General features: G+C 60.5%; 59 protein-coding genes and 1 tRNA gene (2 of these 60 running past the window's edge). 34 read left to right on the forward strand and 26 right to left on the reverse strand.

Annotation, left to right across the window (positions count from 1 at the left end):
* Positions 1-287, forward strand: the final stretch of a protein-coding gene (locus MCRY_RS08490; RefSeq protein ID WP_244897895.1) for a PAS domain-containing protein. Its footprint begins 784 nt before the window's first position; only the last 287 of its 1,071 coding nucleotides appear in the window; its start codon lies beyond the left edge, outside the window; its stop codon occupies positions 285-287.
* A gap of 43 nt (positions 288-330) precedes the next feature.
* Entirely contained in the window at positions 331-957 is a 627-nt protein-coding gene (locus MCRY_RS08495; protein WP_085629069.1) for a CoA transferase subunit B, read from the forward strand.
* Between the two features lie 151 nt (positions 958-1,108).
* Here the strand turns inward: MCRY_RS08495 and MCRY_RS08500 are convergent, their stop codons facing one another.
* The 6 genes from MCRY_RS08500 to MCRY_RS08525 form a co-directional block, all read right to left on the reverse strand.
* Positions 1,109-1,651 carry an adenine phosphoribosyltransferase gene (locus tag MCRY_RS08500; protein WP_085629070.1) on the reverse strand — a complete coding sequence of 181 codons (543 nt, stop codon included), beginning with the start codon at positions 1,649-1,651 and terminating at the stop codon, positions 1,109-1,111.
* 7 nt (positions 1,652-1,658) lie between these two features.
* The gene (locus MCRY_RS08505; RefSeq protein ID WP_085629071.1) at positions 1,659-2,282 is read right to left on the reverse strand and encodes a LysE family translocator; all 624 of its coding nucleotides are present in this window, start codon (positions 2,280-2,282) and stop codon (positions 1,659-1,661) included.
* Positions 2,283-2,299: 17 nt separating this feature from the next.
* On the reverse strand, positions 2,300-3,184 hold the full coding sequence (locus MCRY_RS08510; RefSeq protein ID WP_085629072.1) for an S-methyl-5'-thioadenosine phosphorylase: 885 nt from the start codon (positions 3,182-3,184) through the stop codon (positions 2,300-2,302).
* 62 nt (positions 3,185-3,246) lie between these two features.
* Positions 3,247-3,591 (reverse strand): Lin0512 family protein, encoded by a 345-nt coding sequence (locus MCRY_RS08515; protein ID WP_085629073.1) that lies wholly within the window; start codon positions 3,589-3,591, stop codon positions 3,247-3,249.
* A complete protein-coding gene (locus tag MCRY_RS08520) occupies positions 3,588-3,938 on the reverse strand; it encodes a Lin0512 family protein (RefSeq protein ID WP_085629074.1) in 351 nt (116 codons plus the stop codon). The genes MCRY_RS08515 and MCRY_RS08520 overlap by 4 nt, the downstream gene beginning before the upstream one ends.
* Before the next feature lie 148 nt (positions 3,939-4,086).
* Positions 4,087-4,692, reverse strand: coding sequence for a flavin reductase family protein (locus MCRY_RS08525; RefSeq protein ID WP_085629075.1), 606 nt, complete (start codon positions 4,690-4,692; stop codon positions 4,087-4,089).
* Positions 4,693-4,790: 98 nt separating this feature from the next.
* On the opposite strand from MCRY_RS08525, the gene MCRY_RS08530 reads away from it, so the two are divergent.
* The 3 genes from MCRY_RS08530 (at position 4,791) to MCRY_RS08540 (ending at position 6,722) form a co-directional block, all read left to right on the forward strand.
* A complete protein-coding gene (locus MCRY_RS08530) occupies positions 4,791-5,276 on the forward strand; it encodes a GNAT family N-acetyltransferase (protein ID WP_085629076.1) in 486 nt (161 codons plus the stop codon).
* Between the two features lie 31 nt (positions 5,277-5,307).
* On the forward strand, positions 5,308-6,057 hold the full coding sequence (locus MCRY_RS08535) for an EcsC family protein (RefSeq protein WP_085629077.1): 750 nt from the start codon (positions 5,308-5,310) through the stop codon (positions 6,055-6,057).
* A gap of 371 nt (positions 6,058-6,428) precedes the next feature.
* The gene (locus MCRY_RS08540) at positions 6,429-6,722 is read left to right on the forward strand and encodes a DUF1330 domain-containing protein (protein WP_085629078.1); all 294 of its coding nucleotides are present in this window, start codon (positions 6,429-6,431) and stop codon (positions 6,720-6,722) included.
* A 53-nt stretch (positions 6,723-6,775) separates the two neighbouring features.
* On the opposite strand, the gene ptsP is transcribed toward MCRY_RS08540, so the two are convergent.
* Positions 6,776-9,016 carry a phosphoenolpyruvate--protein phosphotransferase gene (gene ptsP / locus MCRY_RS08545; protein WP_085629079.1) on the reverse strand — a complete coding sequence of 747 codons (2,241 nt, stop codon included), beginning with the start codon at positions 9,014-9,016 and terminating at the stop codon, positions 6,776-6,778.
* Positions 9,017-9,280: 264 nt separating this feature from the next.
* Here ptsP and MCRY_RS08550 point away from each other — a divergent pair, with 264 nt between their 5' ends.
* The gene (locus tag MCRY_RS08550) at positions 9,281-10,669 is read left to right on the forward strand and encodes a DUF3179 domain-containing (seleno)protein (RefSeq protein ID WP_085629080.1); all 1,389 of its coding nucleotides are present in this window, start codon (positions 9,281-9,283) and stop codon (positions 10,667-10,669) included.
* Positions 10,670-10,703: 34 nt separating this feature from the next.
* On the opposite strand, the gene MCRY_RS08555 is transcribed toward MCRY_RS08550, so the two are convergent.
* The 8 genes from MCRY_RS08555 to MCRY_RS08590 form a co-directional block, all read right to left on the reverse strand.
* Positions 10,704-11,942 carry an aspartate kinase gene (locus tag MCRY_RS08555; protein WP_085629081.1) on the reverse strand — a complete coding sequence of 413 codons (1,239 nt, stop codon included), beginning with the start codon at positions 11,940-11,942 and terminating at the stop codon, positions 10,704-10,706.
* 81 nt (positions 11,943-12,023) lie between these two features.
* Complete coding sequence (locus MCRY_RS08560) at positions 12,024-12,497, reverse strand: SgcJ/EcaC family oxidoreductase (protein ID WP_244897896.1); 474 nt, start codon at positions 12,495-12,497, stop codon at positions 12,024-12,026.
* On the reverse strand, positions 12,470-13,120 hold the full coding sequence (locus MCRY_RS08565; RefSeq protein WP_085629082.1) for an SDR family NAD(P)-dependent oxidoreductase: 651 nt from the start codon (positions 13,118-13,120) through the stop codon (positions 12,470-12,472). The genes MCRY_RS08560 and MCRY_RS08565 overlap by 28 nt, the downstream gene beginning before the upstream one ends.
* Complete coding sequence (locus MCRY_RS08570; protein ID WP_085629083.1) at positions 13,120-13,554, reverse strand: DUF1178 family protein; 435 nt, start codon at positions 13,552-13,554, stop codon at positions 13,120-13,122. The genes MCRY_RS08565 and MCRY_RS08570 overlap by 1 nt, the downstream gene beginning before the upstream one ends.
* Positions 13,555-13,627: 73 nt before the next feature.
* Positions 13,628-14,842, reverse strand: coding sequence for a 3-deoxy-D-manno-octulosonic acid transferase (locus MCRY_RS08575; protein ID WP_085629084.1), 1,215 nt, complete (start codon positions 14,840-14,842; stop codon positions 13,628-13,630).
* A gap of 30 nt (positions 14,843-14,872) precedes the next feature.
* Entirely contained in the window at positions 14,873-16,051 is a 1,179-nt protein-coding gene (locus MCRY_RS08580; RefSeq protein WP_085629085.1) for a glycosyltransferase, read from the reverse strand.
* Between the two features lie 82 nt (positions 16,052-16,133).
* The gene (locus MCRY_RS08585; protein ID WP_085629086.1) at positions 16,134-17,450 is read right to left on the reverse strand and encodes a methyltransferase domain-containing protein; all 1,317 of its coding nucleotides are present in this window, start codon (positions 17,448-17,450) and stop codon (positions 16,134-16,136) included.
* A 206-nt stretch (positions 17,451-17,656) separates the two neighbouring features.
* Positions 17,657-17,731, reverse strand: a tRNA-Thr gene (locus MCRY_RS08590).
* Positions 17,732-17,831: 100 nt separating this feature from the next.
* Between MCRY_RS08590 and MCRY_RS22845 the strand changes: the two genes are divergently transcribed.
* The 6 genes from MCRY_RS22845 to murD are packed head-to-tail and all read left to right on the forward strand — an operon-like array spanning position 17,832 to position 23,083.
* A complete protein-coding gene (locus tag MCRY_RS22845; RefSeq protein ID WP_171046187.1) occupies positions 17,832-17,999 on the forward strand; it encodes a hypothetical protein in 168 nt (55 codons plus the stop codon).
* Positions 18,000-18,004: 5 nt separating this feature from the next.
* A complete protein-coding gene (gene murA, locus MCRY_RS08595; protein ID WP_085629087.1) occupies positions 18,005-19,276 on the forward strand; it encodes a UDP-N-acetylglucosamine 1-carboxyvinyltransferase in 1,272 nt (423 codons plus the stop codon).
* Positions 19,273-19,752 (forward strand): DUF2948 family protein, encoded by a 480-nt coding sequence (locus tag MCRY_RS08600; RefSeq protein ID WP_244897897.1) that lies wholly within the window; start codon positions 19,273-19,275, stop codon positions 19,750-19,752. The genes murA and MCRY_RS08600 overlap by 4 nt, the downstream gene beginning before the upstream one ends.
* The gene (locus MCRY_RS08605) at positions 19,749-20,267 is read left to right on the forward strand and encodes a GNAT family N-acetyltransferase (RefSeq protein ID WP_085629088.1); all 519 of its coding nucleotides are present in this window, start codon (positions 19,749-19,751) and stop codon (positions 20,265-20,267) included. The genes MCRY_RS08600 and MCRY_RS08605 overlap by 4 nt, the downstream gene beginning before the upstream one ends.
* A 53-nt stretch (positions 20,268-20,320) precedes the next feature.
* Positions 20,321-21,622 carry a histidinol dehydrogenase gene (gene hisD / locus MCRY_RS08610; RefSeq protein ID WP_085629089.1) on the forward strand — a complete coding sequence of 434 codons (1,302 nt, stop codon included), beginning with the start codon at positions 20,321-20,323 and terminating at the stop codon, positions 21,620-21,622.
* A 60-nt stretch (positions 21,623-21,682) separates the two neighbouring features.
* Positions 21,683-23,083: a UDP-N-acetylmuramoyl-L-alanine--D-glutamate ligase gene (gene murD, locus MCRY_RS08615; RefSeq protein WP_085629090.1), complete on the forward strand. Its 1,401-nt coding sequence runs from the start codon at positions 21,683-21,685 to the stop codon at positions 23,081-23,083.
* Here the strand turns inward: murD and MCRY_RS08620 are convergent.
* The 3 genes from MCRY_RS08620 to MCRY_RS08630 are packed head-to-tail and all read right to left on the reverse strand — an operon-like array spanning position 23,080 to position 25,622.
* Complete coding sequence (locus tag MCRY_RS08620) at positions 23,080-23,754, reverse strand: hypothetical protein (RefSeq protein WP_085629091.1); 675 nt, start codon at positions 23,752-23,754, stop codon at positions 23,080-23,082. The genes murD and MCRY_RS08620 overlap by 4 nt on opposite strands.
* On the reverse strand, positions 23,751-24,410 hold the full coding sequence (locus tag MCRY_RS08625) for a hypothetical protein (protein ID WP_085629092.1): 660 nt from the start codon (positions 24,408-24,410) through the stop codon (positions 23,751-23,753). The genes MCRY_RS08620 and MCRY_RS08625 overlap by 4 nt, the downstream gene beginning before the upstream one ends.
* Before the next feature lie 30 nt (positions 24,411-24,440).
* Positions 24,441-25,622: a BaiN/RdsA family NAD(P)/FAD-dependent oxidoreductase gene (locus MCRY_RS08630; protein WP_085629093.1), complete on the reverse strand. Its 1,182-nt coding sequence runs from the start codon at positions 25,620-25,622 to the stop codon at positions 24,441-24,443.
* 142 nt (positions 25,623-25,764) lie between these two features.
* On the opposite strand from MCRY_RS08630, the gene ftsW reads away from it, so the two are divergent.
* From ftsW to recN, 15 genes are all read left to right on the forward strand, one after another.
* A complete protein-coding gene (gene ftsW / locus MCRY_RS08635; protein ID WP_085629094.1) occupies positions 25,765-26,931 on the forward strand; it encodes a putative lipid II flippase FtsW in 1,167 nt (388 codons plus the stop codon).
* A gap of 89 nt (positions 26,932-27,020) precedes the next feature.
* The gene (locus MCRY_RS08640; protein WP_085629095.1) at positions 27,021-28,139 is read left to right on the forward strand and encodes a UDP-N-acetylglucosamine--N-acetylmuramyl-(pentapeptide) pyrophosphoryl-undecaprenol N-acetylglucosamine transferase; all 1,119 of its coding nucleotides are present in this window, start codon (positions 27,021-27,023) and stop codon (positions 28,137-28,139) included.
* The gene (gene murC, locus MCRY_RS08645; protein WP_085629096.1) at positions 28,136-29,533 is read left to right on the forward strand and encodes a UDP-N-acetylmuramate--L-alanine ligase; all 1,398 of its coding nucleotides are present in this window, start codon (positions 28,136-28,138) and stop codon (positions 29,531-29,533) included. The genes MCRY_RS08640 and murC overlap by 4 nt, the downstream gene beginning before the upstream one ends.
* Before the next feature lie 191 nt (positions 29,534-29,724).
* Positions 29,725-30,393: a cupin domain-containing protein gene (locus tag MCRY_RS08650; RefSeq protein ID WP_085629097.1), complete on the forward strand. Its 669-nt coding sequence runs from the start codon at positions 29,725-29,727 to the stop codon at positions 30,391-30,393.
* Entirely contained in the window at positions 30,345-31,448 is a 1,104-nt protein-coding gene (locus tag MCRY_RS08655) for a flavin monoamine oxidase family protein (protein WP_238939525.1), read from the forward strand. Before MCRY_RS08650 ends, MCRY_RS08655 begins: the two co-directional genes overlap by 49 nt.
* Positions 31,449-31,606: 158 nt before the next feature.
* Positions 31,607-31,855, forward strand: a complete 249-nt coding sequence (locus MCRY_RS08660; RefSeq protein ID WP_085629098.1) for a DUF2484 family protein — start codon at positions 31,607-31,609, stop codon at positions 31,853-31,855.
* A complete protein-coding gene (locus MCRY_RS08665; protein ID WP_238939843.1) occupies positions 31,852-32,112 on the forward strand; it encodes a DUF2484 family protein in 261 nt (86 codons plus the stop codon). The genes MCRY_RS08660 and MCRY_RS08665 overlap by 4 nt, the downstream gene beginning before the upstream one ends.
* 39 nt (positions 32,113-32,151) lie before the next feature.
* Positions 32,152-33,084 carry a UDP-N-acetylmuramate dehydrogenase gene (murB, locus tag MCRY_RS08670; RefSeq protein ID WP_085629099.1) on the forward strand — a complete coding sequence of 311 codons (933 nt, stop codon included), beginning with the start codon at positions 32,152-32,154 and terminating at the stop codon, positions 33,082-33,084.
* Between the two features lie 123 nt (positions 33,085-33,207).
* A complete protein-coding gene (locus MCRY_RS08675) occupies positions 33,208-34,122 on the forward strand; it encodes a D-alanine--D-alanine ligase (RefSeq protein WP_171046186.1) in 915 nt (304 codons plus the stop codon).
* Positions 34,110-34,979 (forward strand): cell division protein FtsQ/DivIB, encoded by an 870-nt coding sequence (locus tag MCRY_RS08680; RefSeq protein ID WP_085629100.1) that lies wholly within the window; start codon positions 34,110-34,112, stop codon positions 34,977-34,979. Before MCRY_RS08675 ends, MCRY_RS08680 begins: the two co-directional genes overlap by 13 nt.
* Before the next feature lie 2 nt (positions 34,980-34,981).
* Positions 34,982-36,316, forward strand: a complete 1,335-nt coding sequence (gene ftsA, locus MCRY_RS08685; RefSeq protein WP_085629101.1) for a cell division protein FtsA — start codon at positions 34,982-34,984, stop codon at positions 36,314-36,316.
* A 174-nt stretch (positions 36,317-36,490) separates the two neighbouring features.
* Positions 36,491-38,110, forward strand: coding sequence for a cell division protein FtsZ (ftsZ, locus tag MCRY_RS08690; protein ID WP_085629192.1), 1,620 nt, complete (start codon positions 36,491-36,493; stop codon positions 38,108-38,110).
* A gap of 213 nt (positions 38,111-38,323) precedes the next feature.
* Positions 38,324-39,244, forward strand: a complete 921-nt coding sequence (gene lpxC / locus MCRY_RS08695; protein WP_085629193.1) for a UDP-3-O-acyl-N-acetylglucosamine deacetylase — start codon at positions 38,324-38,326, stop codon at positions 39,242-39,244.
* 158 nt (positions 39,245-39,402) lie between these two features.
* Positions 39,403-40,257, forward strand: coding sequence for an outer membrane protein assembly factor BamD (locus MCRY_RS08700; protein ID WP_085629102.1), 855 nt, complete (start codon positions 39,403-39,405; stop codon positions 40,255-40,257).
* A 41-nt stretch (positions 40,258-40,298) separates the two neighbouring features.
* On the forward strand, positions 40,299-41,951 hold the full coding sequence (gene recN, locus MCRY_RS08705; RefSeq protein ID WP_085629103.1) for a DNA repair protein RecN: 1,653 nt from the start codon (positions 40,299-40,301) through the stop codon (positions 41,949-41,951).
* On the opposite strand, the gene MCRY_RS08710 is transcribed toward recN, so the two are convergent.
* On the reverse strand, positions 41,948-42,490 hold the full coding sequence (locus MCRY_RS08710) for an anthrone oxygenase family protein (protein WP_085629104.1): 543 nt from the start codon (positions 42,488-42,490) through the stop codon (positions 41,948-41,950). The genes recN and MCRY_RS08710 overlap by 4 nt on opposite strands.
* Before the next feature lie 98 nt (positions 42,491-42,588).
* Between MCRY_RS08710 and MCRY_RS08715 the strand changes: the two genes are divergently transcribed.
* Together MCRY_RS08715 and MCRY_RS08720 are read left to right on the forward strand one after the other, a co-directional pair.
* The gene (locus MCRY_RS08715; protein ID WP_085629105.1) at positions 42,589-43,188 is read left to right on the forward strand and encodes a TetR/AcrR family transcriptional regulator; all 600 of its coding nucleotides are present in this window, start codon (positions 42,589-42,591) and stop codon (positions 43,186-43,188) included.
* 117 nt (positions 43,189-43,305) lie between these two features.
* Positions 43,306-44,982: a chloride channel protein gene (locus tag MCRY_RS08720; RefSeq protein ID WP_085629106.1), complete on the forward strand. Its 1,677-nt coding sequence runs from the start codon at positions 43,306-43,308 to the stop codon at positions 44,980-44,982.
* A gap of 9 nt (positions 44,983-44,991) precedes the next feature.
* Here MCRY_RS08720 and MCRY_RS08725 read toward each other — a convergent pair whose 3' ends face one another.
* From MCRY_RS08725 to cobS, 4 genes are all read right to left on the reverse strand, one after another.
* Positions 44,992-45,336, reverse strand: coding sequence for a DUF427 domain-containing protein (locus MCRY_RS08725; RefSeq protein ID WP_085629107.1), 345 nt, complete (start codon positions 45,334-45,336; stop codon positions 44,992-44,994).
* 59 nt (positions 45,337-45,395) lie between these two features.
* A complete protein-coding gene (locus MCRY_RS08730; protein ID WP_085629108.1) occupies positions 45,396-47,177 on the reverse strand; it encodes an aminopeptidase P family protein in 1,782 nt (593 codons plus the stop codon).
* Between the two features lie 175 nt (positions 47,178-47,352).
* Positions 47,353-49,230: a cobaltochelatase subunit CobT gene (gene cobT, locus MCRY_RS08735; RefSeq protein ID WP_085629109.1), complete on the reverse strand. Its 1,878-nt coding sequence runs from the start codon at positions 49,228-49,230 to the stop codon at positions 47,353-47,355.
* Positions 49,231-49,381: 151 nt separating this feature from the next.
* Positions 49,382-50,368, reverse strand: a complete 987-nt coding sequence (cobS, locus tag MCRY_RS08740) for a cobaltochelatase subunit CobS (protein ID WP_085629110.1) — start codon at positions 50,366-50,368, stop codon at positions 49,382-49,384.
* Positions 50,369-50,457: 89 nt separating this feature from the next.
* Between cobS and MCRY_RS08745 the strand changes: the two genes are divergently transcribed.
* The 4 genes from MCRY_RS08745 (at position 50,458) to msrB (ending at position 52,961) form a co-directional block, all read left to right on the forward strand.
* Positions 50,458-51,000 (forward strand): sigma-70 family RNA polymerase sigma factor, encoded by a 543-nt coding sequence (locus MCRY_RS08745; protein WP_085629111.1) that lies wholly within the window; start codon positions 50,458-50,460, stop codon positions 50,998-51,000.
* Positions 50,997-51,710 carry an anti-sigma factor gene (locus MCRY_RS08750; protein ID WP_085629112.1) on the forward strand — a complete coding sequence of 238 codons (714 nt, stop codon included), beginning with the start codon at positions 50,997-50,999 and terminating at the stop codon, positions 51,708-51,710. Before MCRY_RS08745 ends, MCRY_RS08750 begins: the two co-directional genes overlap by 4 nt.
* Before the next feature lie 97 nt (positions 51,711-51,807).
* Positions 51,808-52,377: a fasciclin domain-containing protein gene (locus MCRY_RS08755; RefSeq protein ID WP_085629113.1), complete on the forward strand. Its 570-nt coding sequence runs from the start codon at positions 51,808-51,810 to the stop codon at positions 52,375-52,377.
* 110 nt (positions 52,378-52,487) lie between these two features.
* The gene (gene msrB, locus MCRY_RS08760) at positions 52,488-52,961 is read left to right on the forward strand and encodes a peptide-methionine (R)-S-oxide reductase MsrB (protein WP_085629114.1); all 474 of its coding nucleotides are present in this window, start codon (positions 52,488-52,490) and stop codon (positions 52,959-52,961) included.
* Positions 52,962-53,014: 53 nt separating this feature from the next.
* Here msrB and MCRY_RS08765 read toward each other — a convergent pair whose 3' ends face one another.
* The 3 genes from MCRY_RS08765 to MCRY_RS08775 all read right to left on the reverse strand — a co-directional run bounded on the left by MCRY_RS08765 (position 53,015) and on the right by MCRY_RS08775 (position 55,265).
* Positions 53,015-54,211 (reverse strand): UbiH/UbiF family hydroxylase, encoded by a 1,197-nt coding sequence (locus MCRY_RS08765; protein ID WP_085629115.1) that lies wholly within the window; start codon positions 54,209-54,211, stop codon positions 53,015-53,017.
* A gap of 75 nt (positions 54,212-54,286) precedes the next feature.
* Positions 54,287-54,532 carry a hypothetical protein gene (locus MCRY_RS08770; RefSeq protein WP_085629116.1) on the reverse strand — a complete coding sequence of 82 codons (246 nt, stop codon included), beginning with the start codon at positions 54,530-54,532 and terminating at the stop codon, positions 54,287-54,289.
* A gap of 88 nt (positions 54,533-54,620) precedes the next feature.
* Positions 54,621-55,265 carry a pyrimidine 5'-nucleotidase gene (locus MCRY_RS08775; protein ID WP_085629194.1) on the reverse strand — a complete coding sequence of 215 codons (645 nt, stop codon included), beginning with the start codon at positions 55,263-55,265 and terminating at the stop codon, positions 54,621-54,623.
* A 103-nt stretch (positions 55,266-55,368) separates the two neighbouring features.
* On the opposite strand from MCRY_RS08775, the gene MCRY_RS08780 reads away from it, so the two are divergent.
* Positions 55,369-55,409, forward strand: partial view of a GntR family transcriptional regulator gene (locus MCRY_RS08780; protein ID WP_085629117.1) — the beginning only. It continues 610 nt past the right edge of the window; the window shows 41 of its 651 coding nt (coding positions 1-41); the start codon lies at positions 55,369-55,371; its stop codon lies off the right edge, out of view.

The raw sequence follows: 55,409 nt of genomic DNA on the forward strand, positions 1-55,409 counted from the left end.
TCGAGCTGGTGTCGAATGCGTTTCAGCATGCCTTCGATGGCTTGGATCAAGGCTACCTCGAACTGCGGGCCAATCGCCTTGCCGCTGGTGGCTTGCGGATGACGATCTCGGACGACGGTGTAGGGATTCCGCGCAAGATGGCGTTCCCGTCCGAGCATTCCGTCGGTGGGCGGCTGGTGTCTTCGCTGCTTGAAGGGTTGGACGGTACGCTCAACGTGGTGCGTGGTGCCGCCGGGACAGTGATCATGATCGACGTGCCCGTCGGTTTTACGGATTTCAAGGGATAACGCCGCATTTGCGGCATTCACGGTAAACAAAGGGAAAACCACTATGGCATGGGACCGCAACCAGATGGCTGCTCGCGCGGCGCAGGAATTGCAGGATGGTATGTATGTCAATCTTGGCATCGGCATCCCGACGCTTGTGTCGAACTACATCCCCGACGGTGTCACCGTGACGCTGCAATCCGAGAACGGGATGCTGGGCATGGGGCCGTTCCCCTATGAGGGCGACGAAGATCCCGACCTGATCAATGCGGGCAAACAGACGATCACCGAACTGCCCCACACCAGCTATTTCGACAGCGCCACCTCGTTTGGCATGATCCGCGGCGGCAAGATCGCCATGGCCATTCTCGGCGCGATGGAAGTGGACGAAAAGGGCGATCTGGCGAACTGGATGATCCCAGGCAAGCTGGTCAAGGGTATGGGCGGCGCGATGGATCTCGTGGCTGGCGTGGGCCGTGTGATCGTGGTCATGGATCACACAAACAAGCACGGCGACAGCAAAGTGCTCAAGGAATGCACGCTGCCGCTGACAGGTGCGGGTGTGGTAGATCGCATCATCACCAATCTCGGTGTGTTTGACGTGGTCGACGGGGGTCTGAAGATCGTCGAGACCGCGGAAGGTGTGACAGAGGATGAGCTACGCGCTGCGACGCAAGCGACCATTGTCTGAGACCGAGCCGAATTTTCGAAAATTCGGGCGCAATCCTTCCAAGGATTGCGCCTCTTTTATTCAAGGCCTGTGCTGACTTCGAACATCGCGCCTTGGGGGTTTCACCCCCAAACCCCCAGCATATTTGGAAAAAGAAGAAGCAGGAGTGGGATCAAAGCCCGTCGAAGGCGCAAAGCGCGTGGACATCCATTCCCATCGCTTCCAGCTTTTTGCGGCCTCCCAATTCCGGCAGGTCGATGATGAACGCGCAGCCGATCACTTCACCACCTAGCCGTTCAATCAGTTTCAGACCTGCTTCGGCCGTGCCGCCAGTGGCCAGCAGATCGTCCACAAGCAGGATTTTTTCGCCCGGCTGAATCGCATCATCGTGGATCTCGACCACCGCTTCACCATATTCCAGCGTGTAGTCTTCCGAGATCACGGCACCCGGCAGTTTGCCCTTCTTGCGCACGGGGACGAAACCCACCGAGAGCTGGTGCGCAATCGCTCCGCCGAGGATAAAGCCGCGCGCTTCCAGCCCCACCACCTTGTCGAACCGCATTCCCGCATAAGGGTGCAGCAATTGGTCGATGGCCATGCGGAAGCCGCGCGGATCGGCGAAGAGCGTGGTCACATCGCGGAACATGATGCCTTCATGCGGGAAGTCGACGATGGTGCGGATGTAGTCTTTGACGGTTTTGGTGCTTTTGGTCATGTCAGTCTCAGTTGGTGCGACGGGCGAGGGCGGTGAGCGCCCCCATGGCGATGAGGGTTAGGCCACCCGCGCGGGTCAGCCAGCCAATGACGCTCTCGCGTCCGATCCAGCCGCGCAGGCGGTCGGCGGCCAGCGCATAGGCAAAGGCGTTGAATGCGGCCAGCGTGACGAAGGTGGCGATCAGGATGGCGAACTGTGGCAAGAGCGGCGCGCTGGGTGTGATGAACTGCGGCACGAAGGCGATGAAGAAGGCGATGGATTTCGGGTTCAGCGCGGTGACGAGGGCCGCGTGGCTGAAGACAGACCGTGCCTGCACGGCGTGGTCCGTGCTGGGCAATGCAGCGCTGGGGGCTGCGCGCAGCAGCTTGATGCCAAGCCAAACGAGGTAGATCGCGCCAACCCATTTCAGCACGGTAAAGAGGGCGGCTGACGCCAGAACTAGCGCACCTAGCCCAGCGAGCGACAGGCTCATGGCGATGAAATCGCCCAAGGCCACACCGCTGGCCGACGCGATGGCGACGCGCTTGCCCTGGCTCAGCGCGTAGGACAGGACCAGCAGAACCGTGGGGCCGGGGATCAACAGCAGTGCGGTGGAGGCAGCGACGAAGGTCAGCCAGAGGTCAAGTGTCATGTGGGATCAGCCTTGGATCATGTGCGCCCAGAAAGCACGCGGCCTGCAACCGCGTCCAGCTTTTTGATTATTTCCGCGTAGCGCGCCTCTGGTGCGGTGATCAGGGCGTGTTCCAGCGCCGTGTCGCAGCCTTGGGGGCAGGGTGGGCGCTCTGCACTAAGAAGCGCGGGCAGGGCCTTGATCATCCGGCGCGCGGCATCGGCGTTGCCGGTTAGCACGCGGATGATGTCGGTCACTTCCACCGCGTCATGGCCGGGATGCCAGCAGTCGTAATCGGTGACCATCGCCACGCTGGCATAGCAGAGCTCTGCCTCGCGGGCGAGTTTCGCCTCGGGCATGTTGGTCATGCCGATCACCGAGCAGCCCCATTGGTCGCGGTAGAGGTTCGATTCCGCCAGTGTCGAGAACTGCGGTCCCTCCATCACGAGGTAGGTGCCGCCGTCATGTACGTTGACGCCCGCCTGTCGCGCGGCCTCTGCGCAGGTTTTGCCGAGGCTCTCGCAGACCGGGTGGGCGACTGACACATGCGCGACGCAGCCGGTGCCGAAAAAGCTTTTGGCCCGGGCAAAAGTCCGGTCAATGAACTGATCCACGATGACGAAATCGCCCGGCGCCATCTCTTCGCGGAACGACCCGCAGGCGCTGACGCTGATCACGTCGGTGACGCCCAGCCGTTTCAGCGCGTCGATATTGGCGCGGTAGGGCACGTCTGACGGGCTGTGTATATGGCCGCGACCGTGGCGGGGCAGGAACACGATATCGAGCCCGTCCAGCGTTCCGCAGTAAAGCTGATCCGACGGCGCACCCCATGGGGTGTCCACGGTTTGCCATGCGGCGTCTTGCAGACCGTCCACGGCATAGAGCCCCGATCCGCCGATCACGCCAAGTTTGCGGCTTGCCATATGCGCCTCCGTACCATCGTCGGTTGCACTGTTGCAGCGTGGGCTTCGTGCATCAAGCGGGGTCAGCCCTGACGCGGCAAAAAGGCCTCGACCGCGGCGGTGGCGATCACCAATGTGGTGCCGCTATCTGGGTTGGTGACGTTCAGGCCACCTTCGACCGCTGTGACCGTGGCACGACCTCTGGGGAGGCCTTTGGCGAGTTCCGTGCAATCCACCTTGTCGGGTTCCGCCACGCCCACGGTCACTTGCACGCGCATCTGCTCATGGCTCAGGCCGGTGGCGTCAAACAGTGGAATCGAGGAATGGCGGATCGCGTCTTCGATCGCGCGGGCGGCGGCCTTGGTGTAGTCCATACCGTATTGGTCGTTGCCCATGCCCATCTCAATAATGAAACGCTGGTCGCTCATGCCACACCCTCCAGATCAAGCGCCACAGAGATGGCGACATTGGCGATCACGGTCGGCTTGCCGCCATCGCTGCGCGGCACGTCCAGCCCGCCTTTGCGAGCGATCACAGTGACTTGGCCATATGGGAAGATCGCTGCAATGGTGCCTGTGTCGAGCGCGTCAGGGTTCTGGACTCCGACCTCGACCGTGATCTGCATGTCGGATTTGTCCTTGCCGTAAAGTTCCGCAAGGTTGATCGAATTGTGCCACAGCGCATCTTTGACGGCGCGGGAGGCGGCTTCGGTGTAGTCCTGACGGCGCAGGGAAGACCCCATGCCGAATTCGGTCAGCAGACGTTTGATGGCCATATCGAGTTAACCTTTCATTAAAGGACCGGATTGGACCCAATGTTTCGCGCGCGAAACAATTCGAACCGGTTGTGCCTCTGGCACACAAACCATCCGGGGGATGGTTTGAGGTCAGAATGGGCGGAGCCTCGGGTATGCAAGACGTGACCTATTCTCCGGGGCGCTTGAGGCTGAACTTTTCGCGGATCACCGAGTAATCGCGGTAGCCCATGCGGGTGAGCGGGTTGAAGCTGAGAACGTCGAACTCGCCATCCTTGATGCAATCGTCGCGCATGTGAATGCCGGTGACTTCGCCAAATACGGCGAAATTGGCCTCTCCGGGCAATTGCACGATCTGGGTCAGTTTGCATTCCAATGTAGCAGGTGCGTTCGCCACACGGGGGCAGTTGATCGTGTCGCATTCGGCCTTGTCGATGCCCGCATGGGCGAACTCGTCCACATTGCGGTCCCATGCGCCCGAGGTCAGGTTCATCGCGTCGCGCATGGCGTATTCCACGATGTTGACGGCAAAGACGCCGGTGTCCCGAATCTGTGCCACGCTGTCCTTGGTGTCACCGCGATCTTCCTTGGCCGAGGTGGAGGCAAACATCACCTGCGGCGGCACGTAGGCCACTGCGTTGAAGAACGAATAAGGCGCAAGATTGTCCTGCCCGTCGCTGCCACGGGTCGAGATCCAGCCGATAGGGCGGGGGGTGACAATGGCGTTGAACGGGTTGTGCGGCAGGCCGTGGCCGTCTTCGGGGCGGTAGAACATAAGGGCAAGCTCCCTGTTTGCCGATTGTTTTTCTGCGTGATAGGCCGTTTCGCAGCGGAATGCACGGGGGTGTGCACGCGTCAACGAAGAGCGGTGCCATGTTCACCCTGAGCCGGGAAACCAAAGACGACTGGTGGGAGGTCGAAGCCCTCTATGACCTGTGTTTCGCGCCAGGGCGCGAGGCGCTGTCGTCTTACCGGTTGCGCGATGGGACTCCTCCGGTGGCAAGCCTGTCGCGGGTGGCGCGGGATGATCAGGGCATCTTGGGCGGTGCGATCCGGTATTGGCCGGTAAGGATATCTGAACATAGAGTTTTGTTGCTTGGCCCGGTTGCCGTTCACCCGACAGCGCAAGGCGAAGGGCTGGGCGGTGCGCTCATTCGTGACAGTCTGGATCAGGCGCGTGCCGAAGGCTGGGGACGTGTGCTTTTGGTGGGGGATGCGCCCTATTACCAGCGGTTTGGGTTTTACAAGCTGGACGGGGTCGCGATGCCGCCGCCGACCAACCCCGACCGGGTTCTGGGGCTGGAGCTAGAGCCGGGCGCTTGGGATGGCGTGTGCGGTTCGGTGCAACGCGACGCTTGAACCGTACGGCAAACGTCCCCAATTGTACGGTATGACCGGAACCGATCTCGTGCCCATCGACACCCAGACCGCCATCGCCTCGTTGGCCCGTCGCCACAAGGCCGCCGGAGGCGTGGGGCTGCAAGTTCTCAACATGATCGGTGGCCGGGCTGAGAACCTGCTTGAGCGGTTGCCGCAGCCTGTGAAGCTGGGTCTGGAAGGTGCCACTGAACGGGCTCTGAAGGTGGCGCTGCAAGCGGCGAAACAATCGCGCGGTGTGGTGCCGGACCAGAAGGGCTGGCTCAACACGGCTGTCACCACAGCGATGGGCGCTGTTGGTGGGGCGGGCGGTTTGCCGACGGCCTTGGCGGAATTGCCTGTTACGACGACAGTGCTTTTGCGGGCGATCCAAGGCATCGCGGCGGAGTATGATTTCGATCCGAACGACCCCGATGTGTTGGCGGATTGCTTGACGGTTTTTGCCAGCGCGGGGCCCTTGGCGGATGACGATGGGGCCAACATGGCGTTCCTGTCAACCCGAGTGACGCTGAATGGGGCAGCCGTGCATGGTATCCTGAAATCAGTGGCGCCCAAGCTGGCGACGGTATTGGGCCAGAAGCTGGCGGCGCAGACAGTACCGATCCTTGGGGCAGCGGCGGGGGCCGCGACGAACTACGCCTATACCAGCTATTACCAGGAAATGGCCCACGTGCATTTTGGCCTGCGGCGGCTGGCGATCGACAGTGGCACGTCCGAGACACTTCTGGTCGAACAATTGCGCCGCGCGGTCAAATCGGTCTGAATATCGCGTAAATCGCCCGTGCGGTTCACCCTATCTTAACGTTAATGTCGGAATTTGGACCTGTTCCCGATGGCTTTCGGGGGCATGAGCGGACGGGGCGTCGTGATCCAATCATGATCCGGCACCGGAGCATTGCGCACCCGTCCGCCCGCACATATTTCAACAGCACGCAGGTTGCAGAATCCGACCTTTGTCAGCCAGAATGGCTGGGCGTGCTGTTGGGGTGTTGGGGCTGGGAATGTCCGTTGTGAGCCCATAGCTAAAGCAGTTCCGTAAATTTCAACTTTCGCTTGGTTGCTAGATTTAACACGCCAAAAGTGCCATCCTAGATTTCAAAACGTCCATAATCTCCAGTGAAGGATTGCTCAGACATGTCTGCATTCGTTATCGGTCAAATGCACATTCACAGCCGTGATTGGATGGAAGAATACTTCGCTAAAATCCCCGCTGTTGTCTCTGATAACGCAGGTGAATTTCTGACGCGGGGGGGTGACCCAGAACATCTGGAAGGTAGTAACGAGTTGCCCGACGCGGCTTTCATCATCGAATTTCCTGACAGGGACAGAGCCCGAAAATTTTGGAATTCAGATGAATTTCAATCATTGGCAGTATTGCGTCGTTCAGGGTCTTCGCTCAATGCAATTCTTGTTGATAGGCTGCCATAATCGAACGTCGCTTTGTCCCGCATTGCGGAAGTCCGATGCACCCCAATCAAATCTCAACTCAACCCGCGCAGGTACTCCATCACCGCAGGCCGCACACTCTGCTCTCCGGCGTCCTGGGCGTCGTGGATGACCTTGCGCACGTCATCCAGATTGCAGCGGCGGAGTAGGTGTTTGACGGGGCCGACAGAGGCGGGGCGCATGGAGAGGGAATGCAGGCCGATGGCTGCAAGGCAGAGCGCTTCGACCGGGCGACCCGCGTCTTCGCCGCAAAAGGATAGGCGGGTGTTGGTGGCCTTGCAGCGGGCGATGATGTCTTCGATGAAGCTCAGGAAGCTGACGTTGAGCGTGTCATAGCGGCGGCGGACGCGTTCATTCTCGCGGTCGGCGGCAAAGAAGAACTGCTTGAGGTCGTTGCCGCCGATCGACAGAAACTCGACCTCTTCGTAGAATTTCTTGCAGGCAAAGGCGAGTGAGGGCGTTTCCAGCATCGCACCGATCTCGAGCTTTTCGGGCAGGGCGTGCCCCAGCTTTGTCTCGCGGGCGATGGCTTTGTTCACCTCGGCGCGGGCGGCGGTGTATTCTTCGTACTGCGCCACGAAGGGGAACATGATCGACAGCGGGCGGCCGTTTGCGGCGCGCAGAAGCGCTTGCAATTGCATCCGCATCACACCCGGCTTGTCGAGACCGACGCGGATCGCGCGCCAGCCCAGTGCCGGGTTCGGTTCGTCCTGTGCCTGCATATAGGGCAGCACCTTGTCCGACCCGATGTCGAGCGTGCGGAAGACCACGCGCTTGCCTTGGGCGGCGTCCAGAACGCGGGAATAGAGCGCCGCGAGTTCGGTACGTTTTGGCATCTGGCTGCGGACGAGGAATTGCAATTCGGTACGGAAGAGGCCTACGCCCTCGGCGCCCGAGCTTTCCAGTGACGGCAGGTCGGCCATCAGCCCTGCGTTCATGTCGAGACGGATGGTCTTGCCACAGAGCGTGACCGCTGGTTTGTCTCGGATCGAGGCGTATCGTTCCTGCGCCTTGGCCTGCATCGCCATCTTGTCGCGGAAGGCGTTGACCACAGTGTCGTCGGGGCGCAGGTGAACGATCCCCTGATCGCCGTCGACCATGACGTGATCGCCGTTCAGCGCTTCGTTCTGGATGCGCTTGGCCCCGATGACCAGAGGGATGGCCAAGGCGCGGGCGACGATGGCGGCGTGGCTGCCGACGGATCCTTCCTCAAGGATGATACCCCGCAACTGACGGCCGTATTCAAGCAATTCGCCGGGGCCGATATTGCGGGCGACAAGGATCGGATTCTCGGGCAGTTCTGCGCCGGTCTGTGTGCCCTGTCCGGTCAGGATGCGCAGCAGGCGGTTCGAAAGGTCGTCGAGATCGTGCAAGCGTTCGCGCAAATACGCGTCGGTGGCTTGCAACATGCGGGCACGGACGTCGGATTGTTCTTTCTCGACAGCGGCTTCGGCGCTCAGGCCGCGGTCGATGTTTTCCTCCATCCGGCGCAGCCAGCCTTTCGAGTTGGCGAACATCCGGTAGGCTTCCAGCACCTGCACCTGTTCAGTATCGCCGGATGCGACTGCCATCAGTTGATCGACGCTGACGCGCAGGTTTTCCACCGCCTCGGTGAGGCGGGCGTGTTCCTTGGCAGGATCGTCGCCGACCAGGTTGGTGACCACGACGCGCGGTTCGTGCAGCCAGATATGGCCTTCGGCGGTGCCTTCCTGTGCGGTCACGCCACGGATCAGAACGGACTGGGTGTGGCGTGCTTGCAGGGCCGCGCCTTCTCCGACAAACGCTCCGAGTTCGGCCATTTCGGCCAAAACCATCGCCACAACTTCCAGCGCATAGATCTCATCGGCGCTAAATTCGCGGGCTTCCTTGGACTGCACCACCAGAACGCCCAGCTTTTCGCCAAGACGCTGAATCGGGACGCCAAGGAAGCTGGAGTAAATCTCTTCGCCGGTTTCCGGCATGTAGCGGAAGCCCTTGGCCGAGGGGGCGTCGGCGGCGTTGATCACCTTGCCGGTCCGGGCCACACGACCGACAAGCCCTTCACCCAGTTTCATCCGGGTCTGGTGGACGGATTCGGGGTTGAGGCCCTGCGTCGCGCACAGCTCGAGGGTTTCGTCGTCGCGGAACAGGTAGATGGAGCACACTTCGGTGCCCATGGAATCGGCGGTCAGATGGGTGATCTTGTCCAGCCGTTCCTGACCGGCAGCCTTGTCAGCCATCGTGTCGCGTAACCGCCCAAGCAGTTTACGGCTTTCGCTTTCGAATGTGTTTGGCATCCGCACAACTGCCTTATGGTTCCGGGTCATTTATAGGCGCAGAGGGGTAGCGGGGAAAGCGGCTATTCTGTTGACGTCGCAGGGTTATGCGATGGCCGCGTCGGGCGGAATCCCTTTTGCGGCCAAAAGCCTAGCAGTTTTCGGCAAAAACTCTGAACTGTCGTGCACCAAATGGTGAATCAAACGTGATTTGCCGGTTGTGTCGTTTGCCCGGACAGTCCTTGCAAAGACCAGTTTTCCCGCCGTTGCAAAAAGGTGCTGTCGATGAAGATGCCGACCTGTTCGATCCTCCGTTCGTCGATTCTAGGCGCGGCCATAGCCTTGGGGCTGGTTGCCGCGTCAGTGCCAGTGCGGGCCGAGTCGCCCGCGCCGTTGCCGGAATACGTGATTGCGGCTTTCGGCTCGCCACCGCAGGTGTCGGATGTGCCGTTGACGGACTCTGTGCAAGCGGCGATCCAGACGGCCTTTGTGGACAGCATCACATCGTCCTCCTGGGGGCCGGACCAGCAAGCGGCGCTTGAGGTGGTCACCGCGTCTGGTGATCCGCGCCTGGCTTGGATCATCAGTGATCTGATGCGCTTTGTCACCGGTGGGACATTGGCCAATACACTTGGGACAGCCGCTGCCAGCCTTTTGCAGATCGATCCGCCGACGTCGAACCATTGGGGCATCATTACAGATCAGCTGATCGCATGGGACATCCCGGCGCCGCCCGACTACCTGAGTGTGAAACGGGCCATTTTCACTGGCGTCGTCCCGCAATGGAGTGCCCTTTTTGTGGAAGGCGATATCGACTGGCGTCATGTGTCCTGGGGTGGTGTCCTGATCGACGATCGGGCTTTCGGCCAGACACATGCGCCCTGCAATTGCATCCCGGCGGCAGACAATCCTACGGTATCGTCAGCCAAGGATGCCACGTGGCTCGAAGACAGCGACATCGTTTTCGGGATCGAAGTGAACGGCGAATACCGTGCCTATCCCCGGCAGATCATGGAAGTGCGGGAAATGGTGAACGATACGCTTGGCGGGCGCGATCTGGGCATTCCGTATTGCACCCTCTGCGGCGCAGCGCAGGCGTATTTCACCGACCGGATGCCTGACGGGGTAGAGCGTCCTGTTCTGCGGACGTCCGGCCTTTTGATCCGGTCGAACAAGGTCATGTACGATGTGGTGACGTCATCGGTGTTCGACACTTTTCTTGGCAAAGCGGTAACCGGGCCGCTGGCAGAGCGAGGGCTGCGTCTGGAACAGGCCACCGTCGTCACCACAGATTGGGCATCGTGGAAGGCCGAGCATCCTGAAACCACTGTGCTGATCGAGGCGCTGGCGCTTGGGCGCGACTTTGATTTCCGCAATGGCCGCGATGCCGATGGTCCGATCTTTCCGATTGGGGACGTCGATCCGCGCCTTCCTGTCCATGAAGATGTGATCGGCGCGATCACCACGTCAGGCAAACCAATTGCGTTTCAGAGAAGCGCTGCTTTGATCGCTTTGCGTAATGGCGAAACGATCACGTTCGAGAACATCCGCCTGCAGCTTGATGCTGGAGGCATCCGTGCGGTTGGCGCTGATGGTGCCGACATAGGAAGCCATCAGGCTTTCTGGTTCGCGTGGTCGCAATTTCACCCGGACACAGAACTTTGGTCCGGGTGAGGATGGCGGACAGGTTGCGCGGCGGCAGAGCCGCTTAACCTGCCTTTTCCAGTTCAAAGGCGTCATGCAACGCCTGAACAGCCAGTTCCATGTATTTCCGGTCGATCAGCACGGAGATCTTGATCTCGGACGTTGTGATGATCTTGATGTTGACGCCCTCTTTGGCCAGCACTTGGAACATTTTGGCAGCAACGCCAGTGTGGCTGCGCATTCCGATTCCAACGACAGACACCTTGGCCACGCCCGTGTCGGCGACGATGTCGTGGAAATTGATCTTGCCGGCGTCCTTGGCGTCGCTCATCGCCTTTTCCGCGCGCTTCACCTGATCGGTGGGGCAGGAGAAGGTCATGTCAGTGCGGCCCTCTTCCGAGATGTTCTGCACGATCATGTCGACGTTCACGCCTGCTTCGGACAGTGGCGTAAAGATCGCCGCGGCGATGCCGGGACGGTCGGCGACAGACACGAGGGTCATCTTGGCCTCGTCGCGGGAATAGGCCACGCCTGCTACAACATTGCTTTCCATGATGTCCTCCTCGTCGCAGACCAATGTTCCTGCGTCGTCAGATTGTTCCTCGAAACTGCTCAGCACCCGCAGTTTCACCTTATACCGCATCGCCAGTTCGACCGAGCGGGTTTGCAGCACTTTTGCGCCCAATGACGCCAGTTCCAGCATTTCCTCGAACGCGATGCGGTCAAGCTTGCGGGCCTTGTCGCAGATGCGCGGGTCGGTGGTGTAGACACCGTCCACATCCGTATAGATATCGCAGCGTTCCGCACCGAAAGCGGCGGCAAAGGCGACCGCAGTGGTGTCCGATCCGCCCCGGCCCAGCGTGGTGATGCGGCCTTCGGGGCTGATGCCTTGGAACCCTGCAACCACGGCAACCTTCATGCCTTCGGCGAATTTGCGCATGATGTTGTCGGTGGGGATCTCTTCGATCCGGGCCGACGAGTGCGCGGATGTGGTTTTCACCGGCACCTGCCAGCCCTGCCAGCTGCGCGCGGGTACGTCCATTTCCTGCAGTGTCAGCGCCATCAGACCAGCGGTGACGTTTTCGCCCGAGGACACAACGGCATCGTATTCGCGTGCGTCGAACAGCGGAGAGGTTTCGTTGACGAAGCCCACCAGCTTGTTCGTTTCCCCGGACATGGCCGATACGATGACGATCACGTCATAGCCTTTGGCCACTTCGACGCCAACGCGTTTTGCGGCGCGCTTGATCCGATCAAGCGTCGCGACGGAGGTTCCGCCGAATTTCATCACGAGAACGGGCATATTGGCCTCCCGGGTCAGACTCAGCGGGTGCTTTACGTCGGGTGGCGGTGCCGCGCAAGAGCGCTGCGCAACGTGGGCGCATTACGTGTCCCGATAGTCAACAGCGGTGAGGCTTTCTGTGTTCACATGGGTTTCCTTGCCCGGCACCACATCGGTGTTCTGTGCTGCGACGGCCTGCCAGCCATTTTGCGTCTTGTGCAGCACGAAGGTCAGGATGGTCTGACGCGGACGTGCAGTTTCGCCATTCGGGGTTTTTTGACCGGACAAGGTAAAGCGGCAATGGACGACGGCGTGATCCGCGCCAAGCATTCGGGTTGTCGTCACACCGGGTTTCAGTGTCGTGTCGTTGAAGAACGACTTGAGTGCATAGTCATGGGCCTTTGAAATGGCGGCCCGGTTGCGCCACCACAGGCCGGTGACATTCACGAAATTTGCGTCTTCGGCAAACAGTGCGCCGATGTGGTGGCCATCGCGGCTGTGCCACGCTTCGGCAAAGGCTGTGGGGAACTCCTCGGGCGTGGCGACCGTCACAACGGCATCGCGTCGCCGTTCCACATTTCGAAACAGCCGGTGGTGTCAATCGACAGGGCGTCGAACCGGTGCAGCAACCCACGCGCTGAATCGTCTGTGCCGATATCTGCGGCATTGGTTCCCATATCGGTTCGCACCCAGCCCGGGTGGTAGATGCCCACCGGAATCCCCTGTGGCTTCAGATCGACGGCCAGATTACGGCCAAGGTTCAGCGCGGCGGACTTGGACGCGCGGTAGATATAGCTTTGGCCCTTGGCACGGGTGTTGGACCCCATCTGCGACGAGATGATCGCCAGTTTGGGCGTTGCGCTGCGTTTGAGGTGTGGCAGGAACGCCATCGCGGTCAGGTAAACACCGGTCACATTGGTGGCAAAGGTGTCGGCCCAGAACTGTGTGTCGGTCAGCGCGTCTGCTGGCATGCCCTTTTCCAGATAGACGCCCGCATTGCACACCAGTAGGTCGATCGGTGTGTCCTTCAGCCGGTCCGAAAGCGCGGTGCAGCTTGCCGGATCGCGCACATCGAGCGGCAAGAGCGTGTCATGCCCGGCGCTGCGGGTGGTGCCGAACGCAGTGTCGCCCCGGTCTTGAGCCGCAGTGAGCAAGGCCGCGCCGATGCCGCGATTTGCGCCAGTGACCAGAATGTTCATCAGTTGGATTTCCGTGTTGGCGTAAAGGGCAGGGGAGCTATGGGCACGCCATCGTCGATCAGTTTCTTGGCTTCATCGCCACGGGTTTCGCCCCAGATTGGGCGTTCTGGCGCATCGCCCGAATGGATCGCGCGGGCCTCTTTTGCGAAGTCCCGGCCCACGTAATCCGAGTTTTTTTCGACGTATTTCTTGAACTCCGACAAAGCCTGTTCCGCAGGGTTGGCGGGCTCCGTAAGTTTTGGTTTGGCAGGTGTTGATGGGGCTTTTTCCGCAGTGCTGACGCGCGGGGCCATCATCGCCTTGTTCACATCTGTGGTGCCGCAGACCGAGCAGCTGACCATGCCGGAGGCGAGTAGCTTGTCAAAAGCGATCCCGGACTGGAACCAGCTTTCAAAGTGGTGGTCATTGGCGCATTTCAGTGTGAACTGGATCATTCAGATGCCTGCGAAAGGTGCTTTGCTGTTGTGTTGATTGAGTTTGCTAAAAATAAGTGTTTGTCGAGGGACATCAAGCGTCAAGCGCAGTGGTGATGTCCCGAAGAAGACCTTTCAGGTCGGTGTCTTGATGTAGCACCTTTTGCGCCGCTTGTCCCAGCTTTGCCTGTTTTTCTGCCGTGTCGAGGGTTAGCAGCGCATCGCAAAGGGCGTCTGCGTCAAGGGTGCATCGGGCTGCATTGGCTCCGGTCAGCCGTTCATAGGCTGCCAGGAAATTGCTGGTGTCCGGACCGTGCAGAATGGCCGATCCGAAAGCGGCGGGTTCGTAGGGCGTGTGCCCGCCTCGGTCGGTCAAAGACCCGGCGACAAACGTCGTGCCAGCCAATGCGTACCAGAGGTGCATCTCTCCGAGCGTGTCGGCCAAATAGACCTGTGACGGCACCGGGTTATCGTCGCTGCTGCGCCGGGCGTATGTGAGACCGTAACTTTCAATCAAACGTGAAATCTCGTTGGCGCGATTGGGATGGCGAGGGGCAATGATCAGTTTGAGGGCAGGGCGTGTCTTCAGCGCTTTGGTGTGCGCGGCAAGAATGATGTCCTCTTCGCCATCATGGGTCGATGCGGCAAGCCACGTCTCCGCGCGATCAAAACATTGCTCCAGCGCGGCGTCGGGTCGGCTTTGTGGCGGTTTATAAAGCGCCTTGAGGTCAAACACTGGCCCTTGCGCGGCTTGGAGCAGCCCGGCCTGTGCAAACCGTTCGGCCGACGCGCTGTCCTGTGCGGAGAGGTAGGTAACTCGTGCCAGCATCCGGCGTACCAGCATGTGCAAGCGCGCCCACCCTTTTGCGGATCGTGCGGTCAAACGCCCGCCCAAAACAAGAACGGGTCCGGGCGTGTTCAGGATACGGATTGGCCAGAGATCGGATTCCAATGTGACATGTGCGGTGATCTGCCAATTACGCAGCACGCGCCGGGTTGGGCCGGGAAGGTCAATCGGCGCGAGGCATATGTCTGCGCCTTCCAGTTCCCATCCCGCAGCCATCTCAAGGGCGCTGTCGGTGTTCACTGTAATCAATAGGCGTCGGCCTTGCGCAAGCAATGCGTCAATCACCGGTCGAACGGAAGCCAATTCGCCGTTCGATGCGGCGTGCAGCCAGATGCGGTCCCCCCGTTTGTCCAGTTTTAAAAGGCCAAGCCGGGCACGCACAGCCTGCCGATCACCTGCCCAAAGGCGTGTGGCCAGCTCTTTGGCCGCGAGGATCGTCATCAAGAGGCGGTATATCAGCACTGTCAGTCCCGATCCGGACAAAACACGCGCTTAGGCGCTCGCTTGGTTGGGCAGGCCACCCAAACCGGGCGGTGCGGCCAGCAGCGCATCCTGAATGTGCCGCTCCAGAAGTTTGAGCAGGACGTGATTGTCGAACCGCTGTTCGGCGGCCTGCCGGGCGCGGGCTGACATCGCGGATAGGTCCGGCACGTTGATGGCGGCGGCAATGGCCTTGGCAAAACCCGCCTCGTCATGCTCATCCACCAGAAACCCGGTTTCGCCTTCATCGATGGCCTCAGGGATGCCTGCATGGCGGGTCGAGACCGTGATACAGCCGCAGGCCATCGCTTCTTGAATGGCGGTGGGCAGACCTTCGGTATTGCCGTCTCGGGCGGTGACCGAATGTTGCAGGAAAAACTGCGTGCTCATCAGCTTGTCGCGCACTGTGTTATGTGGTTGGGCGCCGTGAAAGCGCAGCTTGGCCGCGATGCCCAGTTCTTCGGCCAAAGCGCGGGTGGGTTCAAGAAGAGGGCCGTCGCCGATGAAGTCGAGCCGCGCAAGGGGCAGGTCTGCGGTCGCTTGTGCAAAAGCGCGCAGGGTTGTCATGGGCGCCTTTTTCTCGACAAAGCGCCCCACGGCCAGAAAGCTGAGCGGCACCTTGGCCTGCGGGGCAAACCGCCGAATGTCGACGCCGGATGGGATCACCATGCTGTCGGGGTGAGAGATGCCGTGTTTGGCAAGGTTGTCGAGCAGAAACTGTGAGACAGAAAACACCCCTGTCAGGCGCGGCATCATCTTGCGATAGGCCGAACGCATCCGTTCTGTGCGGATCGCTTTGGAGGCGTCAGTGCCACGGAAATAGGTGAAAATCGGTATTCCAAGCGCGTTTGCCAATGGGGCCAGTGCAAGTGCTTGTGTTCCGAATTCGGCAAGGATCACATCGACCCGTTCGTCGCGCAGGAACCGGATCAGCGCTTCTTTCGCCTCGCCAAAAGGCAGGCGCGACGTGCCGTGGCGCATCCGGTTGCGCAAAAGCCACCACGGCGCGACCATGATATCCCGACCCGACAGGCCATCTCGGCGCACGAAATACGGCTTGCCGTAGGGGTTGTCGCCGCGGAACCGACCACAGACCACAACTGTATCGCCACCAAACAGGTGTTCGATGTGGCGGTTGATGAATGTCTCTCCGCCAAGGTGGTATTCGCCAGTTGCGATGGCTACGCGCATGAAACTTGGTCCGATGGAAAACCGAATATCTAGGTAACAGTGCAGTGCGGCACCAGCAAGGCTGGACGTTGCGGCGAGGTGTTTAGTTGAAAACCAAAGCCGGTTTTTGCACTGCGAAGACAGTTCCCAATACAGGCAGGCCGAATTCGTTGCGCAGTCTGGCGTGTTTCATCAGCCGCGGCTTGGAAAATCCGACTGCTTGAAGGGTTTGCTGCATGTAGACATCCGAATGCTTGTAACGCCCCGAAGGATATAGCTTGAATCCGGTCGTGACCGTGTCGTCGTTTTCGTCCTCGACAGTCGCAATCAAAAGTCCACCCGGGTTCAGCGCCTTTTGGAGATTGCCGAGCACCGTCCGTAAATCTCCGAAGTAGACGAAGACATCCGCGCAGACCACAAGGTCGAATTTGCCCTCGGGATAAGTTGCGGCGACAGACAGATCCGTCCGAGCGAGAAAATCGTAGGTGCCCTTGCCGCGAGAAACTTCAAGCATTTTGATCGACAGATCCACGCCAGTGAGCTCTTTGGCGTAGTCGCGCAGGAAACCGGCACACAGGCCTGTGCCGCAGCCCGCGTCCAACACCCGGCGGCTCTGGGTCTTGGACAGGTTCAGCTCTTCAAGGGCCGTGTAGATGAGGCTTGGACCGTTATTGCCCAACGCGCCAAGTTGCTGATCATAGACGTCGGCGAATTTGTCGAACAGTTCGACGACCATGCTGTGCTGGTCCAGCTCGGCGACGGGCATGCCGTTTGAGGCAAGAAAGTAATCGAGCTTTGCGCGCTGCGGTTTCGTCTTGCAATTCTTCTTTGCGATCTCAAGGCACATAAGAGCGGCTTCGGGGTATTTGATGTGCGAAAAGACAACGCTAAAATGTATGCAAGCGTCGAAAGCAGCCGCGACGCGTTCGAGATACTCCTTTGCCACTTGGTATGCCGCGTCGCGGCGCTCAAGTTGCACCAGTAGGGCCGCTGCTTCGACCACCACGATCTGCGTGTCCGGCTCGGCCTCCAAAGCCTTCCAGATAAGCTTTTCCGCCTCCTCGGCCTCGCCGAAATCGATGAGAGCCATGGCTGCAGGAAACATCGCAGCTTGCGGGTTTTTGAACAGGTGGGTCTTGCCCCGGATTTCGCCGAGGATGCGCGATTGAATTTGATCTGCGGCTTCGTCTTGGCCAAGCATCCTAAGGACGAAGGTCAGTTTTGCGGCGGCGGCCATGGAAAGTTCGTCGCGCGCGAGGAGCGTTTTGCAAATCTCGGTGGCTTCTTCGAATTTCCCATCATGAACGAGAGTCCGCGCATGGTCGATTTCGGCGTAGATTTCTGAAGTGACCTCGGGGCTCGGTTCCAGGATGATCTCGTGGTCCTCGACCCGCGGCTGATCAGCTTGGGTATCCTGCATAAACCTCGCTCCTGCTTTTCGACAGGGCGATCTTGCAGACTTCCTCCGCGAAAATCCAGTTCAAAGCGCCCAACCTCTATGCGGACAGGCAGGGATAAGCACCGATCTGTTCAGTCTGGAAACGGTTTCATCAAAAGGGGTGAGCGAGACCTGCATGCCCTGGCGCAAGAGGCGGTATTCCGTGCGTTCGCAGCTTTACGAAATAATGGTGCTGTGAGAGAGGATTGAACTCTCGACCTCACCCTTACCAAGGGTGTGCTCTACCACTGAGCTACCACAGCGCCGGGGTGTCTTGATCGACGTGGCGGGTGATTAGACTCAAACGGAAATCGGTGCAAGCGCAATCTGGACCCTTTTTTGCCTCTGGGATAGGAAGTGGTCATGACGCAGAAACCTTCATCCGGGAAATCGACCCCACAGGCGCGGGAAGACAGGCTCAAGGCCGCGCTCAAGGCGAATATGGCCAAGCGCAAGGCACAGGCGCGTGCGCGGTCAGCCGGTGCAGCGGATGAGGCCAAAAACAACAAGAACTCGAGCGAGGGCAGTTAGAACATATGGACCAGATTATCGTGACCGGAAACGGCCAGCTTAGTGGCCAGATTCCCATTGCAGGCGCAAAGAACGCCTGTCTTACCCTGATGCCGGCGACGCTTTTGAGCGAGGAACCGCTGACGCTGACCAACGCGCCGCGCCTCAGTGACATCCGCACCATGACGACGCTGTTGCAGTCGCTTGGAGCCGAAGTTCAGGCGTTGCAGGACGGACAGGTGCTTGCGATGTCGAGCCATGATCTGACCTCCACACGGGCTGACTATGACATCGTGCGCAAGATGCGGGCATCGATTCTGGTGCTGGGGCCGCTCTTGGCGCGGTTTGGCCATGCCGAAGTGTCGCTGCCCGGTGGATGTGCCATTGGCGCGCGCCCGGTCGATCTGCACCTCAAGGCGTTCGAGGCGATGGGCGCAGAGCTGGACCTGCGCGATGGCTATGTGCATGCGAAAGCGCCTGCCGGCGGTTTGAAAGGCGGCATTGTCGACTTTCCTTTTGTGTCGGTGGGTGCCACCGAAAACGCGCTGATGGCGGCAACGCTGGCCAAGGGCACGACTGTTCTGAGGAACGCCGCACGCGAACCCGAGATCGTCGACCTTGCGCAATGTTTGCGCAAGATGGGCGCGCAGATTGACGGCGAAGGCACGTCCGAGATCACCATTCAGGGTGTCGATCGTCTGGGCGGCGCGACCCACCGGGTGGTCACCGACCGGATCGAACTGGGCACCTATATGCTGGCCCCTGCCATTTGCGGTGGCGAGGTGGAATGCCTTGGGGGCAAGATCGAACTGCTGGCTGCGTTCTGTGAAAAGCTGGATGCCGCGGGTATCTCGGTTGAGGAAACGCTGACGGGACTGAAGGTCGCCCGCAAGAACGGGCGGGTGTCAGCGGTGGATGTTACAACCGAACCGTTCCCCGGTTTCCCGACCGACTTGCAGGCGCAGATGATGGCGCTGCTTTGCACGGCAGAGGGCACCAGCGTTCTGGAAGAAAAGATATTCGAGAATCGTTTCATGCACGCGCCGGAACTGATCCGCATGGGCGCCAAGATCGACGTTCACGGTGGAACGGCGACTGTTCAAGGGGTCGACCGGTTGCGCGGTGCGCCTGTAATGGCAACCGATTTGCGGGCATCCGTGTCTTTGATCCTTGCCGGTCTGGCCGCTGAAGGCGAGACCATTGTCAGCCGCGTGTATCACCTCGATCGTGGATACGAACATGTCGTCCGCAAGCTGGAAAGTGTGGGGGCCAAGATTGAACGGGTGAAAGAACAGTGACCGCAGACGCCACATTCGAAGACGGCGCAGCCAAGCCGCTGCGGCTGGTTGCAATGGACGACGAGGATTTGCAGGTGCTCTCGGCGCTGTGTCAGGACGCGGTCTTTCCGGCCAGCGAAATGCAGTGGCAGCGCAGCAAGCAGCGCTTTGGCATTCTGCTCAACCGGTTCCGCTGGGAGGATATCCCCGTCGCCCAGCGTAGGGACCGCAGACCGGAACGGGTGCAATCGGTGTTGGCCGTCGAAAACGTGGTGCGAGTCGCCAGTCAGGGTGTGACACCGGGCGATGCGGACACGATCCTATCTGTCCTGTCCGTGACATTCGAAGAAGACGCAGCAGGCGGCGGTGCTGTTCTGCTCATGCTTGCGGGCGATGGCGCGATCCGTTTGCAGGTCGAAGACCTCGAAGTGGCCCTGCGGGACGTGACGAAGCCCTACGCTGCCGTGTCGGGCAAGGTACCGGACCATCCCGCATGACGGTCCGGCGGTTGACGCCGAAGGACCTGACCGCCTTTCGCGCACTGTGGGCCGATGGCCTGATGCGGGTGCCGACCGCGTTTTTGTTCAGCGCCGAAGAAGTGCGCGCCTTTCCCAACAAGGACGTGGAGCGCGGGCTTGAAGTCAATCTCACGCTGGGCGTGTTCAATGACGCAAAGCGGCTGGTTGGATTTGTCTCTGCACGGCGCGGCGGGCCTAAACGGATGCGGCACATGGCCGATATCGGGCCGCTTTACGTGCATCCAGACGCGCAAGGGCAGGGCTATGGTCGCGCGCTGATGGAGGCGGTGTTGCAGCACTTGATTGACGCAGGTGTGCAGCAGGCCGAATTGGTTGTCGATGTCGAAAACCAGGGCGCGCAAAAGCTCTATCAGGCGCTGGGCTTTCACGTCTTCGGCAGGCGTCCCCGGTCGGTCCTAATCGACGGGGCAGGGCGTGACGATTTCCTCATGATCAAGGCTTTGGATGGTGCAGACCTGACGCGCGACGCTTGAGGGTTGGTGCCGCGCGGTCTAAGTACCCGGCAACTGCTGATCCGGAGGGCGCAATGCCGCAATTTCTGTCCACGCTAGATGCCGATTTCGACTCGCGCTTTACCGCGATCCTCAATGCCAAGCGCGAGGATAGCCCGGATGTGGATGACATCGTGGCGGGCATCATTGCCGATGTGCGCAAGCGTGGCGATGCGGCAGTGCTGGAATTGACGGCCAAATTCGATCGGTTGGAGCTGACCGCCACGCAAATGCGCGTGTCCGAGGCCGAAATTGATGCCGAGATCGCCAAAGTGCCCGAAGCCGAGCGCGTGGCGTTGGAAACGGCGGCGGAGCGTATTCGCGCTTATCACACGCGGCAAATCCCCAACGACGAGATGTGGACCGACGAACAGGGGGCCACTTTGGGCTGGCGCTGGACGCCTGTGTCCGCGGCTGGGCTCTATGTGCCCGGCGGTCTTGCCAGTTACCCGTCCTCGGTCCTGATGAACGCGGTTCCGGCCAAGGTGGCGGGCGTCGGGCGTCTGGCCGTTACGGTTCCGACCCCGGATGGCATCATCAACCCGCTTGTGATGATGGCCTGCCGCATCGCTGGCGTGGACGAGGTCTACCGCATTGGCGGCGCACAGGCGATTGCGGCGCTGGCTTATGGTACCCAAAGCATCGCACCGGTGGACAAGATCACCGGGCCGGGCAACGCCTTTGTCGCGGCTGCCAAGCGCCGGGTCTTCGGCAAGGTGGGCATCGATATGATCGCTGGGCCGTCCGAGATTTTGGTCATTGCGGATGGCGAGAATGACCCGGACTGGATTGCTTTGGACCTGATGTCTCAGGCGGAACACGACGAATCCGCGCAATCGCTTTTGATCACAACCGATGCCGCCTTTGGTCAGGCTGTGGCGGACGCTGTCGAAAAGCGCCTTGAAACGCTGGAACGTCGCGCGATTGCTGGGGCAAGCTGGCGCGACTTTGGCGCAGTGATCACCGTGCGTGATCTAGACGAGGCTGCAGAGCTTTGTGATCGGATTGCGCCGGAACACCTAGAGCTTTGCGTTGACGATCCCGACGCTTTGTCGGCCAAGATCACCCATGCGGGCGCGATCTTCCTTGGTCAATGGACACCCGAAGCCATCGGCGACTATGTCGGTGGTCCGAACCACGTTCTGCCCACGGCACGGTCCGCGCGGTTCTCCTCGGGCCTGTCAGTGCTGGATTTCCTCAAGCGGACAACGCTTGCGAAAATGTCACCCGAAGCGTTGCGGGCGATTGGTCCGGCGGCAGAAACGCTGGCACGGTCGGAATCGCTCGAGGCGCATGGGCTGTCCGTGACGGCACGTCTGCGCAAGCTGAACGGCTGATCTTTCCCGTCACGCGCAGATGCGATAGCGGTTGTTCCAAGACAGCAGCAGAGGTGTGTGATGATCCCCGTTCAGGGCTTTGAAGGCCATCAAGTGGCCGTGTTGGGTTTGGGCCGGTCCGGCCTGTCAGCGGCGCGTGCTTTGCGAGAAGGCGGAGCCACGGCGGTTTGCTGGGACGACAACCCCAAAGCCCGTGAGGCCGCCGAGGCGGAAGGGTTCGAGACACGCGAACTTACCCGCGACGGCGCCTTTGATGCCATTGCCTGCCTGATCGTCAGCCCCGGCATTCCCCATCTGTACCCTGCGCCGAACCCTGTGATTGCCAAGGCTTGGGCGGCAGGTGTACCGGTGGACAACGATATCGGGTTGTTCTTCCGGTCCTTGGCGACTGGCGAATGGGACGAGTTCGACACGGCCCCGCGTGTGATCGCTGTCACCGGATCGAACGGCAAATCTACCACCTCGGCTCTGATCCATCACGTTCTGGAAGAGGCGGGACGCACCAGCCAGTTGGCTGGCAATATCGGGCGCGGTGTCTTGGACATCGACCCTCCGGGGGATGGGGATGTGGTGGTGCTGGAACTGTCCAGCTACCAGACCGACCTTGCCCGCGCTTTGACGCCAGATGTGGCTGTGTTCACCAACCTGTCGCCAGATCATCTTGACCGGCATGCCGGGCTGGGCGGGTATTTCGCCGCCAAACGCAGGCTGTTTGCCGAAGGTGGGCCGGACCGCGCGGTGATCGGCGTGGATGAAAACGAAGGGCTTTATGTCGCCAATCAGCTGTCCGAAGGGCCGGGGGATGATCGGGTGATCCGTATCTCGTCGGGTCAAAAGCTGACCGGCCCGGGCTGGCACGTCTATGCGCGCAAGGGGTTCCTGACCGAATGGCGCAAGGGCAAGCAGGTGGGGTCCATCGACCTGCGCGCGATCAAGGGGCTGCCGGGTGCGCACAACCATCAGAACGCGTGTGCGGCCTATGCCGCGACCCGCGCGCTGGGCCTTGCGCCGCGTCAGATCGAAGCCGCGATGAAATCCTTTGGCGGATTGCCACATCGCAGCCAGATCATCGGCGAGAAAAACGGCGTGACCTTTGTCAATGACAGCAAGGCCACGAACGTGGATTCCGCGCTTAAGGCGTTGCAGGCGTTTCAGAACATTCGCTGGATCTGCGGCGGGCTGCAAAAAGAGGGCGGCCTTGACGGTTTGGCTCCCGGTTTTGAGCATGTTCGTAAAGCCTATGTCATCGGCCGCGAGGCGGATGGATTTGCGGTGCAGTTGACCGGGGTCGAAACAGAGGCCTGCGGCACGATGGAGGTGGCCGTTGCCCGCGCTGCGGCTGAAGCCGAACCGGGGGACATCGTGTTGTTGGCCCCTGCCGCGGCAAGCTTTGACCAGTATGACAGCTTCGAAAAACGCGGTGAGGATTTTGCCGCGCGGGTGCAGGCTTTGATAGGCTAAGCCGTGGTCGCGGTTTCGCCGGGCGGCGTACGCAGGTCTTGCATCAGTCCTGCATGTACCGCGTCGGCGTGGATCACGCCCAATTGTGCCGGGATCTTCTCGAGCCCAAGAATATAGGCAATCGCAAAGCGGTGCATGCCGCCGCCATCGCGCAAAGGTGTGCCATCGCGGGCGATGTGGACAAGGATGCCGCCCTGTTCGCCGCGTGTCTGGTTCACGCTGCCATGCGGGCGCAGCCTTCCGGTGCGTTTTGCCTCGTCGTAAATCCGGTCAAGCCCTTCATAGCGCGCGATCAATTCTTCGCGGCTGGAGAATCCATCAACGACGCCTTCTTTGTCGAGTCGCTTGAGCATCCAGGAAAAGATATCGGTTTGTTGCCAAGGCACACCGCGTTCAAAATGATCGCGGATGCTGTCCAGCTTGATCTGGCTGCCGAACGGTTTGCGGGACATGTCCCAATTGCCTCCGGCCACCATACCCGAGTGCCGACGCCGGAACCGAGGTGCGCCATTGCCGGGATCGGCGCGATAAAAGTCGGTCACCTGTTGGGGGCGAATCCAGATCAGTTCGTCGCTTTGCGGCGCATCAGGGCCAAACCGCCAGCGGTTGACCACATCGCGCACCACTTTGCCCGGAACACCGGCAGATATCGCCCGTTTTACATCTTTCATGCCTTGGCGCTGCGCCACTTGGCCAAAGCGTTTGTGTCGATCGCGCCCGGATGCACGACACCCAGCTGCGCCGGAATACGCGTCAGACCCAAGGCACGCGCAATACCGAGACGGTGGTTTCCGATCGCGCCGAAAATCGGGTGGCCGTTACGGTCGAGATGAACAAACACGCCTTCCGGCAAGCGGGGTGTTCCAAGCTTGTAAACGGTTTCGTCACGAAAGCCGTTTTCGCGAATTTCCGAATAAAGGGCGTCTATCTTTTTGTAACGGGCTATAATGTCGGCCATACTGGTGCAGCTGTCGAATGGGCCGCGCGTGTCGATCATTTCTTGCATTCGATCGTAGACGCCAGTCTCGTGCCACGGCACACCGTCCCTGAAATGCGCGAGGCAGGCGGCGATTTTCCACGATTGGTCCAAGGGTTCTGTGCATTGATCCCAATCTCCTGCCAGAACCATGCCCGAATGCCGCCGTTTGTAATCCGGTGTCTCTGCCGGGTTGCGCGTGTAGATTCGGGTCAGGCGCGTTGGGTTGATCCAGATCCGTTCCTGCGCGCGCGGAAAATTCCCACCACCAGACAGATAGTTCGCAACATCACGGAACGGTCCGCGCAGAATGGCTAGAGGAGAGGAAGGGATCGCAGGATTGGCTGGCATCCCCTCAAAATGTAAAAGTTTTGTAAAACTTCAAGTCTGTTTTGTAACAGCCAGTCCCGCTGCGACCCCGGAACTCCAAGCCCACTGGAAATTGTAGCCGCCCAACCAGCCGGTTACATCCACTGCTTCGCCAATCATATACAGCCCCGGCACATCGCGCGACATCATCGTCTTGCTGTCGATCCGGTCCGTGCTGATCCCGCCCAATGTCACTTCTGCGGTGCGATAGCCTTCGCTGCCCGTGGGGGTCAGCGCCCAGTCACGCAGGGTGCCTGTGATCTCGTCGATGCGCTTGTCCGACAGGTCACCGACATTGCCGCCCAAGGGCATGTCGGCGGCAAGATGGGTAACCAATCGCTCTGGCAGCACCTCGGCCAAGGTGGTGGTCACATTGCGTTTGCCCTGGTTTTGACGGGCTGATCTGAGCGTGGTCGCCAGATCATGATGGGGCAACAGGTTCACGCTGATCGCATCCCCTTCGGCCCAATAGCTGGAGATTTGCAGAACGGCGGGTCCACTGAGGCCGCGGTGGGTGAAAAGCAGCGCTTCCTCAAACGCTGTGCCGTTGGCCTGCGCAATCACCGGGGTCGAGACCCCGGAGATCGCTGCAAAGCGCTGATCAGAGAAGGTCAGTGGAACAAGGGCAGGGCGGGTGTCCGTGATGGTATGGCCGAACTGACGTGCAATGTCATAGGCCAGACCCGTTGCGCCCATCTTGGGGATCGATTTGCCGCCTGTGGCCAGCACAAGATTGCGCGAAGTGACGCTGTGGCGTTTGCCCTCGCGTTCGATCTGCGCGCTGAAACGCGATCCGTCGTGGCTCAGGTCCACAAGCGAGGTTTGCAGCCAAAGTTCGGCCCCGGCCTGCGCCATCTCGGCACGCAACATCTCGATGATCTGGGTCGCCTTGTCGTCGCAGAACAACTGCCCCAGCGTCTTTTCGTGCCACGCGATCTTGTGGCGGGTCACGAGGTCAAGGAAATCCCACTGGGTATATCGGCTGAGCGCGGATTTGTGGAAATGCGGGTTCTGCCCCAGAAATCGCGCCGGATCGGTGTACATGTTGGTGAAGTTGCAGCGCCCACCACCCGAGATGCGGATCTTTTCGCCCGGTGCCTTGGCATGGTCGATGATCAGCGTCGACGATCCCGCATGTGCCGCGCACATCATGCCAGCCGCGCCAGCGCCAAGAATGAGAGTGTCCACCTGCATGGCGCGCACCCATCACGGAATTGGTCCTTATTCAAGTCCGGTTGCGCGAATCATTCCTCTGGATCGAGCGAATCATATCGGTTAGAGTGTCCCAAAGGCCCGGGAAAACACCGGCGTTCGAGGCAGAAATAGCGGTGAAACCATGACAGAGATGGTCTATGGCGCGGTCCCAAGCCGCGCGGGTGAACCTGTGTTGCCGAAGTGGTGGCGCACGGTCGACAAATGGTCCTTGTCCTGCATCCTGATCCTGTTCGGCATCGGCATCTTGCTGGGGCTGGCGGCGTCTCCGCCCTTGGCAGAGCGCAATGGGTTTGCGCCGTTCCACTACGTGCAGCGGCAGGCGGTCTTTGGCGGGTTGGCGCTGGGCGTGATGATTTTTGTCTCGATGCTTGGCCCCATTGTGGTGCGCCGATTGGCGGTTTTGGGGTTTGCCGCGGCCTTTATCGCTTTGGCGTTGCTGCCCTTTTTCGGGACCGATTTCGGCAAGGGCGCGGTGCGCTGGTATTCGCTTGGCTTTGCGTCGTTGCAGCCGTCGGAATTCCTCAAGCCCACGTTTGTAATCGTGACTGCGTGGTTCCTTGCCGCGAGCCAGGATTTGGGTGGCCCGCCGGGCAAGACGCTGTCTTTTGCCATCACGATCAGCATCGTCCTGATGCTGGCGCTGCAACCTGACTTCGGTCAGGCCTGTCTGGTGCTGTTCGGATGGGGCGTGATGTATTTCGTGGCCGGTGCTCCGATGTTGTTGCTGATGATCCTTGCCGGATTTGTGGTTCTGAGCGGCACTGTCGCCTACCAGAATTCCGAGCACTTTGCCCGCCGTATCGACGGCTTTCTCAGCCCCGAGGTCGATCCGACCACGCAGCTGGGTTATGCCACCAACGCGATCCGCGAAGGCGGGTTTCTAGGGGTCGGTGTGGGCGAGGGGCAGGTGAAGTGGTCGCTGCCGGATGCCCATACGGATTTCATCATCGCCGTTGCCGCCGAAGAATACGGGCTTGTTCTTGTCCTCATCATCATCGCGCTCTACGCGACCATCGTGGTGCGGTCGCTTCTGCGGCTGATGCGCGAACGTGATCCGTTTATCCGGCTGGCGGGCACAGGGCTGGCCTGCATGTTCGGTGTGCAGGCGATGATCAACATGGGGGTCGCGGTGCGTCTTCTGCCGGCCAAAGGTATGACCTTGCCATTCGTGAGCTATGGCGGGTCGTCCCTGATTGCGGGGGGCATTGCCGTTGGCATGCTTTTGGCCTTCACACGCAGCAGGCCACAGGGCGAAATCGGCGATATCTTGCGAGGACGGCTGCGATAATCCCCGTATATGGGGTGAATCGCCCCTTGGTTTGTTGACAAACGGCTCTTTGGCAGGTCTCTGTCCTTCAATCCTTGGGCGGGGGACTTATGCGCAAACCTTATCTTGTCATTGCAGCCGGAGGGACCGGCGGTCACATGTTTCCGGCACAGGCGCTGGCAGAGGTCATGCTGCGCCGGGGCTGGCGGGTGAAGCTGTCGACCGACGCGCGCGGCGCGCGCTATACCGGCGGTTTTCCACATTCGACCGAGATCGAACAGGTGGCCAGCGCAACTTTCGCGCGGGGTGGGATCGTCGCGAAGGCGCTGGTTCCTCTGCGCGTGCTGGGTGGCGTGCTCTCCATGTCGTGGCGGATGCTGCGCGACCGGCCTGATGTGGTGGTGGGGTTCGGCGGTTATCCGTCCATCCCTGCGTTGGGTGCCGCATGGGTGCTGCGGCGGCCTCGGATGATCCACGAACAGAACGGCGTGCTGGGCCGTGTGAACGCGCTCTTCGCCAAGCGTGTGGACCGGGTCGCTTGCGGAACATGGCCGACGACGCTGCCTGAAGGTGTTGAAGGTGTGCATGTGGGTAATCCCGTGCGGCTTGCCGTGAAAGACCGTGCGGGGGCGGCCTATATCACGCCCGGCGATTATCCGATGTCGATCCTTGTGATCGGCGGCAGTCAGGGCGCGCGCATTCTGTCGGACGTGGTGCCGCCCGCGATTGCGTCGTTGCCGCTTGAGACCCTGCAACATCTGCGTGTCAGCCATCAGGCGCGTGATGAGGATGGAGAGCGCGTCGCGAGCTACTATGCCGAGCAAGGCGTCAACGCCGATGTGCAGTCTTTTTTCGCCGATGTGCCAAAACGGATGACCGAAGCGCAGCTTGTGATCTCGCGCTCGGGTGCGTCGAGTGTCGCGGACATTTCGGTGATCGGGAGGCCGTCGATCCTTGTGCCCTATGCCGCGGCCACCGGTGATCATCAGAGCGCCAATGCGCGCGGATTGGTCGAGGCTGGAGCGGCGATCCGCATTCCCGAAAGCAAGCTGAACGTCGACAGTCTGGCCGAACAGATCGTCGCGGTTTTGCAAAACCCCCAAGCGGCGTTGCACATGTCACAAGCCGCACTGTCGCAGGCTAAGCCGGATGCCGCGCAAGATCTTGCCGCGCTGGTCGAGATGTTGGCAGGCCAAACACCACAGACCCCAGAAGGACAGACCGAATGAACGCCGCCACCAAATTGCCCGTCGATATCGGCGCCATCCATTTCGTCGGCATCGGCGGTATCGGCATGTCAGGCATTGCCGAAGTTTTGGTGAACTTGGGCTACACGGTGCAGGGGTCGGATCTGAAGGCCTCCAAGATCACCAACCGTCTGGCCGATCTGGGCGCGCGCATCTTCGAAGGCCAACGGGCCGAGAACCTGGACGGGGCCGAAGTGGTGGTTGTCTCGACCGCGATCAAGCCGGGCAATCCCGAACTGGACGAAGCGCGTCTACGCGGGCTTCCAGTGGTGCGCCGTGCCGACATGTTGGCCGAATTGATGCGGCTCAAGTCGAACATCGCGATTGCCGGGACGCATGGCAAGACGACCACAACCACGATGATGGCCGAGTTGATGGTGGCTGGGGGGTTCGATCCGACCGTGATCAATGGCGGCGTCATCCATGCCTATGGCTCCAACGCGCGGATGGGGCAGGGCGAATGGATGGTGGTCGAGGCAGACGAGAGCGATGGATCGTTCAACCGCCTGCCCGCGACCATCGGGATCGTCACCAATATCGATCCCGAGCACATGGAGCATTGGGGTGATTTTGACCGACTGCGGCAGGGGTTTCAGGACTTCGTGTCGAACATCCCGTTCTACGGCATCGCCGTGTGCTGCACCGATCATGAAGAGGTGCAGCGTCTCGTGGGCAAGGTGACCGATCGGCGTGTCGTGACCTATGGCTTCAACGCGCAGGCCGATGTGCGGGCCGTGAACCTGCGATATGAAAAAGGCGTGGCGCATTTCGACATCGCGCTTCAGGCCGAAGATGACAGCATTGACGGCTGCACTTTGCCGATGCCCGGCGATCACAACGTGTCGAACGCCCTGTCCGCAGTTGCCGTGGCGCGGCATCTGGGGATGAAGAAATCCGAAATTCGTGAAGCGCTGGCTGTGTTTGGTGGTGTGAATCGCCGCTTTACAAAGGTCGGCGAATGGAACGGCGTAACAATCATTGACGATTACGGCCACCACCCGGTCGAGATTGCCGCTGTTTTGAAAGCGGCGCGGCAGGCCTCAGAAGGCCGGGTCATCGCGGTGCACCAGCCGCACCGCTACACCCGCTTGTCGAGCCTTTTTGAGGATTTTTGCGCCTGCTTCAACGAGGCGGATGTGGTGGCGATTGCCGAGGTCTTTTCGGCGGGCGAAGACCCCATTGAAGGCGCGTCACGCGATGATCTGGTGGCCGGTTTGATCCGCCATGGTCATCGGCACGCGCGCGCCATCCTGAACGAGGACGATCTGGAACGGCTGGTCCGTGAACAGGCGCGTCCGGGGGATATGGTGGTCTGTCTTGGGGCAGGTACGATCTCGACCTGGGCCAACGGCCTGCCCGAGCGGTTGGCGAAATAGGCTTGGACAGGGCAGGGGATGCGTCGTCGCGTGCTTGTTTTCGGTTGACCGTGAACTGGTGCGCTGCCCCTGTGTCCTGCGGCGTCACCAAGAGATGTTTGTCGAACCAGCCTGGGTGGAGACGTTGGGTTTCCTTGCGCGCGGGATATGGCTACCACTCGGCGTGAACTTTTTGCTTTAGGAGCGACACGATGGATCTGAATGCGGATTTCGCCAAACGGGTGGTGGTTCACGCTGGGGACGCGCCTTGGATCGCATCGCCCATGCCGGGGGTGGATCGGCGCATGCTCGACCGGATCGGGGACGAGGTCGCGCGCGCAACGTCGATTGTCCGCTACGCTCCGGGCAGCGCGTTTTCGGCCCATACGCACACCGGCGGCGAAGAGTTTTTGGTGCTGGAGGGTGTGTTTCAGGACGAGCATGGCGATTACCCGGCGGGCACCTATGTGCGCAATCCGCCGACGACCTCGCACACGCCCGGCGCGGCAGAGGGATGCACCATCTTCGTCAAGCTTTGGCAATTCGATCTGGAGGATCGCACCCAGTTTCGGATGGACATGGACGCGCAGCTTAAAGCGGTTCAGGATGGTATCGCGCAGGCCGAGCTGCACCGCGATGTGCGTGAGGTCGTTTCATACCACGTGCTTGAACCGGGGGCCGTGTTGACCGAGGACTCGGCCGGTGGCATCGAAGTTCTGGTGCTGGACGGCAGTGTGCATGAGGGCGCGGACGATCTAGTGACATGGTCTTGGCTGCGTCTGCCGGACGGTGCGCCTTTGCATGCGACGGCAGGGCCAAAAGGCGCACGGCTTTGGATGAAGACCGGCCATCTGCCCTTTGCCCAAGCGCCGATGGTCTGACTTTGGCGGGCACAGTGGCGATTGTTGGCGGTGGCCTCACCGGGCTGGCGCTTGCACAGAGGGTGCACGCTGCAGGGCGTGCGGTTCGCCTGTTCGAAGGGCGTGATCGGTTGGGCGGACGGATCTCGACGGTCCGCATCGGGACGCAGTGGTTCGATCTTGGTCCGTCTTGGTTCTGGCCGGGGCAGCCTCGGATGAAGTCGATGGTGCAGGATTTGGGGTTGGAGGTCTTTCCGCAATTCGCCGATGGCGCACAGCTTTTTGAAACCGCCCAAGGCGCGGTGATCCGGGATCGCGGCTTTGCCTCGATGCAGGGCTCATTGCGGGTGCGGGGTGGCATGGGTGCCATTGTCCGTGCGTTGGCCGCGCAGTTGCCAAAGAGTTGTGTCGAGACAGGCCGCGTCGTGCGGTCGGTTTCTGCGGACGGCGTTCTGGGGTTCGACGATGGCAATCAACAGGTCTTCGATCAGATCGTGCTGGCTGTGCCGCCACGGGTTGCGGCGGGTTTGCACATCACGCCAGACCTGCCGACGCCGGTGCAGTCTGCCTTGAACAATATTCCGACCTGGATGGCGGGACATGCCAAATTTGTCGCCGTATATGACACCCCGTTTTGGCGTCACGACGGGCTTTCCGGCGATGCGTCGAGCCAGCTTGGCCCGCTGGCGGAAATCCACGATGCCAGCGCCGATACCGGCGGGGCGCTGTTCGGTTTTCTGGGTGTGCCCGCCGTGGCGCGTGCGGGCCAACGGGATGCGGTGATCGCTGCGGCCGTGGCACAATTGGGGCGGCTGTTCGGGCAGGATGCTGCGTCTCCGGTGGAGGTGTTCTACACCGATTGGGCTGAAGAGGCGTTGACGGCGGTGGCTGCTGACCAGGCACCATTGTCCCATCATCCGGCCTATGGACGGCCTGCGGCTCTGGTGCCGACGCGGGACAGCCGCATTCTTTTCGCGTCAAGCGAGTTGGCCCCCGAGATGGGTGGCTACCTGGAGGGCGCGCTGGCGGCGGCCGAAGAGGCGGCAGGTTGGGTTCTGGCGGCACCTGTGCGCTAAAGAGCGGGGTGCATGCGTCAACGAATCTACGATGTCAGTCGACCGCAACCGGCCTGTCCCAGATGTAAATTCCTTGGCTTCACCGTTTTCGGGTCGTGATTTGGCCCGAAACCGTGTGTACCGAACCATTATGGAACACTGGACGGATCATTGACGGCATGGTGCTGTGGCTTTCCCTTGGCTGGGTTTTTGCGTCTGTCATGGTCGCGATGCTGCCATTGCGGTCGCAATATGTGCCGGGAGTGCTGTTGTTACTCGCAGCACCTATTCTGATTGTTCTGATTGCACGGGCCATCGGTTTTGGGGCGGCCTGTGCTGCGTTGCTGGCCTTCGGGTCGATGTACCGCAATCCGTTACGATATTTCTGGACACGCCTGACAAGGCCCAAGGAGGAGCACCCCCTATGATGAGCTATTCCCTTAGTGCAGCTTGCTGCTGGATCATCCTCGCGGCGATCCTTGCCGCACTTCCGTCGCGCGACAATCATTGGCGCCGGGCTTATGGGCTGATGGCTTTGGGGGGCCCGATCCTTGTCTGGGTCTATCTGTCTGACGGGGTCATCTGGGGTCTGGTCTTTACCTTGGCCATGCTGAGCGTGTTCCGCTGGCCGTTGCGCCACTTTATCGCGTGGCTTCTGCGGGCGGTGTCGCGCCGCGCCGAATGAGGCTTTACGTGCCGCAGCCCTTTGGGCAAAACGCGGAGCATGAGCACTCTTCCTGACGTTCGGGGTACATTGACCCCCAACAAAGTTTTGTCCGACCTGACTTGGCTGCGCGTGGGCGGGCCGGCAGACTGGCTGTTCCAACCTGCGGATGCGGATGATCTCTCCGATTTCCTCCGTGACCTTTCCGAAGACGTGCACGTCTTTCCCATGGGCGTCGGATCGAACCTGATCGTCCGCGATGGCGGTTTGCGGGCGGTGGTGATCCGCTTGGGGCGCGGGTTCAACGGCATCTCCATCGACGGAACACGTGTGACAGCTGGTGCGGCTGCGCTTGATGCCCATGTGGCGCGCAAGGCCGCTGATGCAGGGGTGGATCTGACCTTCCTGCGCACCATCCCCGGTGCCATCGGGGGTGCTGTGTGTATGAACGCGGGCTGTTATGGGTCATATGTTGCCGATCATCTGGTCGAGGTGCGTGCGGTTTTGCGCACCGGCGACGTGGTGACGTTCCCGGCCTCGGACCTGCATTTGTCCTATCGATCAAGCGTTTTGCCCGAAGGTGCGGTTGTGATCGAAGCAGTGTTCGAGGGCCAGCTTGATAACCCAGCCGCGCTGCATGAGCGGATGGAAGACCAACTGGCCAAACGCGATGCAACCCAGCCCACAAAGGATCGCACCGCAGGCAGCACGTTTCGCAATCCGGCGGGGTTTTCTTCGACTGGCAAAGCCGACGATGTGCATGACCTGAAGGCGTGGAAGGTGATTGACGATGCTGGGATGCGGGGGGCTACGCGGGGTGGGGCCCAGATGTCGCCCAAGCATTCGAACTTTCTGGTCAACACCGGTGGTGCCACGGCGGCGGACCTTGAAGGATTGGGCGAAGAGGTGCGAAAAAAGGTTTTCTTGCACTCTGGAATAGAGTTAGAATGGGAAATCAAACGCGTCGGTGAGCCGTTGGCTGACAGGACGTGACCGGACGAGGGATAAACCCTCGCAGGTGAAGGCGGTGCGCCGGGCAGGTTGCACAACATAACAAGGGGCACAGCCCCAGGCAGAAATGGGGGCAAACCCCCATGATTTGAGGCGGTTTTGGGTATGTCGAGCAGGGCAAACCCGAAAGTGGCAGTATTGATGGGTGGCCCCTCGGCCGAACGCGAGGTGTCCTTGTCGACAGGGCGTGAATGCGCCGCCGCTTTGCGGGACGAAGGATTTGAGGTTCACGAGGTCGATGCGGGCCGTGATCTCGCATCCGTATTGACCAGCCTTTCTCCAGATGTCTGTTTCAACGCGCTTCACGGTCGGTGGGGTGAAGATGGCTGTGTGCAAGGCCTGCTTGAATGGTTGGGTATTCCCTACACACATTCCGGAGTCCTCGCCTCGGCTTTGGCCATGGACAAAGAGCGGACCAAGGATGTCTATCGCCGCCATGGTTTGCCAGTGGTGGATAGCGTTCTTGCCGCGCGGGACGAGGTGAAAGAGCGCCACGTGATGGCGCCGCCTTACGTGGTCAAACCCTTCAACGAGGGGTCGTCCGTCGGGGTGTACCTTGTCAGCGAAGGCGCGAACGATCCGCCGCAACTGTCGGACGACATGCCCGAGACCGTAATGGTCGAAGCCTTTGCGCCGGGCCGCGAATTGACGACGACCGTGGTCGGGGATCGGGCGCTGTGCGTGACCGACATTCTGACCGACGGCTGGTATGATTACGACGCCAAGTACAAACCCGGTGGCTCGCGCCATGTGCTGCCTGCCGCTGTTCCGGACGAGATCACGGCGGCGTGCCTCGATTATGCCGTTCGCGCGCACAACGCGCTGGGTTGCAAAGGTGTCAGCCGCACGGATTTCCGCTGGGACGAAAGCAAAGGGCTGGCTGGTTTGATCCTGCTTGAGACCAACACACAGCCCGGCATGACGCCCACCTCGCTGACCCCGGAACAGGCTGCGCATACGGGTATGAGTTTCGGTGCATTGTGCCGCTGGATCGTTGAGGACGCGTCATGTCACAGATGACCGCACGCCCCGATCCGGCGCCGTCGCGCCTGAAGTACCGCATGGAACGGCTGATGCTGACGCCGCTGTTCCGGCTGGTGTTGCGGTTTGGGCTGCCCTGTCTTTTGACCTTTGGAATCGCAAGCTGGTGGCTGTCGGTCGATGACAACCGGATGAAGATCATCGACACCTATGCCGACTTGCGTTCGCAAGTGGAAAGCCGCCCGGAGTTCATGGTCAACATGATGGTGGTGGATGGTGCGAGCGAGATTGTCTCGGATGGCATCCGGCAGATGTTACCCTTGGACTTTCCGATCAGTTCCTTCGACCTCGATCTTGAAGCGATGCGTGAAGTTGTGGTGGCGCTTGATCCGGTCAAATCCGCCCGACTTTACGTGCGTCAGGGCAATGTTCTGCAAGTCGACGTGGTTGAACGAATCCCCGTGGTTCTGTGGCGAAACGAGCAGGGGTTGCAGCTTTTGGATGTCGAGGGTGTGTTGGTTGGCCCCGCTTTCGTAAGGGCTGATTGGCCGGAGTTGCCGTTGATCGTTGGCGACGGCGCAGACAAGAACGTCATCGAAGCACTGGACCTCGTGGCGGCCGCAGAGCCGCTTTCCGCGCGTTTGCGAGGGCTTGTGCGGATGGGAGAGCGGCGGTGGGACGTGGTGCTTGACCGCGAGCAGCGCATCCTTTTGCCGGAAATCGAAGCGGTGCAGGCGCTCGAACGGGTGATCGCCATGGATCAGGCGGTCGACATGCTGGAACGGGATCTCGTCGCAGTCGATCTGCGATTGCCGAACCGGCCAACACTTAGAATGACAGACGGGGCGGTGCAGGAACTCATCCGCATCCGGGCGATCGAGGCAGGGGAACAGTAAGAATGATCGAGCTTTACGAGTCACAGCGGGCGATGCGCAACATGCGCAAGGCGGCGATGCAGAGAGGGGTGATTGCCATTCTCGACATCGGCAGCTCCAAGATCGCGTGTCTTGTGTTGCGGTTCGATGGAACGGACCGCGTCATCGAAACCGACAGCATCGGATCGTTGGCTGGCCAATCCGGCTTTCGAGTGATCGGCGCTGCGACGACCCGGTCTCGCGGTGTGCGCTTTGGCGAAATCGATTCGATGGGTGAAACCGAACGGGCCATTCGCACCGCGGTGCAGGCGGCGCAGAAGATGGCGCAGATTCGTGTTGATCACGTGATCGCCTGTTTCGCCGGTGCTGATCCGCGCAGCTATGGGCTTGCCGGGCGGGTCGATGTCGCGGGCACCGCGGTGGATGAACAAGATGTCGCGCGTGTGCTGTCGGCCTGTGATGTCCCCGAGTTTGGCCATGGACGCGAGGTTCTGCATGCGCAGCCGGTGAACTTTGCTCTCGACCATCGCAGCGGATTGATCGATCCACGCGGCCAGATCGGGCAGGAATTGGCTGTCGACATGCATATGCTCACGGTTGATGCCTTGGCCATCCAGAACCTCGCGCATTGCATGAAGCGCTGCGACCTCGAATTGGCGGGTATCGCCAGCTCTGCCTATGTTTCGGGCGTGTCGGCACTGGTCGAAGATGAACAAGAGCTTGGCGCCGCCTGTATCGATATGGGTGGTGGATCAACTGGCCTCTCTATCTTTATGAAAAAGCACATGATTTACGCAGACGCCGTGCGTATGGGCGGTGATCATGTGACCAGCGATATTTCGATGGGATTGCAGGTTCCGATGGCTGTGGCCGAACGGATCAAGACCTTTCATGGCGGCGTCGTGGCAACCGGGATGGACGACCGTGACATGATCGAAATCGGTGGTGACACGGGCGACTGGCATCACGACCGTCGGTCCGTAAGCCGTGCCGAACTGATCGGCATCATGCGTCCGCGCGTCGAAGAGATCCTTGAAGAGGTCCGTGCGCGGCTGGATGCAGCCGGTTTCGAACACCTCCCAAGCCAGCAAATCGTGCTCACTGGTGGGGCCAGCCAAATCCCCGGTCTGGACGGTCTGGCAACAAAAATCCTCGGGCAGCAAGTGCGCCTTGGACGGCCCATGCGGGTACACGGTTTGCCACAGGCCGCGACCGGTCCGGGATTCGCCAGCGCGGTCGGTTTGTGCCTGTTTGCGGCCAATCCGCAGGACGAATGGTGGGACTTTGAGATCCCTGTAGACCGTTATCCGGCGCGTTCCCTGAAACGTGCCGTAAAATGGTTCCGTGATAACTGGTGACCGCAAGATGTTGAGGTTTCGGCAAAATCCCGCGTAGGGGGGTGGCAATCTTAGGCACATTTGGTGCTAAACTACGGTTTTTACGTGACGTTTGGGTGATTGCCCGGTAATAATTGTAGAAACAGGTGCAGAAAACGTCCCGAAATGGGGCTGAGACAGCAGGCGGACAAACAAATGACATTGAACCTTTCGGTGCCCGGACAGGAAGAATTGAAACCCCGCATCACCGTGTTCGGTGTAGGCGGAGCAGGCGGAAACGCGGTCAACAACATGATCGACAAGTCCCTTGAGGGCGTCGATTTCGTGGTGGCCAACACTGACGCGCAGGCCCTGCAGCAAAGCCGTTCGGCCAGCCGCATCCAGCTGGGCGTCAAAGTGACCGAGGGTCTGGGCGCTGGCGCCCGCGCGACAGTCGGCGCCGCGGCTGCGGAAGAAAGCATCGAGCAGATCGTTGATCACCTTGCCGGGGCGCATATGTGCTTCATCACGGCGGGGATGGGCGGCGGCACCGGGACAGGTGCTGCACCGATCATCGCACAGGCGGCCCGTGAACTGGGTGTTTTGACGGTTGGTGTTGTGACCAAGCCGTTCCAGTTCGAAGGCAACAAGCGGATGAAGCAGGCCGAGGATGGCGTCGAGGCGCTGCAAAAGGTCGTTGATACGCTGATCATCATTCCTAACCAGAACCTGTTCCGTCTGGCCAACGAAAAGACCACCTTTACCGAAGCGTTCTCGATGGCAGACGACGTTCTGTATCAGGGTGTGAAGGGTGTGACTGACCTGATGGTCCGTCCGGGGCTGATCAACCTCGACTTTGCCGACGTGCGTGCAGTGATGGACGAAATGGGCAAGGCGATGATGGGTACCGGCGAGGCCGAGGGCGAAGATCGCGCCATTCAGGCCGCCGAAAAGGCCATCGCGAACCCGCTGCTGGACGAAATCAGCCTGCGTGGCGCGAAGGGCGTTCTCATCAACATCACCGGTGGTCACGACCTTACCCTGTTCGAACTCGACGAAGCGGCAAACCGCATCCGCGAAGAAGTGGATCAGGACGCAAACATCATCGTTGGCTCGACGCTGGATGACAGCATGGAAGGCATGATGCGTGTCAGCGTTGTCGCAACCGGCATCGACGCCGTTGATGTACACACCGAAGTTCCGGTCCCGCGCCGGTCGCTGGCAACGCCGCTGACCCAGACCACACGTGTCGAGGAAATCCAGCACGCCGAGCGCGCAGAACCCAAGCCCGAGCCGATTGCGGCCCGCACGGCACACGAGCCGTCGCTGTTCGATGCCGAGCGTGAAGCGGCTGAAGAGCAGATGGAGACCTTGTTCGAGGACGAACGCGTTCAGACCGAAGCCGTCGACGACGATGGCCTGCCGATGCCCGCCTACCGTCCTCAGGTGGCTGAATTCAATCCGCGCGAAGACAGCATCGAAGCCGATCCTGAACAGTTCGTTGCACCTCGTGCCCCGGCTCCTGGCACCCCGAGTGCCGAAGCGCTGGCACGTTTGCAAGCCGCGGCATCACGTGCCCGCCCCGCACCGGGCGCCCGCCCGAACATGCAGGTCGAGCAAGAGCCAGCAGACAGTGAACGCCCCCGTTTTGGCATCAATTCGTTGATCAATCGGATGACTGGTCATGGTCAGCAGGCCGAAGCTCCTGTGCGTCGCACAGCGCAACCGCCTGTCCAATCCAGCGGTGCCGCACCGGCACGCGCACCGTCTCAGGACGCGGACGAAGATCAGGAGCGGATCGAGATCCCGGCTTTCCTGCGGCGTCAGGCAAACTAAAAAAGCGAAGAATCGCTTTCGAAGCGCCCCCGTTTCCGGGGGCGTTTTTTGTTGAGAAACAATATATTGTGAGGTCAGGCGAGAATCCGCCGATATCTTTTGGGCGCTTGTTTCAGCCCGTTACAATCTTTGATTTGAGACCAGATAGGTCAGCGAGTATCACCCATCTTGAAACGTCGCATGGGGGTGCCGGCGTATTTTGTTGAGGATCATTTGCAGACAACGGTTCACACCACAGTCCGTTTTTCGGGCATCGGCCTGCACACCGGTCGTCCGGTCAACATGTCGATCTGCCCGGCGCCGTCTGATCATGGCATCGTGTTCGAGCGCGCGGATATCCGTTTGGGCAATGCACGGATCCCAGCCTTGTTCGACTTTGCCGAACATTCGCCGCTCTGCACCAAGATCGTAAACGAGGCCGGTGTCTCGGTCTCGACCATCGAACATGTCATGGCAGCTTTGGCTGGGTGCGGTGTGCACAACGCTCTGGTACGGATCGATGGCCCGGAAGCCCCTGTTCTTGACGGCAGTGCAGTGGCGTTCGTGCGCAGCATTCTGGCCGTTGGCGTCAAACAAATGCGCGCACCCATCAGGGTGATCGAGGTGTTGGGGACGATTGAAGTGCATACAGCACAGGGCTGGGCACGCTTGGGACCGGGTGAAGGCCTGACGATGGATTTCCACATCGACTTCGCCGACCGGGCCATTGGTAAACAAAGCAAGTCGCTAAACCTTTCCAATGGCACATTTGTCCGTGAACTCAGTGACAGTCGTACTTTTTGCCGGGCTTCCGATGTCGATGCGATGCGCGCCGTCGGCAAGGCACTTGGCGGTACGATGGAAAACGCCGTGGTTGTCGATGGCGATGCCGTTCTCAGCCCGGGTGGTCTACGGCACCACGATGAGGCTGTACGCCACAAGATGTTGGATGCGCTTGGCGATCTTGCTTTGGCAGGCGCGCCGATGCTGGCCCACTACGAAGGCCACAAAGCGGGGCACACCCTGACGAACATGCTTTTGCGCGAACTGTTTGCCACACCGGACGGCTACCGCATCCGCGAATGCGATGCAGTTTTGGCGGCTCGTTTGCCGGGCGCTGGCGTATCGGCGCACGAAATTCCGGCGGTTGCCTGACCGCTGCCTCAGCACATGCATTATGCCGCACACCGAGCTTGCGCTGACGCGTGATCGCTTGTGTGCCTAAAGGCGTTTTGCCTTCCGATTTAATGTGCTAGGACCAAAGACAGACAAGTGGCACATATAGCCACGGCGGTTTAACGAAGGTGACGGGCATGGCAGCGGGCAGAAGCGCAAGAGCTGTGATCGGAGCGGGGCTCTTGGTGGTGACGCTGACGGCGTGCAGCGATGGCGAACGTCCGGGCTTCGGCCCCGGTGGTGTACCGATCGAGAACTTTACCGCCGAACAGATCTTTGAACGGGGTGAATTCGAACTGGATCGCAGCGATCCCGAAGATGCCGCGTTCTATTTCTCCGAAGTCGAACGTCTCTATCCTTATTCTGAATTGGCAAAACGTGCTGTGATCATGCAGGCCTTCGCCCATCACCAGAACAAGGATTACGATAACAGCCGCTCTGCCGCTCAGCGGTATATCGACTTTTATCCAACCGACGAAGATGCGGCCTACGCGCAGTATCTTCTCGCGCTCAGCTATTACGACCAGATCGAGGAAGTGGGTCGCGATCAGGGTCTGACATTCCAGGCGTTGCAGGCCTTGCGCACTGTGATCGAACGCTACCCCGACAGCGAATACGCGCGGTCTTCGGTGCTCAAGTTCGATCTGGCGTTTGACCATCTTGCTGCCAAGGAAATGGAAATCGGGCGCTATTACCTGCGCCGCGAACATCATGCGGCCGCGATCAATCGCTTCCGTGTCGTGGTCGAGGATTTCCAGACCACAACTCACACCGCCGAAGCGTTGCACCGTCTGGTTGAGGCGTATCTGTCATTGGGCCTGACCGATGAGGCACAGACAGCTGGGGCCATTCTGGGCTACAACTACCAGTCCACAGATTGGTACGAGGACAGCTTCAAACTGCTGACAGGCCGTGGGCTTGAACTGAAGGCGACCGGAGACAATTGGCTGCGGCAAATCTATCGCCAGATGGTCAAGGGTCAGTGGCTTTGATCGGGGGGCGGTGCGTCTGACAACGCACCCGGTTGCACAGAATGCTGCGCACGCTTGAAATACGGGACATGCTGATCATTGATCGGTTGGAGCTTGAGTTCCAATCCGGTCTCAATGTGCTGACCGGAGAAACCGGGGCCGGCAAGTCGATTCTGCTCGACAGTCTTGGGTTTGTGCTGGGCTGGCGCGGGCGTGCTGAACTGGTGCGCAGCGGGGCAGAGCAGGGCGAAGTGACGGCGGTTTTCGATCTGCCCAAGGGTCACCCGGCGCATGGCGTTCTGGCCGAAGCCGGGTTCGAGGATGCGGACGAATTGATCCTTCGCCGCGTGAATACCGCCGATGGTCGCAAGACCGGTTGGGTCAATGATCGGCGTGTGACGGGCGAAATGCTACGCGCGTTGTCGGACACGCTTGTTGAACTTCACGGCCAGCACGACGACCGAGGGCTGCTGAACCCCAAAGGGCACCGCGCGCTTTTGGATGAGTTTGCCGGGCATGACGATCTGCTCGCTGCAGTAAAATCGGCATGGAATACACTGTCCAAGGCTCGCAAGGCGCTGGCCGAAGCGGAAGCAGCTTACAAAGCGGCACAGGCCGAGGAAGAATTCCTGCGCCATTCGGTGGGCGAGTTGGACAAGCTGTCCCCCGAGCCCGGTGAAGATGCGGAGCTCGACGCGCGCCGCCGCATGATGCAGGCCTCCGAACGCATCCGTGATGACATTGCCCGCGCTGCACAGGTGATGGGGCAGGACGGGGCCGAAGGCGCGTTATCGGACGCGCTGCGCTGGCTTGAAGGGGTCAGCGAAGCTGCCGAGGGGCGTTTGGACGATCCGCTTGCCGCCCTTGCCAGAGCGATGGCCGAACTGGACGAGGCAGCGCGCGGCGTGACAGCAACGCTCGAATCGCTTGAATTCGATCCGCACGAACTTGAGGCAACGGAAGAACGGCTCTTTGCGCTCCGGGCGCAGGCGCGCAAACATGGTGTTGCCCCAGATGATCTATCGGGTTTGGCAGACACATTGCGCGACCGATTGGCGGCGCTCGACCAAGGCGCAGATCGCCTGTCCCGCTTGCAATCCGAATTGCGCAGCGCTGAAACGACGTATGACAGCGCGGCGATGGCATTGCGCGACAGTCGCGTCGCGGCGGCCAAGCGTCTGGACGCGGCCGTTTGTGCCGAACTTGCGCCGCTCAAGATGGAGCGCGCGGTTTTCGTGACCGATCTGTCCGCCGCATCTGCCGGAGCGGATGGTAGCGACGCAGTCGCCTTCACGGTTGCAACCAATCCCGGCGCACCCGCGGGTCCGATTGGCAAGATCGCCTCTGGCGGCGAACTCAGCCGCTTTCTGCTGGCGCTCAAAGTGTGTCTGTCGGAACAGCGCGATGCCGGGCTGACAATGATCTTCGACGAGATCGATCGCGGTGTTGGCGGGGCCACTGCCGACGCGGTCGGACGTCGTTTGGCCGCGTTGGCCGAAGGCGGGCAGGTTCTTGTCGTCACCCATTCGCCGCAGGTTGCGGCCCTTGGCGCCCATCACTGGCGGGTGGAAAAGCGCGTTGCGGACGAGCAGACCACGTCGACCGTGGTGCCATTGGATACACCTGCGCGGGAAGGCGAGATCGCCCGCATGCTCGCAGGCGATACCATCACGGACGAGGCCCGCGCGGCGGCGCGGGCGCTCTTGGCCGGTTAGAGGCGCATCATTCCGTATCCGGCGAGCGCCAGAGTGAGGCCACTGAAGACGGTGCGCATCACGTTATAGACCTGCCATGTTCCGGAATACTCCACCCAGATCGCGCGAGCGGCATCGATATCCGTAGGTACGGTCAACAGGCCCAAGGCTTCGTTCATCGGCACATTGTTCGTCATGGTCAAGATCAACCCTCCAGCCGCATAGATCAGCCCGCCCACGGCAAAGGCCAAAGCTGCGCGGTTGCGCAGGGTGCGCCATGCGAGAAGCGCCGCAATCCACAAAACAAAGGGTGTGCCGAAAAACGCCGGGGCAAAGACCGCGTTGCGCACCGATCCGTTCATCGCCTGCATGGCTTGAATGGCGACCCGTGGGTCGGTCGCATCCAGCCCCCACATGGTGGAGCAGATCCACGCATAAAAGAACCCGAAAATCGCGCCGCTGAAGACAACAGACATCAGGCCGGCAATGCGTGTTGCAAGGTCTGCGACAGCAGAAACTTGCGGGGCCGGGACGGCATAGGCGGCGGGAAGGGGGGTCATGTCAGTTTCCTTTCAAATCCGTAATTTGGTGTACGCCTTTACAAATCCGTATATTTGATTACGGATATGAGTCAACCGTTTTTTCCAAGAGGTATCGGATGCGCGAAGACAACAAGGCGCAAAGACGCGAACAGATCGAAGCAGCTGCGTATGACCTTCTTGCGGAAAAAGGCTTTCAGAACATGTCGATGCTGGCCGTTTCCAAATCAGCCAAAGCCTCGAACGAAACGCTTTACAGGTGGTACGGCGACAAGATCGGTCTTTTCAAAGCTTTGATCGCCACCAACGCCGAACGGGTTGCCACGCGGTTGCGCGAGGCGTTGGAGACTAGCACTCAGTTGGATCAGGCCCTGACCGAGATCGGTCCTGTCCTTTTGTCGATGCTGCTTGGGGACCGGGCGATTGCGCTCAACCGGGCCGCGGCGGCGGATGCCAGCGGGGTTCTGGGCGAGGCGTTGGCGCAGGAAGGGCGGGGCAAGGTGTTTCCGTTGATCGCGGACCTTTTCGGCAGGCTGGTCAAGCAGGGCCTGCTCAAGGGTGACCCTGCCGAAATTGCGGCACTGTATGTCGATCTGCTGGTCGGCGACCTGCAAATTCGGCGTGCAACAGGCGCTTTGGGCCCGCTGCGCGATAGGGTAATAGAAGACCGCGCACACCTTGCCCAAGAGCGTCTTTTCAGACTTGTGGGTGTGTCGTGACACCGACGGTCACAGACTGTGATCGCTTCAGGGGTGGACAGTTCAGCCGCATTGAATAAGCCTTGGTAATCAGAAGTTTTTTTGGCGTGGTTCGCTTCTCCGAAAGGTCCGCTCGGCATGGCGCCTGCTTTGCGTGGTCAGTTACAAGCATTGAAAAGGCAGGTCGAGCGCGGCTGGGATGTGCTGCGCCATAAAGGACCGTCGCAATTCCAGTTCTGGCTGATAGCACTTTTGATTGGGATCGCGGCCGGTCTTGCGGCCACCTGTTTCAGACTGGCGATCACGTTTCTGCAAACCTCGGTCTACGGCACACCCAGCGTGACGACCATTCACAGCTATGCCGAAACCCTGCCGTGGTGGATGCTGCTGCTCATCCCGACGGTTGGCGGCCTCGTGGTGGGAGTGATCGTGCATTACTTCACGCCTGATGGACGTGTGCGCTCGGTTGCCGATGTGATCGAAGGCGCGGCACTCAATGATGGGCGGGTGGAAAAGAAGGCGGGGATCGCGTCGGCCATCTGTTCTTGGATCACACTTTCCACCGGCGGCAGCACAGGGCGGGAAGGGCCGGTTGTCCATATCGCCGCGATGCTGTCGTCCTGGGTGTCCAACACGATCCGGGCTGACGGCATCACCGGACGCGACTTGCTGGGGTGTGCGGTGGCCGCAGCCGTGTCTGCCAGCTTCAATGCGCCTATCGCGGGGGCCTTGTTCGCGCTCGAAGTAATCTTGCGCCATTTTGCGGTGCACGCCTTTGCCCCTATCGTGGTGGCGAGTGCTGCCGGAACGGTGATCAACCGTCTAGTCTTTGGCGATGTGACAGAGTTCAAACTGCCGGGCACCACCACTGTCGAATTCTATCTTGAATTGCCGGCCTTCTTCATCCTTGGCTTGATCTGTGGCCTTGTCGCCGTGGCGATGATGCGGGCTGTGTTTCTGGCTGACGATATCGGATCGCAAGTGCAGCGCGATCTTGGCCTGCCGCACCTGCTGCGCCCGGCGGCGGCGGGGGTCATGCTGGGCGCTTTGGCGATCTGGTTTCCGCACATCATCGGCGTCGGCTACGAGACCACGTCCCGCGCCCTGACCGGAGCACTTCTGTGGCACGAAGCGGTGGTCTTTGCGATGCTCAAGGTGGTGGCAGTGGCCATCACCATGGGCGGACGCATGGGGGGCGGCGTGTTCTCGCCCTCGCTGATGCTGGGCGCGTTGACCGGGTTGGCGTTCGGCCTGATCGCCACTGGGCTTTTCCCCGATCAATCGGGCACAGCGACGCTTTATGCGCTTGCCGGTATGGGCGCTGTCGCAGCCGCCGTGCTGGGCGCGCCGATTTCAACCACACTGATCGTGTTCGAACTGACCGGAGACTGGCAGACCGGGCTTGCGGTGATGGTCTCGGTTTCCATGTCCACCGCCGTATCTGCGCGACTGGTCGACCGATCATTCTTCCTCACCCAATTGGAGCGTCGCAACGTGCACCTTGCGGCTGGGCCTCAGGCCTATCTTCTGGCGATGTTCCGGGTGCAGGGGGTAATGCGCAAAGCAACCGACAACAACGCGGCAGACGAAGAGGCGTGCCGCACGATGATCGAACAGGGGCTTTTTGTGCAGGCGCAAGCGACGCTGGAAACCGCCTTGCCGCTTTTCGACAAATCAGGCGTGGCCTTCCTTCCGGTGGTCAAGATTGAGGGACCAGATGACGCGCCCGTTCTGCAGGGCGCGCTGTTCCATGTCGATGCGCTCAAGGCTTATAACCGTGCACTTGCGGCGACGGCCGAGGAAGAGCACGGTTGAGAACGGTAATTAAATCCGTTCGACCTGCACCCCATCCTGCACCCAGAATGCCAGATGGTCCTTGATGTCGGCCGCTTCGGGCTTCGGGTCTTCATAGGACCAGACAGCGTTGGTGTAGGTCTTGCTTTTGGACACAATGTCGAAATAGCTGGCTTCGCCTTTGTGCGGGCAGGTTGATGTGTGCGCGGACACATCCAGAAAGGCCATCGCAACATCGGATCGCGGGAAATAGATGACAAACGGCATCTCGCCTTCGGTCAGTTCCAAGGCGTTGGTGCTTTCCGCGATCACGGCACCACCGGCACGCACAACCCAAGTTCCTTCGGCAGGTCTGACTGTAATGTGTTTCTGCATGATCCGTCCCTTTTGAGTGCGATGTACCGGGGTTAGCGGGGGAATGTAAATGTTTATGGTCAGATTGGTGCGCAGGCCTGCGTTAGCCAGAGTGACACATCCCCCTCCACCAAAGTCCCGATCCGCGTCAGAACCTCTGTATGATAGGCGTTGAGCCAGCGACGTTCTGCGTCTGTCAAAAGCCCCGTGTCGATCAGCCGCGTGTCGATCGGCACATAAGTCAGTGTCTCGAAACGGTACATGTCCGGCACCGTCTGACCGGGCAGGGCCGGGGCCTCTTCCACGACAATCAGGTTCTCGATGCGGATCCCGAACGCGCCTTCTTTATAGAAACCCGGCTCGTTCGACAGGATCATCCCCGGCATAAACGGCACGGTTCCGGTGCGCGCCAGCCGTTGTGGACCCTCGTGCACGCTCAGATAGGACCCGACGCCATGCCCGGTGCCGTGCCCATAATCCATCCCATGCTCCCAAAGCGCGACACGTGCCAGCGAGTCCATGTCACGCCCGGCAAGGCCCTTGGGCCAACGCAGTTTCGAGATTGCGATCATGCCCTTGAGTACCAGCGTAAACGCGCGTCTTTCCTCTTCGCTGACAGTCCCGATGGCGATCGTGCGGGTGATGTCGGTGGTGCCATCCACGTATTGGCCGCCGCTGTCGACCAACAAAAGCCCTTGTTCGACCGCGCGGTTGGTCTTTTCCGTCACCCGGTAATGCACGATGGCCCCGTTCGGACCGGCACCGCAAATGGTGTCGAAGCTGATATCCCGCAGCGCATTGGTCGCCGAGCGTTCGCCTTCCAACTTTGTGACCACATCGATCTCGGTCAGGCTGCTTGCGGGCTGCTGGTCCAGCCAGCACAGAAACCGTGCCATCGCCGCCCCGTCGCGCAGATGCGCGGCGCGTGTGCCGTCCAGTTCCGCCGCTGATTTGCAGGCTTTGGGCAAGGCGCAGGGGTCTTGCGCCTCGATCATCTGTGTTCCCGCCTCACGCAACGTATCTGCGACGATCACCGGGCAACTGGCTGGGTCAATTTGGACCGGACCTTCCAGCTTGGCCAATGTCGGCAGGAAATCCTCGACCCGAGCCACATGCACATTCGGGCCAAGGTGATCCCCCAGATTGACCAGCTTTTCGGGGTCCACAAACAGTGTGACCGTGCCCGATGCATGCAACAGCGCAAATCCTAGCATAAACGGCGTACGTGGCAGGTCATCCCCGCGGATATTCAGAAGCCAGCAAATGCTGTCGGGCAGGGTCAGAACGGCACAGTGCGCTGACCCAAGGGTGGCCGCCAAGCGCGCGATCTTGTCGCCATGCGCCTCTCCGGCAAGGTCTACTGGCTGGGCAAAGGCATGGGTCGCGGGGGGCGCAGGTTGATCCGCCCAGATTCGATCCACAAGGTTGTCTGTCCGCTGCAACGTCACGCCGGATGTGCTCGCTTCCAGCTCCCTGATTTGCGACACGGTGTGCAACCACGGATCAAAGCCCACAATGCCGTTCTGCGCGACATGTTCCGACACCCAGTCGCCCAGTGTCACCTCGGGCCAATGCACGGGCGTGAACACGTCTGCCACCTGCGCGCGAACCTGCACCCGGTAGCGACCATCGATGAACACGCCAGCCTTGTCCTGCAACGCCACGCAAAACCCCGCTGATCCGGTAAACCCGGTCAGCCATGCCAGACGGCTGTCCCGCTCGGCGACGTATTCACCCTGATGCGCATCGGCGCGGGGAACGATGAACCCGTCCAAACCCGCAGCCGCCATTTCGGCGCGCAACGCCGCCAGTCGCGGTGGGCCCTGTTCGGGAGAGGATGTTTCGGAAAAGCTCTGGAACATGATACGGTCTCTCTTGGATGTAGCGCGAGCGAACCCGGAATGACGCGCAATGGCAAGCCCCGCCGCAATCGGTCAGGGGGTTGGAATGGCCCCAGCTTCTTCTTTTTTCAAATATGCAAACCGCGGCCCGCAGGGACGCGCCAATTGTAACAGCACCGCCGACCCGAAATCCGGATCAACTCGCGCGCTTGATGCCCATGAGCCGCGCCCGTGCCCGTGGATCGCTGTCGAAAAGCGAGGCCAGCTGTTCGGTCATGGCTCCCGCCAGCTGCTCCACATCGGTGATCGTCACCGCACGTTCATAGTAGCGCGTCACGTCATGACCGATACCAATCGCCAGCAACTCGACCTGACGCCGCCGCTCCACCATGGCGATCACGTCGCGCAGGTGCTTTTCAAGGTAATTGGCAGGGTTGACCGACAGGGTGCTGTCATCCACAGGCGCCCCATCCGATATCACCATCAGGATCTTGCGCGCCTCAGAGCGGTGCAGCATCCGCCGATGTGCCCATTCAAGCGCCTCGCCATCGATATTTTCCTTCAGCAGGCCTTCCTTCATCATCAGGCCCAGATTGGACCGCGTCCGCCGCCAGGGGGCGTCGGCGCTCTTGTAGATGATGTGGCGCAGGTCGTTCAAACGACCGGGCTGCTGTTCGCGCCCCTCGTTCAGCCATTTCTCGCGGGCCTGGCCGCCTTTCCACGCACGGGTGGTAAAACCAAGGATCTCGACCTTGACCGAGCACCGCTCCAAGGTCCGTGCCAGAACATCGGCGCAGATCGCGGCGATGGAAATCGGGCGTCCCCGCATGGAGCCGGAATTGTCCAAAAGCAGCGTCACAACCGTGTCGCGAAACTCGGTGTCCTTCTCGACCTTGAAGGACAGAGGGGTCGTCGGATTGGCGACCACACGTGCCAAACGACCGGCGTCCAGAATGCCCTCCTCCAGATCGAATTCCCACGACCGGTTCTGCTGCGCCTGCAGGCGGCGCTGCAGCTTGTTGGCCAGACGGCTGACTGCGCCCTTCAAAGGCTCCAATTGCTGATCGAGATAGGCACGCAACCGCTCTAGCTCGATAGGCTCGGCCAGCTCTTCGGCAAGGATTTCCTCGTCATGGGTCGAATCGAACACCTTGTAGTCGGGATCTGCTTCGGAAATCGGGGCAGGGGGCGGCGGCTCCAAGGGCGCTTCGCCCTCGGGCATTTCGGTCTCGTCGCTCATCTCCTGATCGGCCATCTCGTCCATGGACACCTGCGCCTGGCTGGGGTCCTGGGTTTCGTCCTGGCTCGACTCGGGATTGGCTTCTGCGTCTTCGCTGTCGTCCTCGTCCTGACCGGTGCTGTCAGGATCTTGCTCTTCGTCGCTGCCCTCTTCGGCCTGATCCTGCGCGTCCTCGTCCAACTCGTCGGGGTCATCTCCCAACTGATCACCATAACCCAGATCGGTGATCACGGCGCGGGTGAAGCGGGCAAAGGCCGCCTGATCGCTCAGCACATCCTGCAAGTTCTCAAGCGTGCCACCCGCCTGATTTTCGATAAAGCCGCGCCAGAGGTCCATGACGTTCTGCGCGCCTTCGGGCAGATCGCGCCCGGTGGCCAGATGGCGCACCAGATACCCTGCCGCTTCGGCGAGTGGCGCGTCCGAGGCTTCTTTGACCTGATCATATCCACGCCGCAGCGCTTCATGACCGATCTTGGCGTCGATATTGCCAGCAGTGCCGGGCATGTCGCGCGCGCCCATCGCCTCGCAGCGGGCAGTCTCCATGGATTCGTAAAGTTCGCGTGCCAGATCGCCCTGAGGCGCATAGCGCGTGTGGGTGCCTGCATCGTGATAGCGGCGATACATCGCCATCGCATCGGCGGTGCCCCGCGCCAGCATCACCTCGTCACGGGTCAAACGACGGCTGATCTGCGGAAGGCGCATCGCATCGCCGGAAATGCCGGACGGGTCGACCGAATAGCTGACCGTCAGATCCGGGTCGCGCGCCATGACCTTGGTCGCTTCGGCAAGCGCCTTCTTGAACGGATCGGCTGGGTTGTCACTCGGTTTGCTCATGACCTGACCTTTCCACGCGGTTCGTTTGCACGCAATGCCGACGGCCCGAAGATGCGGCGCGTCATGCAGGCATCTTTGGGTCGAAAATACCTCGGGGGTCTGGGGGTGGAACCCCCAGCCTGTCGGATCGGCATCGCCGATCCGATACCCATCAGCCCAAGCTCAGGGAAGCCGCGCTCTCGGGCAGCTCTTCGTCAAAGCAGCGCTGGTAGAATTCCGCCACGGTCTGACGCTCGAGCTCGTCGCACTTGTTTAGGAACGACACGCGGAACGCATAGCCCACATCGCGGAAGATCTCGGCGTTCTGCGCCCAGGCGATCACGGTTCGCGGGCTCATCACGGTCGACAGGTCGCCGGACATGAACGCGGTGCGCGACAGGTCCGCCACGGTCACCATCTGGCGCACGATCTTGCGGCCCTTCTCGGTGTTGTAATGCGGGGCCTTCGACAGAACGATCGAGGTTTCGGCGTCGATCGACAGATAGTTCAGCGTCGCCACCAGCGACCAGCGGTCCATCTGACCTTGGTTGATCTGCTGTGTGCCGTGATACAGGCCCGTGGTGTCGCCCAGACCAACGGTGTTGGCAGTGGCAAAGATGCGGAAGTATTTGTGCGGAGTGATGACCTGATTCTGGTCGAGCAGCGTCAGTTTGCCGTCGGTTTCCAGAACCCGCTGGATCACGAACATCACGTCGGCGCGGCCCGCGTCATATTCATCGAACACGATGGCGGTGGGGTTGCGCAGCGCCCAGGGCAGGATGCCTTCCTGAAACTGGGTGACTTGCTTTCCGTCGATCAGCTTGATCGCGTCCTTGCCGATCAGGTCGATCCGGCTGATGTGGCTATCAAGATTGACCCGCACGGCAGGCCAGTTCAGACGCGCGGCAACCTGTTCGATATGGGTCGATTTCCCGGTGCCGTGATACCCTTGGATCATCACGCGGCGGTTGTTGCGGAAGCCCGCGAGAATCGCCAGCGTGGTATCTGGATCGAATTTATAGGTGCTGTCTAAGTCAGGCACGCGTTCCGTACGCTCTGGGAAGCCATGGACAACCATGTCCGTATCAATGCCAAACACCTCACGCACGGAAATTTCTTCTGTCGGTTTGGCGTTGATGTCGATCGTCCCGTCAGCCATGTTGCAGACATCCTTCTCAGCTTGGGTTTTGCCTGTGTGGTGCAACATATTGGCGGGAGGAGCAAGGGAAAGGGCATGGGAATTCGTTCATGACGCCGCAAGAAGAGGTGGAAAACCTTATTGCCCGCGTGGCGATGGGCGACCGTGCTGCGTTCAACCGTCTGTATGAAAGGACCTCCGCGAAACTTTTTGGCGTCTGCCTGCGTGTGTTGAATGATCGCGTAGAAGCCGAGGAGGTGTTGCAGGACGTGTTCGTGACGGTGTGGAACAAAGCCGACAGCTACAAGGTCAACGGGTATTCCCCGATGACGTGGCTCATCACGATCACCCGCAACCGCGCGGTGGACCGTCGTCGTGCCATGAAGTTGCCACCCGTTCCGATCGAGACCGCCGATCTGATGCCCGACAGCAAACCCGGCCCCGAAGCCAGTGCCGTCGCGGCATCCGAGGCGCGTCAGATCAAGGCCTGCCTTGACGAGCTGCCCCGCGCACGGGCGCATTTGGTGCGCCGGGCCTATCTCGAAGGTGACAGTTATGCCGATCTCTCAGAGGCGACCGGCGTGAACCTCAACACCATTCGGACATGGCTGCGCCGTAGCCTCATGGCCCTGCGGGAGTGTTTGAGCAGATGACCGATCACACGACACCCCCCGAAGGCCCCGAATACGAGGATGACCGCGTTCTGGCCGCCGAATACGCGCTTGGTCTTCTGAGTGCCGAGGAACGTGCCCAATTCGAGGCCCGGCTCGACAGCGATGCCGATCTGCGGGCAGAAGTCGTCGCTTGGGACGAACATTTTGCCAGCGTCATTCTGGACGAGATCGCCCCGGTCGACCCATCCCCGCAAGTGGCCAAGCGTTTGCAGACGATCCTCTTCAAGCCGGAAAAGCAGTCTTTCTGGCAGCAGATTTGGCCATACGGGCTGGGCGGTGTGGCCGCTGCGCTGGTGCTTTGGCTGACGATCAGCACAGGCGTCCTCATTCCTGATGACACCGGCCTGCAACCCGATCTGGTGGCGGAACTCGCCCCGACGCCGGACGGCGAAGGGCTGGTGATCCGCGCCGCTGTCGATACAACACGTGGGGCTGTGGAAGTGGTGCGCGCTGCAGGTGCACCGCCGGAGGGTCGAGTTTTTGAGCTATGGCTGATTGCTGGCGATGCGGCACCGGTGTCGCTGGGCCTCCTCGACGAGGGCAACAGCACCCTGATCGATCTGCCGCAGGATTTGGTGGCTTTGCTGGCGGGGGCGCTGTTGGCGATTTCCGATGAACCACCGGGAGGCTCACCAACAGGAGCGCCGACAGGTGCGGTACGGGCAGCAGGATCGCTCACGTCGTCGTGATCCAACTGTGATGATCTTTTTTGAAACGCGTCTGACCTGAGCTCCGTGTCTACCTCCGACCCGCTGGACAACTTGGCGGGAAACCTTGGAGGACGATATGACATTTAAGACCATGATCACCGCTGCTGTGACTGCCACCGCCTTGACCGGCGCTGCCTTTGCCGAAAGCCACGCCGGTACTGACAACCCGATGGTGGGTGGAGCCGCAATGTTCCCCGACATGAACATCGTCGAGAACGCCGTCAACTCTGCCGATCACACCACGCTTGTGGCCGCGGTCAAGGCAGCCGGCCTTGTCGACACCCTGATGAGCGAAGGCCCGTTCACCGTGTTCGCTCCCACCAACGCTGCGTTCGACCGGATTTCTGACGAGTCGCTGAATGCTCTGCTGCAGCCTGCGGCAAAGGCGCAACTCACGCAGATTCTGACCTGTCATGTGGTTGCTGCCAACGCAATGTCCGATGCCATCGCGGGGATGATCGCCGATGACGGCGGCACGCATCCGGTTCAAACCGTGGGCGGATGTACGTTGCAGGCCAAGATGGACGGATCGAAAATCACACTCACGGACGAAAACGGTCGCGAAGCCACCGTGACGATTGCCGATGTGCGGCAGTCGAACGGGGTCATCCATGTGATCGATCGCGTACTTTTGCCGGCTCAGTAAACTCCTGTTCCCCAACCCTGGGGTTTGAGAGATCGCGCAAAAGTGTGTGCCCCGGTCTTGCGCACCGACGGACCGGGGCACCATTTTATACTAGAGAGAAGGAGGACACGATGTTGAGACGCCATTTCCTGCAGACCGCCGCAGCCGCTTTGGGCCTAGGGGGCATGACACATGGGGCAGGCGCCGCCGAGGGCACCTTCGAAATAGCCCGGTCCAAATCCGAGTGGAAAGCCATGCTGACCTCCTTGGAATACCGCGTGATGCGCGAGGAGGGTACGGAACGTGCATTCTCGTCGCCACTTAACGACGAAAAACGCTCCGGCATGTTCCATTGCAAGGGCTGTGATCTGGCGCTCTACGCCTCCGAACACAAATACGACAGCGGAACCGGTTGGCCCAGTTTCTGGCAGGCTCAGAGCAGCGCCATTGGCACCAAGGCAGATCGGGCGCTGTTCATGGTTCGCACGGAATGCCATTGCCGTCGTTGTGGCAGCCATCTGGGCCATATCTTCGACGATGGTCCTCAACCGACAGGCAAACGCCACTGTATCAACGGTGTCAGCCTGAGCTTCCGGGCAGCATAGGGCACGCCGGATTTTGCAAAATCCTGCGTAAACTCTTTGAAGAGTTTACGCCCTCAAATGCCCCGCGCGCCCAACCCCAACTGCATCAGCGTCTTGCGCACGGGTTTGAGCGTATATAAAGCGTCCAGCCCCTTGGCGCGTATGTCGCGCAGGGGTTGCGCACTCAGCATTGACGTGCGGTTCAACAACGTGATCCCCGCAACCCGCGCTCGGATCTCTGCAATGCGGGTTTGATGATAGGCGTCCAGCATCTTGCGGTCCCCGATATGGCCCCCCGCCTGTCGTGCCAGATCGCGCAATACGCTGATATCCTTCAGGCTCATGTTCAGCCCCTGCGCCCCAATCGGGGGCACCACATGCGCGGCTTCGGCCACCAGCGCGATCCGCTCGCCGCTCAGCCGGTCGGCATGCTGGCTGATGATCGGCCAGATCGTGCGCCGTGACGCCAATTCAAGCGGACCGAAAAGGCTGCAAGACCGTGTCGTCATTGCCTCCTCGAACGCCGTGGTGTCCAGCGCCATCAATGCCTCTGCATTTGGGCCTTCCTCCATCCAGACAATAGCCGAAGACGGGCGCCCCTCCAGATCCGGAAGTGGCACAAAGGTGAACGGCCCACCTGTACGGTGGATCTCTGTCGACACGTTGCCATGCGGAATGGGATGAGTGACGGCAAAGGCCAACGCCTTTTGCCCGAACCGTGTGGTCTGAATGTCGATGCCTGCCGCTTTGCGCATCGGTGAATTGCGCCCGTCCGCTGCAATCACTAGCTTGCAGCGCACCTTGGTGCCATCGCTCAGCCCGACGCGGGCTTCTGCCTCGCGCGTGAAGAGCGACGTGGTGCCGAATCCCGCGCGGAAGGTGACCGTATCAAGCCCGTCCAGATGCGCCACGAATTCACGGCGCAACAGCCAATTTGGAAGATTCCATCCGAAGGGCTGGTCGGAAATGTCGGACGCGTCGAACTCCTTGGTCACGCGGGCCCTCGGCTCTTCGCCACCGGCATCAACGATCCGCATCACCTGCAGGGGCATGGCATGCCCTTCCAGCCGCGCCCAGAGACCGATCTCATCAAGAAACGCCTGCGCCGGTTGCAGGAATGCCGTTGTCCGCAGGTCCGCACCGTCTGCATCGCGATCTGTGACTGGCGGCGTGGGATCGAGGCACAGCACCGAATAGCCGTCCGCGCCGAAGGCTGCCGCAGCGGCCAATCCGGCGATACCGCCACCTGATACAACGATGTCATATGTCATGGCTTAGGCCTTTCGGTTCAGGTGCCGCACCCCTTATAGGCAGTGTGCGTCCGATGTGCGATGCGTCAGGGCGCGCTATTTTCCGACTGTGATCAGGATCAGCAGAACCATCACCACTGGCACCATCGCAAGTGCGGTCATGGTCAACGCCACAACGCCCCATGTCTTGACCGCAAGCACCAAAAGGGTAAGCAGCGCGACCAGCAGGTAGTAAATCGTGTCCGGTCCACCTTCTTTGAGATCGCGGGCAATCCAGCCGATAACCGGGATGGCGTAAAACGGGTTGCGACGGTGCGCGAGTGTAGGTTCCGAAACGGACATCTGAGATCCCTCTTTTGTGTCTGCAAAAGAGATAGGCAGCCGGAGCCGCTGGAAAACTGCCAAATTGCCGCAATGCAGCAAGAACTTGTCAGGTCAGCCGCGCAAGAAACTCGGTCAGGTCGGATGTGTGGTGGTGGATGTGTTCGGCGTCGATCGCGTCCGGGGCCACATGCACCGTGCGCATCCCCATTGCATGTGGTGCGGCAAGGTTGCGCGGATCATCCTCGAACATCGCGGCGATTTGCGTGTCGGTGCCATCACGCCCGAACACGCGCTCGAACGCACTGCGTTCGGGCTTGGGTTGGTAATCGGCATGCTCCACGCCATAGACGGCATCGAAGATATCATCCAGCCCGCGCGCTTTCAGCACGTTGCGGGCATAGGGCTCGGACCCATTCGTATAGACGATCTTGCGTCCCGGCAGATCGCGGATCAGCGATGCCAGATACGGGTCTTCGGACAGGACGGTGAAGTCGATGTCATGCACCTCGTGCAGATAGGGTGCCGGGTCCACATCATGTTCGCGCATCAAACCCGCCAACGTGGTGCCATAAGTCTTCCAATACTCGACGCGCAGCGTATTGGCGCGCTCTTTGTCGACGCCCAGTGAGTCCATGACGAACTTCGTCATCCGCACTTCGATCTGGTCGAACAGGCGAACGGCAGGTGAATACAGGGTGTTATCGAGATCGAACACCCAATGGCGCACATGTTTGAAAGCGGACTTTACCATACCCCGCAAACTAGGCGTCGCAATCGGGCGCGGCAATGGCTGAACTTGCGTCTTTTGTTCAACCAGCGCTATCGTGCGAGAACTTGGATAGGGATCACGCGGTATGAAAGATGTGAAGCCTCCTCAGAAGGACGCGTATTCGTC

The sequence above is a fragment of the Marivita cryptomonadis genome, assembly GCF_002115725.1.
Lineage (GTDB): Bacteria > Pseudomonadota > Alphaproteobacteria > Rhodobacterales > Rhodobacteraceae > Marivita > Marivita cryptomonadis.

Bases quoted from the DNA above. Each gene is read 5' to 3' on its own strand.
- MCRY_RS08495 (WP_085629069.1), top strand. From the start codon at position 331: ATGGCATGGGACCGCAACCAGATGGCTGCTCGCGCGGCGCAGGAATTG.
- MCRY_RS08500 (WP_085629070.1), bottom strand. From the start codon at position 1,651: ATGACCAAAAGCACCAAAACCGTCAAAGACTACATCCGCACCATCGTC.
- MCRY_RS08505 (WP_085629071.1), bottom strand. From the start codon at position 2,282: ATGACACTTGACCTCTGGCTGACCTTCGTCGCTGCCTCCACCGCACTG.
- MCRY_RS08510 (WP_085629072.1), bottom strand. From the start codon at position 3,184: ATGGCAAGCCGCAAACTTGGCGTGATCGGCGGATCGGGGCTCTATGCC.
- MCRY_RS08515 (WP_085629073.1), bottom strand. From the start codon at position 3,591: ATGAGCGACCAGCGTTTCATTATTGAGATGGGCATGGGCAACGACCAA.
- MCRY_RS08520 (WP_085629074.1), bottom strand. From the start codon at position 3,938: ATGGCCATCAAACGTCTGCTGACCGAATTCGGCATGGGGTCTTCCCTG.
- MCRY_RS08525 (WP_085629075.1), bottom strand. From the start codon at position 4,692: ATGTTCTACCGCCCCGAAGACGGCCACGGCCTGCCGCACAACCCGTTC.
- MCRY_RS08530 (WP_085629076.1), top strand. From the start codon at position 4,791: ATGTTCACCCTGAGCCGGGAAACCAAAGACGACTGGTGGGAGGTCGAA.
- MCRY_RS08535 (WP_085629077.1), top strand. From the start codon at position 5,308: ATGACCGGAACCGATCTCGTGCCCATCGACACCCAGACCGCCATCGCC.
- MCRY_RS08540 (WP_085629078.1), top strand. From the start codon at position 6,429: ATGTCTGCATTCGTTATCGGTCAAATGCACATTCACAGCCGTGATTGG.
- ptsP (WP_085629079.1), bottom strand. From the start codon at position 9,016: ATGCCAAACACATTCGAAAGCGAAAGCCGTAAACTGCTTGGGCGGTTA.
- MCRY_RS08550 (WP_085629080.1), top strand. From the start codon at position 9,281: ATGAAGATGCCGACCTGTTCGATCCTCCGTTCGTCGATTCTAGGCGCG.
- MCRY_RS08555 (WP_085629081.1), bottom strand. From the start codon at position 11,942: ATGCCCGTTCTCGTGATGAAATTCGGCGGAACCTCCGTCGCGACGCTT.
- MCRY_RS08565 (WP_085629082.1), bottom strand. From the start codon at position 13,120: ATGAACATTCTGGTCACTGGCGCAAATCGCGGCATCGGCGCGGCCTTG.
- MCRY_RS08570 (WP_085629083.1), bottom strand. From the start codon at position 13,554: ATGATCCAGTTCACACTGAAATGCGCCAATGACCACCACTTTGAAAGC.
- MCRY_RS08580 (WP_085629085.1), bottom strand. From the start codon at position 16,051: ATGCGCGTAGCCATCGCAACTGGCGAATACCACCTTGGCGGAGAGACA.
- MCRY_RS08585 (WP_085629086.1), bottom strand. From the start codon at position 17,450: ATGCAGGATACCCAAGCTGATCAGCCGCGGGTCGAGGACCACGAGATC.
- MCRY_RS22845 (WP_171046187.1), top strand. From the start codon at position 17,832: ATGACGCAGAAACCTTCATCCGGGAAATCGACCCCACAGGCGCGGGAA.
- murA (WP_085629087.1), top strand. From the start codon at position 18,005: ATGGACCAGATTATCGTGACCGGAAACGGCCAGCTTAGTGGCCAGATT.
- MCRY_RS08605 (WP_085629088.1), top strand. From the start codon at position 19,749: ATGACGGTCCGGCGGTTGACGCCGAAGGACCTGACCGCCTTTCGCGCA.
- hisD (WP_085629089.1), top strand. From the start codon at position 20,321: ATGCCGCAATTTCTGTCCACGCTAGATGCCGATTTCGACTCGCGCTTT.
- murD (WP_085629090.1), top strand. From the start codon at position 21,683: ATGATCCCCGTTCAGGGCTTTGAAGGCCATCAAGTGGCCGTGTTGGGT.
- MCRY_RS08620 (WP_085629091.1), bottom strand. From the start codon at position 23,754: ATGAAAGATGTAAAACGGGCGATATCTGCCGGTGTTCCGGGCAAAGTG.
- MCRY_RS08625 (WP_085629092.1), bottom strand. From the start codon at position 24,410: ATGCCAGCCAATCCTGCGATCCCTTCCTCTCCTCTAGCCATTCTGCGC.
- MCRY_RS08630 (WP_085629093.1), bottom strand. From the start codon at position 25,622: ATGCAGGTGGACACTCTCATTCTTGGCGCTGGCGCGGCTGGCATGATG.
- ftsW (WP_085629094.1), top strand. From the start codon at position 25,765: ATGACAGAGATGGTCTATGGCGCGGTCCCAAGCCGCGCGGGTGAACCT.
- MCRY_RS08640 (WP_085629095.1), top strand. From the start codon at position 27,021: ATGCGCAAACCTTATCTTGTCATTGCAGCCGGAGGGACCGGCGGTCAC.
- murC (WP_085629096.1), top strand. From the start codon at position 28,136: ATGAACGCCGCCACCAAATTGCCCGTCGATATCGGCGCCATCCATTTC.
- MCRY_RS08650 (WP_085629097.1), top strand. From the start codon at position 29,725: ATGGATCTGAATGCGGATTTCGCCAAACGGGTGGTGGTTCACGCTGGG.
- MCRY_RS08660 (WP_085629098.1), top strand. From the start codon at position 31,607: ATGGTGCTGTGGCTTTCCCTTGGCTGGGTTTTTGCGTCTGTCATGGTC.
- MCRY_RS08665 (WP_238939843.1), top strand. From the start codon at position 31,852: ATGATGAGCTATTCCCTTAGTGCAGCTTGCTGCTGGATCATCCTCGCG.
- murB (WP_085629099.1), top strand. From the start codon at position 32,152: ATGAGCACTCTTCCTGACGTTCGGGGTACATTGACCCCCAACAAAGTT.
- MCRY_RS08675 (WP_171046186.1), top strand. From the start codon at position 33,208: ATGTCGAGCAGGGCAAACCCGAAAGTGGCAGTATTGATGGGTGGCCCC.
- MCRY_RS08680 (WP_085629100.1), top strand. From the start codon at position 34,110: ATGTCACAGATGACCGCACGCCCCGATCCGGCGCCGTCGCGCCTGAAG.
- ftsA (WP_085629101.1), top strand. From the start codon at position 34,982: ATGATCGAGCTTTACGAGTCACAGCGGGCGATGCGCAACATGCGCAAG.
- ftsZ (WP_085629192.1), top strand. From the start codon at position 36,491: ATGACATTGAACCTTTCGGTGCCCGGACAGGAAGAATTGAAACCCCGC.
- MCRY_RS08700 (WP_085629102.1), top strand. From the start codon at position 39,403: ATGGCAGCGGGCAGAAGCGCAAGAGCTGTGATCGGAGCGGGGCTCTTG.
- recN (WP_085629103.1), top strand. From the start codon at position 40,299: ATGCTGCGCACGCTTGAAATACGGGACATGCTGATCATTGATCGGTTG.
- MCRY_RS08710 (WP_085629104.1), bottom strand. From the start codon at position 42,490: ATGACCCCCCTTCCCGCCGCCTATGCCGTCCCGGCCCCGCAAGTTTCT.
- MCRY_RS08715 (WP_085629105.1), top strand. From the start codon at position 42,589: ATGCGCGAAGACAACAAGGCGCAAAGACGCGAACAGATCGAAGCAGCT.
- MCRY_RS08720 (WP_085629106.1), top strand. From the start codon at position 43,306: ATGGCGCCTGCTTTGCGTGGTCAGTTACAAGCATTGAAAAGGCAGGTC.
- MCRY_RS08725 (WP_085629107.1), bottom strand. From the start codon at position 45,336: ATGCAGAAACACATTACAGTCAGACCTGCCGAAGGAACTTGGGTTGTG.
- MCRY_RS08730 (WP_085629108.1), bottom strand. From the start codon at position 47,177: ATGTTCCAGAGCTTTTCCGAAACATCCTCTCCCGAACAGGGCCCACCG.
- cobT (WP_085629109.1), bottom strand. From the start codon at position 49,230: ATGAGCAAACCGAGTGACAACCCAGCCGATCCGTTCAAGAAGGCGCTT.
- cobS (WP_085629110.1), bottom strand. From the start codon at position 50,368: ATGGCTGACGGGACGATCGACATCAACGCCAAACCGACAGAAGAAATT.
- MCRY_RS08745 (WP_085629111.1), top strand. From the start codon at position 50,458: ATGACGCCGCAAGAAGAGGTGGAAAACCTTATTGCCCGCGTGGCGATG.
- MCRY_RS08750 (WP_085629112.1), top strand. From the start codon at position 50,997: ATGACCGATCACACGACACCCCCCGAAGGCCCCGAATACGAGGATGAC.
- MCRY_RS08755 (WP_085629113.1), top strand. From the start codon at position 51,808: ATGACATTTAAGACCATGATCACCGCTGCTGTGACTGCCACCGCCTTG.
- msrB (WP_085629114.1), top strand. From the start codon at position 52,488: ATGTTGAGACGCCATTTCCTGCAGACCGCCGCAGCCGCTTTGGGCCTA.
- MCRY_RS08765 (WP_085629115.1), bottom strand. From the start codon at position 54,211: ATGACATATGACATCGTTGTATCAGGTGGCGGTATCGCCGGATTGGCC.
- MCRY_RS08770 (WP_085629116.1), bottom strand. From the start codon at position 54,532: ATGTCCGTTTCGGAACCTACACTCGCGCACCGTCGCAACCCGTTTTAC.
- MCRY_RS08775 (WP_085629194.1), bottom strand. From the start codon at position 55,265: ATGGTAAAGTCCGCTTTCAAACATGTGCGCCATTGGGTGTTCGATCTC.